The 55,965-nt window shown below is 67.1% G+C and carries 52 protein-coding genes and 2 pseudogenes (1 of these 54 cut by a window edge); 15 read left to right on the top strand and 39 right to left on the bottom strand.

Going from position 1 to position 55,965, the window contains the following annotated elements:
• On the top strand, positions 1-914 hold the 3' portion of the coding sequence (locus tag C563_RS0117030) for a quercetin 2,3-dioxygenase (protein ID WP_018763280.1). 157 nt of this gene lie to the left of the window's left edge; 914 of the gene's 1,071 nt are visible here — the last part of the coding sequence; its start codon lies beyond the left edge, outside the window; the stop codon is at positions 912-914.
• Positions 915-967: 53 nt separating this feature from the next.
• Here the strand turns inward: C563_RS0117030 and C563_RS0117025 are convergent, their stop codons facing one another.
• From C563_RS0117025 to C563_RS0116975, 11 genes are all read right to left on the bottom strand, one after another.
• Positions 968-2,203 (bottom strand): DUF3500 domain-containing protein, encoded by a 1,236-nt coding sequence (locus C563_RS0117025; protein WP_018763279.1) that lies wholly within the window; start codon positions 2,201-2,203, stop codon positions 968-970.
• Positions 2,181-3,911 (bottom strand): FAD-dependent monooxygenase, encoded by a 1,731-nt coding sequence (locus tag C563_RS0117020; RefSeq protein WP_018763278.1) that lies wholly within the window; start codon positions 3,909-3,911, stop codon positions 2,181-2,183. The genes C563_RS0117025 and C563_RS0117020 overlap by 23 nt, the downstream gene beginning before the upstream one ends.
• Positions 3,911-4,792 (bottom strand): fumarylacetoacetate hydrolase family protein, encoded by an 882-nt coding sequence (locus C563_RS0117015; protein WP_018763277.1) that lies wholly within the window; start codon positions 4,790-4,792, stop codon positions 3,911-3,913. The genes C563_RS0117020 and C563_RS0117015 overlap by 1 nt, the downstream gene beginning before the upstream one ends.
• A 59-nt stretch (positions 4,793-4,851) precedes the next feature.
• Positions 4,852-5,823 (bottom strand): alpha/beta hydrolase, encoded by a 972-nt coding sequence (locus C563_RS0117010; RefSeq protein WP_269208839.1) that lies wholly within the window; start codon positions 5,821-5,823, stop codon positions 4,852-4,854.
• Positions 5,824-5,963: 140 nt separating this feature from the next.
• Positions 5,964-6,977, bottom strand: a complete 1,014-nt coding sequence (locus C563_RS0117005) for a bile acid:sodium symporter family protein (RefSeq protein ID WP_018763275.1) — start codon at positions 6,975-6,977, stop codon at positions 5,964-5,966.
• Between the two features lie 94 nt (positions 6,978-7,071).
• Positions 7,072-8,634, bottom strand: a complete 1,563-nt coding sequence (locus C563_RS0117000; RefSeq protein WP_018763274.1) for an acyl-CoA synthetase — start codon at positions 8,632-8,634, stop codon at positions 7,072-7,074.
• Positions 8,635-8,641: 7 nt separating this feature from the next.
• Positions 8,642-9,970: an MFS transporter gene (locus C563_RS0116995; RefSeq protein WP_018763273.1), complete on the bottom strand. Its 1,329-nt coding sequence runs from the start codon at positions 9,968-9,970 to the stop codon at positions 8,642-8,644.
• 106 nt (positions 9,971-10,076) lie between these two features.
• Positions 10,077-10,532, bottom strand: coding sequence for a MaoC family dehydratase (locus C563_RS0116990; RefSeq protein ID WP_018763272.1), 456 nt, complete (start codon positions 10,530-10,532; stop codon positions 10,077-10,079).
• Positions 10,533-10,575: 43 nt separating this feature from the next.
• Positions 10,576-11,790 (bottom strand): acyl-CoA dehydrogenase family protein, encoded by a 1,215-nt coding sequence (locus tag C563_RS0116985; RefSeq protein ID WP_043424376.1) that lies wholly within the window; start codon positions 11,788-11,790, stop codon positions 10,576-10,578.
• A 1-nt stretch (position 11,791) separates the two neighbouring features.
• Complete coding sequence (locus C563_RS0116980; protein WP_018763270.1) at positions 11,792-12,682, bottom strand: 4-hydroxyphenyl-beta-ketoacyl-CoA hydrolase; 891 nt, start codon at positions 12,680-12,682, stop codon at positions 11,792-11,794.
• 2 nt (positions 12,683-12,684) lie between these two features.
• Positions 12,685-13,626 carry an SDR family NAD(P)-dependent oxidoreductase gene (locus tag C563_RS0116975; protein WP_018763269.1) on the bottom strand — a complete coding sequence of 314 codons (942 nt, stop codon included), beginning with the start codon at positions 13,624-13,626 and terminating at the stop codon, positions 12,685-12,687.
• 131 nt (positions 13,627-13,757) lie between these two features.
• On the opposite strand from C563_RS0116975, the gene C563_RS0116970 reads away from it, so the two are divergent.
• Positions 13,758-14,225, top strand: a complete 468-nt coding sequence (locus C563_RS0116970; RefSeq protein ID WP_018763268.1) for a MarR family winged helix-turn-helix transcriptional regulator — start codon at positions 13,758-13,760, stop codon at positions 14,223-14,225.
• A 214-nt stretch (positions 14,226-14,439) separates the two neighbouring features.
• On the opposite strand, the gene C563_RS22495 is transcribed toward C563_RS0116970, so the two are convergent.
• Positions 14,440-15,012, bottom strand: a complete 573-nt coding sequence (locus C563_RS22495) for a hypothetical protein (RefSeq protein ID WP_133247097.1) — start codon at positions 15,010-15,012, stop codon at positions 14,440-14,442.
• 985 nt (positions 15,013-15,997) lie between these two features.
• Here C563_RS22495 and C563_RS22490 point away from each other — a divergent pair.
• Entirely contained in the window at positions 15,998-16,372 is a 375-nt protein-coding gene (locus C563_RS22490) for a hypothetical protein (RefSeq protein ID WP_155845204.1), read from the top strand.
• Positions 16,373-16,408: 36 nt separating this feature from the next.
• Here the strand turns inward: C563_RS22490 and C563_RS0116960 are convergent, their stop codons facing one another.
• Positions 16,409-16,837, bottom strand: a complete 429-nt coding sequence (locus C563_RS0116960) for a hypothetical protein (RefSeq protein WP_018763266.1) — start codon at positions 16,835-16,837, stop codon at positions 16,409-16,411.
• A gap of 345 nt (positions 16,838-17,182) precedes the next feature.
• Between C563_RS0116960 and C563_RS0116955 the strand changes: the two genes are divergently transcribed.
• On the top strand, positions 17,183-17,755 hold the full coding sequence (locus C563_RS0116955; protein WP_018763265.1) for a suppressor of fused domain protein: 573 nt from the start codon (positions 17,183-17,185) through the stop codon (positions 17,753-17,755).
• A gap of 86 nt (positions 17,756-17,841) precedes the next feature.
• Here the strand turns inward: C563_RS0116955 and C563_RS0116950 are convergent, their stop codons facing one another.
• From C563_RS0116950 to C563_RS0116940, 3 genes are all read right to left on the bottom strand, one after another.
• A complete protein-coding gene (locus tag C563_RS0116950; protein ID WP_018763264.1) occupies positions 17,842-18,378 on the bottom strand; it encodes a DUF2975 domain-containing protein in 537 nt (178 codons plus the stop codon).
• A 225-nt stretch (positions 18,379-18,603) separates the two neighbouring features.
• On the bottom strand, positions 18,604-19,026 hold the full coding sequence (locus C563_RS0116945) for an ankyrin repeat domain-containing protein (protein ID WP_026265004.1): 423 nt from the start codon (positions 19,024-19,026) through the stop codon (positions 18,604-18,606).
• Positions 19,023-19,382, bottom strand: a complete 360-nt coding sequence (locus C563_RS0116940; protein WP_018763262.1) for a DUF2750 domain-containing protein — start codon at positions 19,380-19,382, stop codon at positions 19,023-19,025. Before C563_RS0116940 ends, C563_RS0116945 begins: the two co-directional genes overlap by 4 nt.
• A 166-nt stretch (positions 19,383-19,548) precedes the next feature.
• Here C563_RS0116940 and C563_RS0116935 point away from each other — a divergent pair, with 166 nt between their 5' ends.
• The 3 genes from C563_RS0116935 to C563_RS0116925 all read left to right on the top strand — a co-directional run bounded on the left by C563_RS0116935 (position 19,549) and on the right by C563_RS0116925 (position 21,338).
• Entirely contained in the window at positions 19,549-19,926 is a 378-nt protein-coding gene (locus C563_RS0116935; protein WP_331271256.1) for a DUF6572 domain-containing protein, read from the top strand.
• Between the two features lie 129 nt (positions 19,927-20,055).
• Positions 20,056-20,667: an RNA polymerase sigma factor gene (locus C563_RS21540; protein WP_018763260.1), complete on the top strand. Its 612-nt coding sequence runs from the start codon at positions 20,056-20,058 to the stop codon at positions 20,665-20,667.
• Positions 20,664-21,338, top strand: a complete 675-nt coding sequence (locus C563_RS0116925) for a hypothetical protein (protein WP_018763259.1) — start codon at positions 20,664-20,666, stop codon at positions 21,336-21,338. The genes C563_RS21540 and C563_RS0116925 overlap by 4 nt, the downstream gene beginning before the upstream one ends.
• Positions 21,339-21,434: 96 nt before the next feature.
• Here the strand turns inward: C563_RS0116925 and C563_RS0116920 are convergent, their stop codons facing one another.
• The gene (locus tag C563_RS0116920) at positions 21,435-22,340 is read right to left on the bottom strand and encodes a hypothetical protein (protein WP_018763258.1); all 906 of its coding nucleotides are present in this window, start codon (positions 22,338-22,340) and stop codon (positions 21,435-21,437) included.
• A gap of 357 nt (positions 22,341-22,697) precedes the next feature.
• Positions 22,698-23,621, bottom strand: a complete 924-nt coding sequence (locus tag C563_RS0116915; RefSeq protein WP_018763257.1) for a phosphotransferase family protein — start codon at positions 23,619-23,621, stop codon at positions 22,698-22,700.
• Positions 23,622-24,034: 413 nt separating this feature from the next.
• On the opposite strand from C563_RS0116915, the pseudogene C563_RS21535 reads away from it, so the two are divergent.
• A pseudogene (locus C563_RS21535) lies at positions 24,035-24,432 on the top strand (recombinase family protein); the annotation flags it as partial.
• Positions 24,433-24,742: 310 nt separating this feature from the next.
• Positions 24,743-25,039: a PaaX family transcriptional regulator C-terminal domain-containing protein gene (locus C563_RS23060; RefSeq protein WP_081624202.1), complete on the top strand. Its 297-nt coding sequence runs from the start codon at positions 24,743-24,745 to the stop codon at positions 25,037-25,039.
• On the opposite strand, the gene C563_RS0116905 is transcribed toward C563_RS23060, so the two are convergent.
• From C563_RS0116905 to C563_RS0116895, 3 genes are read right to left on the bottom strand one after another with little or no spacing between them, the layout of a single operon-like run.
• Complete coding sequence (locus C563_RS0116905) at positions 24,957-25,925, bottom strand: alpha/beta hydrolase (protein WP_018763256.1); 969 nt, start codon at positions 25,923-25,925, stop codon at positions 24,957-24,959. The two genes, C563_RS23060 and C563_RS0116905, sit on opposite strands and share 83 nt — an antisense overlap.
• Entirely contained in the window at positions 25,922-26,914 is a 993-nt protein-coding gene (locus C563_RS0116900; protein ID WP_018763255.1) for an alpha/beta hydrolase, read from the bottom strand. The genes C563_RS0116905 and C563_RS0116900 overlap by 4 nt, the downstream gene beginning before the upstream one ends.
• Positions 26,911-29,640 carry an alpha-L-rhamnosidase gene (locus C563_RS0116895; RefSeq protein ID WP_043424384.1) on the bottom strand — a complete coding sequence of 910 codons (2,730 nt, stop codon included), beginning with the start codon at positions 29,638-29,640 and terminating at the stop codon, positions 26,911-26,913. Before C563_RS0116895 ends, C563_RS0116900 begins: the two co-directional genes overlap by 4 nt.
• Before the next feature lie 151 nt (positions 29,641-29,791).
• Here C563_RS0116895 and C563_RS21530 point away from each other — a divergent pair, with 151 nt between their 5' ends.
• On the top strand, positions 29,792-30,622 hold the full coding sequence (locus C563_RS21530) for an IclR family transcriptional regulator (RefSeq protein ID WP_018763253.1): 831 nt from the start codon (positions 29,792-29,794) through the stop codon (positions 30,620-30,622).
• A 32-nt stretch (positions 30,623-30,654) separates the two neighbouring features.
• Here C563_RS21530 and C563_RS22945 read toward each other — a convergent pair whose 3' ends face one another.
• From C563_RS22945 to C563_RS0116845, 10 genes and pseudogenes are all read right to left on the bottom strand, one after another.
• Entirely contained in the window at positions 30,655-31,713 is a 1,059-nt protein-coding gene (locus C563_RS22945) for a family 43 glycosylhydrolase (protein ID WP_018763252.1), read from the bottom strand.
• Positions 31,640-32,155, bottom strand: coding sequence for a family 43 glycosylhydrolase (locus C563_RS22665; RefSeq protein ID WP_026265003.1), 516 nt, complete (start codon positions 32,153-32,155; stop codon positions 31,640-31,642). The genes C563_RS22945 and C563_RS22665 overlap by 74 nt, the downstream gene beginning before the upstream one ends.
• 85 nt (positions 32,156-32,240) lie before the next feature.
• Entirely contained in the window at positions 32,241-34,595 is a 2,355-nt protein-coding gene (locus tag C563_RS0116875; protein WP_018763251.1) for a glycoside hydrolase family 95 protein, read from the bottom strand.
• Positions 34,596-34,663: 68 nt separating this feature from the next.
• Positions 34,664-35,128 carry a hypothetical protein gene (locus tag C563_RS22850; protein ID WP_026265002.1) on the bottom strand — a complete coding sequence of 155 codons (465 nt, stop codon included), beginning with the start codon at positions 35,126-35,128 and terminating at the stop codon, positions 34,664-34,666.
• 168 nt (positions 35,129-35,296) lie between these two features.
• Positions 35,297-35,851: pseudogene (locus C563_RS22845) on the bottom strand (family 43 glycosylhydrolase); the annotation flags it as partial.
• Positions 35,852-35,901: 50 nt separating this feature from the next.
• Positions 35,902-38,193 (bottom strand): alpha-L-rhamnosidase, encoded by a 2,292-nt coding sequence (locus C563_RS0116865; RefSeq protein WP_018763249.1) that lies wholly within the window; start codon positions 38,191-38,193, stop codon positions 35,902-35,904.
• 37 nt (positions 38,194-38,230) lie between these two features.
• Entirely contained in the window at positions 38,231-39,238 is a 1,008-nt protein-coding gene (locus C563_RS0116860) for an oligopeptide/dipeptide ABC transporter ATP-binding protein (RefSeq protein WP_018763248.1), read from the bottom strand.
• A complete protein-coding gene (locus C563_RS0116855; protein ID WP_018763247.1) occupies positions 39,235-41,340 on the bottom strand; it encodes a dipeptide/oligopeptide/nickel ABC transporter permease/ATP-binding protein in 2,106 nt (701 codons plus the stop codon). The genes C563_RS0116860 and C563_RS0116855 overlap by 4 nt, the downstream gene beginning before the upstream one ends.
• Positions 41,337-42,290, bottom strand: a complete 954-nt coding sequence (locus C563_RS0116850) for an ABC transporter permease (protein WP_018763246.1) — start codon at positions 42,288-42,290, stop codon at positions 41,337-41,339. The genes C563_RS0116855 and C563_RS0116850 overlap by 4 nt, the downstream gene beginning before the upstream one ends.
• 65 nt (positions 42,291-42,355) lie before the next feature.
• Positions 42,356-43,912, bottom strand: coding sequence for an ABC transporter substrate-binding protein (locus C563_RS0116845; RefSeq protein ID WP_018763245.1), 1,557 nt, complete (start codon positions 43,910-43,912; stop codon positions 42,356-42,358).
• 218 nt (positions 43,913-44,130) lie between these two features.
• Between C563_RS0116845 and C563_RS0116840 the strand changes: the two genes are divergently transcribed.
• Positions 44,131-45,390 carry a glycoside hydrolase family 1 protein gene (locus C563_RS0116840; protein WP_018763244.1) on the top strand — a complete coding sequence of 420 codons (1,260 nt, stop codon included), beginning with the start codon at positions 44,131-44,133 and terminating at the stop codon, positions 45,388-45,390.
• A 128-nt stretch (positions 45,391-45,518) separates the two neighbouring features.
• Entirely contained in the window at positions 45,519-46,457 is a 939-nt protein-coding gene (locus tag C563_RS21525; RefSeq protein ID WP_043424375.1) for a methyltransferase family protein, read from the top strand.
• On the opposite strand, the gene C563_RS0116830 is transcribed toward C563_RS21525, so the two are convergent.
• The 3 genes from C563_RS0116830 to C563_RS21520 form a co-directional block, all read right to left on the bottom strand.
• The gene (locus C563_RS0116830; RefSeq protein ID WP_018763242.1) at positions 46,432-46,869 is read right to left on the bottom strand and encodes a universal stress protein; all 438 of its coding nucleotides are present in this window, start codon (positions 46,867-46,869) and stop codon (positions 46,432-46,434) included. The two genes, C563_RS21525 and C563_RS0116830, sit on opposite strands and share 26 nt — an antisense overlap.
• Positions 46,870-46,903: 34 nt before the next feature.
• The gene (locus C563_RS0116825) at positions 46,904-47,149 is read right to left on the bottom strand and encodes a hypothetical protein (RefSeq protein WP_231369914.1); all 246 of its coding nucleotides are present in this window, start codon (positions 47,147-47,149) and stop codon (positions 46,904-46,906) included.
• Between the two features lie 224 nt (positions 47,150-47,373).
• Positions 47,374-48,003 carry an AAA family ATPase gene (locus C563_RS21520; protein WP_018763240.1) on the bottom strand — a complete coding sequence of 210 codons (630 nt, stop codon included), beginning with the start codon at positions 48,001-48,003 and terminating at the stop codon, positions 47,374-47,376.
• Positions 48,004-48,107: 104 nt separating this feature from the next.
• Between C563_RS21520 and C563_RS0116815 the strand changes: the two genes are divergently transcribed.
• Entirely contained in the window at positions 48,108-48,404 is a 297-nt protein-coding gene (locus C563_RS0116815; RefSeq protein ID WP_018763239.1) for a hypothetical protein, read from the top strand.
• A gap of 51 nt (positions 48,405-48,455) precedes the next feature.
• Positions 48,456-50,003 (top strand): carboxylesterase/lipase family protein, encoded by a 1,548-nt coding sequence (locus tag C563_RS0116810; protein WP_018763238.1) that lies wholly within the window; start codon positions 48,456-48,458, stop codon positions 50,001-50,003.
• On the opposite strand, the gene C563_RS0116805 is transcribed toward C563_RS0116810, so the two are convergent.
• The 5 genes from C563_RS0116805 to C563_RS0116785 all read right to left on the bottom strand — a co-directional run bounded on the left by C563_RS0116805 (position 49,981) and on the right by C563_RS0116785 (position 54,420).
• Positions 49,981-50,421, bottom strand: a complete 441-nt coding sequence (locus C563_RS0116805; RefSeq protein ID WP_018763237.1) for an SRPBCC family protein — start codon at positions 50,419-50,421, stop codon at positions 49,981-49,983. The two genes, C563_RS0116810 and C563_RS0116805, sit on opposite strands and share 23 nt — an antisense overlap.
• Before the next feature lie 80 nt (positions 50,422-50,501).
• Complete coding sequence (locus tag C563_RS0116800) at positions 50,502-50,993, bottom strand: RpiB/LacA/LacB family sugar-phosphate isomerase (RefSeq protein ID WP_018763236.1); 492 nt, start codon at positions 50,991-50,993, stop codon at positions 50,502-50,504.
• Positions 50,990-52,759 (bottom strand): dihydroxyacetone kinase family protein, encoded by a 1,770-nt coding sequence (locus tag C563_RS0116795; protein WP_018763235.1) that lies wholly within the window; start codon positions 52,757-52,759, stop codon positions 50,990-50,992. The genes C563_RS0116800 and C563_RS0116795 overlap by 4 nt, the downstream gene beginning before the upstream one ends.
• A 35-nt stretch (positions 52,760-52,794) precedes the next feature.
• Entirely contained in the window at positions 52,795-53,568 is a 774-nt protein-coding gene (locus tag C563_RS0116790; RefSeq protein ID WP_018763234.1) for an SDR family NAD(P)-dependent oxidoreductase, read from the bottom strand.
• A gap of 27 nt (positions 53,569-53,595) precedes the next feature.
• Entirely contained in the window at positions 53,596-54,420 is an 825-nt protein-coding gene (locus C563_RS0116785; RefSeq protein WP_018763233.1) for a sugar phosphate isomerase/epimerase family protein, read from the bottom strand.
• Positions 54,421-54,607: 187 nt separating this feature from the next.
• Here C563_RS0116785 and C563_RS0116780 point away from each other — a divergent pair, with 187 nt between their 5' ends.
• Positions 54,608-55,945, top strand: a complete 1,338-nt coding sequence (locus C563_RS0116780) for an MFS transporter (RefSeq protein ID WP_018763232.1) — start codon at positions 54,608-54,610, stop codon at positions 55,943-55,945.
• Positions 55,946-55,965 lie beyond the last annotated feature (20 nt).

Raw genomic sequence — 55,965 nt, 5'->3', positions numbered from 1 at the left:
GGATCTTCAGCGCAGCCTACGTTTCCGGCGGCATGGGAGCCGAATCCCCCTTTGTCAGCCACAGCATCGAGCACAAGACGCTCTATGTGTTCGATGGAATCCTGCACGTCTGGCTGCCTGGCGAGAGCCGGATCCTCACGCCGGGCGACTCGGTGGTCATCCCCCCGAACACCCCGCACGCCTACCGGATGGCGAGCCACTACACCCGGTTCCTGAACTGGATGACTCCCGGCGGCGGCGAAAAGTACTACGAGCGGGTGGGAACGCCCATCGATTCGCACGTCCCGCCGGCCAGGCCCGGGCACAAGGCCAGCCTGCAGGAGCAGGCCGAGGTGGGCGCCGAGTTCGGCATCACGTTCCCCGACGTTGAGCGCGTGGCGCCGTCGTTCAAGCACGACGCCGGCCTGCCGCCCACGCAGAGCCCCTACTTCCTTAGCGCCGGCGAGGGTGAGCGGCTGGCCAGCTACCAGACGATGTTCACCTACCTGTCCCGGCCCGCCAACACCGGCTCGAACTACTTCGCCGTGCACACCAAGGGCGCCAAATCCCCCTACATTCCGCTGCACTTCCACTCACAGCACACGGAGAACTTCCTCTGCACCGAAGGCCGGATGTGGCTCTACGCCAACGGCCGCGAGATGCTGCTGACCAAGGGTGACTTTGTGCACGCCCCCGCGGGCACCGTCCACTCGTTCGCCCTCGACGCCCACAACACCCAGATGGTGGGCTTCCTGACGCCATCGGTCTTCAACGGGTTCTTCGAGTACTTCAACCAGCCCACCGAGGACTACATGTACACCGAGGGCGGCGAACCCTACATGGACATGGAGGGTTTCGGCCGCGCCCAAGCCGAAATGGACCTGACGGTGGTGGGGCCGCCGCCCCAGCGCCGCGCAGCCCTGGACATCCCCTAAGCCGCACCACAGAAGGCCCGGACTTCCGAGAGGAAATCCGGGCCTTCCCTGTGTTACCGGGTGGTTTGCCTGACGAGTTCCCGGCCGTAGTCGTTGCCGTTGGGCGTGCGGACCACGGTGTGCATGTGGAACGGGGCAGGTTCGTCGTTGCTGAGGAACACGCCGGTGTGGTGGTCCAGTTCCAGCACCACCACAGGGCTTTGCAGGCGGAAGTAGAAGGCCTCCCCGCCTTCCCAGCCGCCGATCCAGCTGAAGTACGTTTCGCCGTAGTGCTCGCGGATTTCGCGGCGACGGGCTGCGCGCGGGCCTTCCGGGAGGTACGCGATGAAATCATCCACCACCGCGTCCAGCAAAGCGCGCGCCCCGGAGGGCATATCAGCAGCCCGGATGCCCTCGTACGGGATCACCCGGTTGTCCTGGAAACAGCCGCCCAGGTGCCGTTCGTCCCCGGGGTGGAGGCGGCCTTCCGGCATGGCAGGGTCCACCATTGCCCCGTAGACAACGGCGCGGGAGCGCAGCTCGGCTGGCAGGGCGCCCATCAGTTCCCGGGCCAGGGCGATGCGGTCCTTGAATACTTTGACGCCCCGGTGCGGGCCGGCGTCGATCATGTCCGGCTCGGCGCCCATGAACACCGGCGAGATGACCAGCTGGGTCCCCGCGACCAGGCAGTTCAGCGCCGCGTGGTGGCCAAAGAGCTGCCACCCCCACGGTACGGTTTCTGACGGCCCGCCGTAGAGGGCGAAGTTGTAGCTGAACTCGTTCATTAGCAGCGGCAGTTCCACCAGGTCACCCAGGAAGCCGTTGATGCGCATCAGGTTCCGCACCAGTTCAAATCCTTCGGCGCTCAGGCTGGCCTCCACCACCCCAAGCACGGCGTCGCGCACCGCGGGTTCCAGTTCATCGAGCCGGAGGCCGGTGTCGTGCTGCATGAACTCCGGGTTGGCCCAGCTCTGCCATTCGGGGGCGTCCACCGCATAGCTGAGCTTCCGGGCCAGGTCAGTGTCCAGGGTGCCCAGGAGTTTGCGGGCTGCCGCCACCATCTGCGCGGTGGGCGCTTCTTCGCCGGGCCGTGCCGGTGCGAGCGGGTACAGGCCTTCCCGGCGAATGCCGTCGCTGGTGATCCCGGTGAAGGGCTGCGGGTAGAGCTGCTGCCACCCTTCGATCATGGGCCCGGCGAACGAATCGGTCTTGGCGGCTTCCGCGTACTCGCGGGCGTCCAGTCCGCGGATCCCAGCGACGCGCGGGTGGTCCGGGGAGAACAGGTAGTCACGGAAGGACGGCGTCTGCACGGATGCTCCTGAGGGTCTCGAGGGAAGTGGGCGACCATCCGGCCGCCACGGACAAGGCGGCGCCTGCGGCAGCGGCGGAATTGCCCCGCCACGCCACGTGCTGGTCCGGGCGGACCAGCAGGGTGCCGGCGCCCCATACCTGCGAAAGGTGCGTGCCGTCGTCGGAAGGTCCGACGACTGCGACGGTCACCGGAACGCCCGTCCGGGCGGCGGCCGCCAGCACCGGCTGGGCGACTTCAGCCGCGGTCGCGCCTGCCGCACCGGCGTCCACCAGCAAGGTGAATCCGGTGCCCAGATGGCTGTACAGGGAGGTGCCGTCCGCCAGCCATGCGTGCGGCAGCAGGGCGCCCGGGCTGGCGGAAGGTACGTAGCGGATGGGGTCTTCGGCCGGGACTGGCAGGCCGTCGGGAACCACGAGGGCCGACTCCGCGTACGAGTAGCCCAGGACCAGGCCCAGGGAGTCGAACTCGCTCTGCTTCACGGCCAGTGCCGCGTTGGCGGCCCGCCGCGCCGCGTCGCCCCGTGCTCCTGGGGCCGCGAGGTGGGTGTCCGCGAAGTGGTACGCCAGGGCCTTGCCGTTTTCGGCGGCGTCCCGGATGGTGCGGGCGGCCACCGGGCGGCGTTCCTCCCCATAGCTGGGCAGGAGTCCGGGGCCGGCCCAGCCGTTGATGGCGGCGGCGAGCTTCCAGGCCAGGTTGGCGGCGTCGCCGATGCAGGTGTTGAAGCCGTGGCCGCCCCACGGCGGGTTCAGGTGTGCGGCGTCGCCCACCAGGAAGATGCTGCCGTGGCTGTACTCCGGGGCCAGCAGCATCCGGGCGGTCCACGGGTCGGTGGCCACCACGTCAATGTCCACCTCCGCGCCCACGAGGGAGCGGACCATCGCGGCGGCATCTTCCGTGGTGACGTTGACGGCGGGATCCACGCCCTGGACGATCGCCCACCAGGTGCCTTCCAGGTCCATGGGCCCCACCATGCCGGAGGTTTCGGACCCCACCACCCAGTACTGGACGGCCGGGTCCAGTGCGATGGCGGATGCCAGGGACTGCGAGCGGAACAGGATGCTGACGTTGGACAAGGCCGCGGAGCCGCCTTCCAGCCGCAGCCCCAGGCTGCGGCGGACGGTGGAGGACCCGCCGTCGGCTCCGATCAGGTACCGGGCGCAGATGGTGCGGCAGTCACCGGAGGAATCAGTGACGACGACGGCGTGCGGCCCGGTGGCATCGCCGCCGGCGGGGCCGGCATCGGTGACAGACCACCCGGTGACGAAGGTGACCAGGGGGTTGTCCGTTGCGGCGTTGCGGAGGACTTCCTCAAGGACCGGCTGCGGCACCTGCTGGCCGCACTCGGGTTGCGGCCCGTACCGGCCGGGGACCAGTTGGAAGGCGTTGCGGAACCGGCGCAGTTCGTGGGCGTCGGAGCCGGTGAGCCCGGTGCAGAAGATCACGTCCTGCCCGTAGTCCACCGGCAGCGGCGCCGCGCCCCGAAGCAGGTCCGCGAGCCCAAGCCGACGCAGGTGGGTCATGGTGCGGGCGTTGGTGGTCTTGGCCCGCGGCCGGGTGTGGTCCACGGCGGTGCGGGGTTCGATGACGGTGCTGGCAATGCCGCGGGAGGCGAGGTCCAATGCCAGGAAGAGCCCGCTGGGGCCGCCGCCGGCGATGAGGACCTGCGCCTCCGCCGGAAGGTCTACAGCGTGATGGGATGCGGTCATCAGGCACGGCTCCGCAGGGAAAGGTCCCCCACCGGCGTGGTCAGCGTGCCGAGCTTCTCGATCTCCACTTCCACGGTGTCGCCGGGCTGGAGGAGCCACTGCGGGGTGCGGGCATAGCCAACGCCGTCGGGGGTGCCGGTGGCGATGACGTCGCCGGGGTGCAGCGTGAACGTCTGGCTGATGAGGGCGATGATGGCGGGGACGGAGAAGATCATGTCCCGGGTGTTGCCGTTCTGGGCCTCGATACCGTTGACGCGGGTGCGGACCTGCAGGCCGTCGCGGAGGTCCCCCACCTCGTCACGGCTGACCAGGGGACCCAGCGGCCCGCTGAAATCGCCGTTCTTGCCCAAGGTCCACTGCGAGGTGAGCTTCTGGGCCCTGCGGGAGGTGATGTCGTTGAACGTGGAGTAGCCAAAGACGGCGTCGCCGGCGGCGGATTCGTCCACTGACTCGACCCGGCGGCCAATGTAGGCGGCCACTTCGCCTTCCCAGTCCAGCCCGTCTTCACCGGCGGGGACGGGGACCGGGACGTTGCCCACCGACAGGGACGCCGTCCAGCGGGCGAACAGGGTGGGGTACGGGGGCAGTTCCTGGTCCTTGAAGCTGCCCTCGGCAACGTGTGCCTTGTAGTTCAGCCCGACGCAGATGACCCGGGCCGAGGCCGGGACCAGCGGCACCTCGGTGACGCTGCGGCGCTCAAGCCAGGCGCCGGCGTCGGACGCTTCACTGCCCGCCGCGCCGGCAACCAGGCCCGCGGCCTTGTCCTGCCAGCCCTCGGCGTCGGCCCAGAATCCGGGGACGGGTACGAGCGGGAGGACGCGAGAACCGGCGAGGGCGGCTGCCCAGGGTTCGCCGTGGTGGGTGATGCCGATGAACTGCATGGGGGCCTTTCAGGTCCGGTTCCCGGAGTGCGCGTACACACCGGGCAAGGGTTGGGAAATCAGTGCAGGTCCGCCTGGCGGCGGAAGAACTCGATGGTGGCGGTGGTTGCCTGTTCCGCGGCCGTGGTGCTGCGGTCCGGGAGCTGCCACATGTGGTCCGCGTCCTCCAGCAGGAGGAGGTCGACGACGTTTCCGGCGGCTTCCAGCGCGGCGGCGAAGGTGGTGGACTGTTCCACGGGGACGAAGCGGTCGTCCGTGCCATGGATCAGCAGGAACGGCGGCGCGGCCGGGTGTACGTAGGTGGCCGGACTGGCGGCGCGTGCTGTGGCGGGGGCATCCGCCGGCTGGGCACCGATCAGGAGGGATTCACGGGAGCCGGGGTCGTCGGCGCTTGCAACGGCGTCAGGCCGCGCCTGGGACCCCATGGCCACTAGGTCCGTGGGCGGGTACCAGGCCACGACGCCGGCCACGCGGCTGTCCCCGTCAGCGTCGGGGCTATGGGCAGGGTCCACAAAATCCGCGCCTTCTGCCGTCAGGCCGAGGAGACTGGCCAGGTGGCCGCCGGCGGAGTCACCCCAGGCGTAGATCCGGTCCGGGTCCACCCCGTACCCGGCAGCGTGGGCCCGGAGCCAGCGGACGGCTGCTTTGGCGTCCAGCAGTTGCGCCGGGAAGGTGGCGGTGTCCGTCAGGCGGTAGTCGGCCGAAGCCACCACGAAGCCGGCGGCCGCGAGCTGCTCGATAGGGCTGAGCCCGAACCCGTCCACGCCAGGTCCCAGGGAGGACCGCTCCCCCGTCCGCCAGCCGCCGCCGTGGAAATGGACGACGGCGGGCAGGCCGGCCTGGCGGCTGCCCCTGCCTCCCGCAGGCGCTGCCGCCGGAACGTAAAGGTCCAGCAGCAGCGGGTCCGCGTTCTGTGGCCGGCCGAACTCGATCCCCCGGAGGATCCGCAGTGCCGTCATCGTTGACTCCATGTGTGCCGCGCCGTTTCTGTCCTGTTGCCTCTGTCCCGGCGTTGCCGGGCGCCGGACCAAGGTGTGGTCCGCGTTTATGGACTCAACTGTGGGGCATGGGCGGGTCCGGATGCGCGGGTGGTTTCACTGAATGAAACTGGTTCGCTGAGGACCGAACGGTGACTGGCAGGAGCCCGGGGTTGACCCCGACGACGATTCGGTCAGCGTGTTTCCTGCGCCTGTGCCTGGTCCTTCAACGGACGCCTGGCCAGCCACGCCGCAACGATGGCGCCGGAGATGTTGTGCCACAGGGAGAAAACGGCGGACGGGAGTGCCGCGAGCGGGGTGAAGTGGGCGATGGCCAGCGTCGATGCAAGGCCGGAGTTCTGCATCCCCACTTCGAACGCCAGGGCACGGCGGGCCTTGTCGTCCAGGCGGCCCAGCTTGCCGGCCAGGTAGCCCAGGCCCAGGCCGAAACCGTTGTGGAGCACCACGGCAAGGAACACGATGGCACCGGCGTCGAGGATCTTGTTGGCGCTGCCGGCCATCACGATGGCCACGATCAGGGAGATCACGACGGCGGAGGCCCAGGGCAGCGCGGGCAGCACCTTCGCGACGAGCTTCTTGAGGAACAGCCGGGCCAGCAGTCCGGCGACCACGGGCAGGAGCACCGTCTTGACGATGTCCAGAACCATGCCGGCGGCGTCGATCTGCAGGTACGAGCCGGCCAGGAACAGGACCAGCAGCGGCGTGACGATCGGGGCGATCAGGGTTGAAACGGAGGCGACGGCGACCGAGAGGGCAACGTCGCCCTTGGCGAGGAACGCCATCACGTTGGAAGCGGTTCCGGAGGGTGCGCAGCCCACCAGGATGACACCGACGGCGAGTTCGGGGTTGAGGTTGAGGGCTCCGGCGATGAGCCAGCCGGCACCGGGCATGATGACGTAGTGCGCCACGATTCCGAGGGCCACCGCCCACGGCCGCTTGGCCACCGCCGCGAAATCCGGCGGGGTCAGGGTCAGGCCCATGCAGAACATGATGATGCCCAGCAGGTAGGGCACGCCCTGTCCCATGGGCTTGAAGACTCCGGGGAGCAGGAAGCCGGCGATGCCTGCGGCCACCACCAGGAGCGGGAACACCGTCACCGCGATGCGGGCGATCCGGCTTTCCGCTTCCAGCGCAGGGTTGGCGGGTGCCCCGTCCGGGGAATTCTGGGGTTTAGTTGCCTCAAGCATCCAATCATGGTGACACCGGCCGGCCGGGCTCCGCCAATTGATGACCGGGAAGGGTAACAACGGCGGAGCCCTGCCGCGCCAGGACGTTCACCCGTCAGAGCTGTTTGCGGAGCTCCATCTTGCGGATCTTCCCGCTGGCTGTGCGGGGCATCTCTGCCACCACCACCAGGGACTTGGGGATCTTGTACCGGGCCAGCCGGCCGTCGAGGAAGCTCCGCAGCTCGTCCGCCGTCAGGGATTCGCCCTCGCGCAGGGTCACGATCGCCTGCGGCACCTCGCCCCATTTGTCATCCGGAACGCCGATAACGGCCACGCTCCCCACGGCGCTGTGCTCGGCGATGACAGCCTCCACCTCGGCCGGGTAGATGTTCTCCCCGCCGGAGATGATCATGTCTTTGAGCCGGTCGGAGACAAACAGGAAGCCTTCCCCGTCCCGGTAGCCCATGTCGCCGGAACGGAACCAGACCGAATCGGCGTAGCTTCCGGCCGTCGCCTCAGGCCGGTTCCAGTACTCCTTGATCACGTTGGGCCCGGAGATCTGGATCTCCCCCACCTCCCCGGGAGCCACGGCGCCGCCCATGGGATCGGCGATCCGGACGTCCGTGAAGAAGTGCGGCTGGCCCGCCGAACCGGCCTTCTCCCGTGACCGCGCCACGGGAAGCATGGTGGCGCCCGGCGCTGTTTCGGTCATGCCGTAGCAGCTGGTGAACCCGATGCCGCGGTCCTCGTACGCATCCAGGACCCGGCGGGGAATGGCGGAGCCGCCGCACGTGAGCTTGTCCAGGGAGCTGAGGTCCGCCCCTTCCCAGCCCGGGTGCTCGCAGAGCAGCTGGAACGTGGTGGGCACCCCGTTGAGGGTGGTCACCTTGTGCTGCTCGACCAGTTCCAGGACCCTGGCGGGATCGAACTTCGCCTCCAGCACCACGGTGGCACCCTTCAGGAGCATCGGCAGCAGGCCCATGTCCAGCGATGCCACATGGAACAGTGGTGAGATCATCAGTGCCACATCGTTGCGGTTCAGGTCCATGTCCACGATGGTGTTGATGCAGTTCCACGTGATGTTCCCGTGGGTCAGGAGCGCACCCTTGGGTTTCCCGGTGGTCCCCGAGGTGTAGAGGATCATTGCCCCGTCATCGTGCCCCACCGGCACGTCGGGGTGGTCCGGCGCCGCCGCCTGCAGCGCCTCTTCGTAGCGTTCCACCGTGACGGAGTGCTCGACGCCGGCCGGTGGCTGGGCGTCGGAAGGTTCCGTCCCGCCGTCGGCCGCTACAACCAGGCGATGGGTGACCCCTGTCCCCTCCACCGCGGCGGAAGCGGACGGTTCCAGGGCGGCCGCGTTGACCAGGAGCCGGGCCCCGGAATCCTGCAGCTGGAACTGAAGTTCAGGCGGAGCCAGCCGGGTGTTGAGCGGGACGAAGATGGCGCCCAGCAGGCCGCAGGCGAAGAAGGTCTCCACGAAGGACGGGTGGTTCTCGCCCAGGTAGGCCACCCGGTCGCCCTTTGCCACTCCCCTGTCCCGGAGTGCGTTGGCCAGGCGGTCGGCCCGCTCGGCCAGTTCCTCGTAGCCAAGGGTGCTGGTTCCGGAAATGAGGGCTGCCTTGGAACCTGATTTGTGCCGGCGGCGCTGCAGCCAGGATCCAACTCCGTTGTTGTCCATGGTTCTCCTAACGGACCGTGGTGAGGTCGTTGTTCTTAGATTCCCGCGTCAGGGCGATGAAGACAATCGACACGAGGGCCATGACGGACAGGAACACCACCACCGGAACGATGCTCTGGCCGGAATCCTTATAGAGGCCGGCGATGATGCCCGGGGTGAACCCTGCGCCGATGAGGGTAGCCAGCTGGTACCCCACCGCGGCACCGGTGTAGCGGGACGTGGTGCCGAACTGTTCGGAGACGAATGCTGCCAGCGGCCCGTACAGGGATGAGTGCAGGACCAGCGCCACGGTAAATGCCACGAAGACCAAGCCCACGTTGCCGGAGCCCAGCATGCCGAACATCGGGAACAGGTAGGCGATGAACAGGGCCAGGCCGGCGATCATCACGGGCCGGCGGCCGAACCGGTCTGACAGGCGGCCGCCCAGGAGGACGAAGACGATGGAGATGGCCGAGGCCCCGGCGAACGCGTACAGCACACCTTGCTGGGGTGCGCCCTTGGCGACGGCATAGGTGACCGAGAAGGTGGGCAGCACCACCTGCAGGCCGAACCCGGCGGCGCCGGCGAACATGATCATGATCAGCGCTTTGGGCCGGCGCAGCACCTCGAGGAGCGGGATCTTGCGCTTGGCGCCGGCCTGGGCCTCCTCCTTGGCCACCGCTTCGGCGAAAATGGGGCTTTCCGAGACCCGGAGGCGGACGAACATGCCCACGATCAGGAGCACGAAGGACAGCAGGAACGGCACCCGCCAGCCCCAGGCAAGGAAGGCGTCCTGCGGAAGGGCCGAGAAGGCACCCATCACCAGGGTGCCCAGCACGGCGCCGGTGGGTGCGCCGGCGTTGACGAAGGACGCTGCGAAGCCGCGCCGCCTGGGATCGGCGTGTTCCAGCGCCATGAGGGCGGCGCCGCCCCATTCACCGCCGACGGCGATGCCCTGGCAGACCCGCAGCAGCACCAGGATCACGGCGCCCCACGGCCCGATGACGCCGGCGCCGGGAATCAGGCCGATGAGGGTGGAGGCGATGCCCATCATGGCCATCGAGATGATCAGCATCCCCTTGCGGCCCACCTTGTCACCGAAGTGGCCGAAGATGATGCCGCCCAGCGGCCTGGCCACGTATCCGGCGGCGAAGGTGGCGTAGGCCGCCACCACGCCCACCCATTCGTCCGTGCCGGCGAAGAAGACCTTGGGGAAGGCCACGGCTGCGGCCGTGGCGTACAGCAGGAAGTCGTAGAACTCGATGGTGCTGCCCAAATAGCTGGACAGGATGACCGTGCGCGCTTCCTTGCGCTTGGCGGCCGTGCCCGCGGGTGCGAGCGTGGTGTGTCCGGACATGGCTGTTCCTAAATACGGAGGAATGTGGGGTTTTTGGGGTTGCCTGAGGCGGCGGCGCCGGAGGGCGCAGCCTGGGTTTGGATCGGCTGTTACTGGTTGAAGCGGCTTACTTGTAGAAGCGGGCCAGGAATTCGGCGACGACGGCGGGCCGTTCCTGGCCTTCGATCTCGATGGTGGCGTTGACCTTGATCTGGGCGCCGCCCTTGACCTCGGTGACGTCGGCGATGGTGGCCTGCATGCGGACCTTGGAGCCGACCTTCACCGGGGAGGTGAAGCGGACCTTGTCCAGGCCGTAGTTGACCTTGGTGGTGACGCCGTCGACGTCGAACAGCTCTCCCCAGAACGGGATGATCAGCGACAGGGTGAGGAAGCCGTGCGCGATGGGGGCGCCGAACGGGCCGTCTTTGGCGCGTTCGGGGTCGGTGTGGATCCACTGCTGGTCGTCGGTGGCGTCCGCGAACTGGTTGATCTGGTCCTGGGTGATCTGGCGGTAGTCGGTGGTGCCGAGGTCCTTGCCGGACAGGGTGAGCAGGGTGTCGAAATCGACGACGAGATTGGGCATCGTTGCCTCCTGGGAGTTGTTGGTTGGGTGGGGAAGTAGTGGTTCAGCGGGTGAAGGCGCTTTGGCCCGTGAGGGCGCGGCCGATGATGAGGGCGTTGATCTCGTGGGTGCCTTCGTAGGAGTAGACGGCCTCGGCGTCGGCGTGGAAACGCGCGACGTCGGCGGCGAGGGTGATGCCGTTTCCGCCCACCACTTCCCGGGCCAGCGCTACGGTGTCGCGCATGAACAGGGAGGTCTGCATCTTGGCCAGGGCCGAGTCCTGGTCGCGGTAGATGCCTTTGGCCTGCTGCTCGGTGAGCCTGACCACCAGGGACAGGCCGGCCGTGACGTTCCCCAGCATGCGGGCCAGTTTCTCCTGGACCAGCTGGAAGGAACCCAGGGTGCGTCCGAACTGACGGCGTTCGTTGACGTAGGCGAGGGCTGCCTCGAAGGCACCTGCGGCTATTCCGGTGGCGATCCAGGCGACGTCCGAGCGCATGGCCCGGAGCATCGCCGCGACGTCCCTGAACGAGTCCACGTTGTGCAGCCGCATGGACTCGTGAACACGGACGCCTTCCAACGTGATGTGGGCGTTCTGCATCATCCGCAGGGCCGTCTTCCCGTGGATCTTCTCCAGCGTGACCCCGTCGGCCTCCCGGTCCACGAGGAAGGCCTTGACCTGTCCGTCGGCTGCATCCCTGGCGAAGACGGCCAGGACGTCCGCGGTGGCGGCGCCGCCGATCCAGCGCTTGGCGCCGTCAAGGATCCAGCCGTCCCCTTCACGGCGTGCGGTGGTGGAGAGGCCGCCGGCGATGTCCGATCCATGCTCGGGCTCGGTCAGGGAGAAGACGCCCTTGAGCGAGAAGTCGATGACCCGGGGCATCCACTCGCGCTGCTGCTCCGCCGAGGCGCCCACCCGGATGGCGGTGCGGAACAGGCCGGCCTGGGCGGTGTACCAGGTGGCCAGCGAGGCATCGGTGCGGGCAAGTTCGAAGATGCGGAAGCCCTGGTAGATTCCGCGCGCGGGCCCATCTTTGGTGAGCTCCGCAGGTTCCATCAGGTCCAGGTCGATCAGGGGGCGGGCGAGCTGCTCCGGGAATTCGCCGCGTTCCCAGTACTCAGCCAGCAGGGGTTCTGCTTCCCGGTCCAGGAAGTCCCGCAGCCGGGCCAGGACCCGGCGCTCGTCCTGTGTGAGCAGGGACTCGGCGTCGTACCAGTCCGCTGCCTCGTAGAGCCGGGCACCCACGCCCGCAGCCGTCGTCGTGCTGCTGGTGCCCATCTCAGCCACCCAGCCCGAGGAGGCGCACCGCGTTGTCCTTGAGGATCTTGGGCCGGACCTCGTCCTTCAGGGGCAGGTCCGCGAAGGCACCGAGCCAGTTCTGCGGGGTGATCAGCGGGAAGTCGGTGCCGAACAGCACCTTGTCCTGCAGGTAGGAATTGGAAGCCTTCACCAGGGACTCCGGAAAGTACTTGGGCGACCAGCCGGAGAGGTCGATGAACACGTTGGCCTTGTGCGTGGCGATTGAGTTTGCCTCGTCCTGCCACGGCACCGAGGGGTGGGCCATGATGATCTGCAGGCCCGGGAAGTCCGCGGCCACGGCGTCCAGCAGCAACGGGTTGGAGTAGGCGAGCTTGATGCCGTACCCGCCGGGCAGGCCCGCTCCCATGCCGTTTTGGCCGGTGTGGAAGATGGCCGGCAGGCCCAGTTCCTGGAGGGTCTCCCACAGCGGGTAGAAGCGTTCGCTGGACGGGTCGAAACCCTGCAGGGACGGGTGGAACTTGAAGCCGCGGGCGCCGAGTTCAACGGCCTGGTGCTTTGCTCCGGCGATGGCGTCTTCGCCGGTGCGTGGATCGACGCTGCCGAACGGGATCAGGACGTCGTTGTTCCGGGCGGCGCCGGCGATGAGCTCCGGGATGCTGTTGGGTTCGTGCTTGAGCTGGGTGCGGGCGTCCACGGTGAAGACGACGGCGGCCATGTTCAGTTCGCGGTACACCTCGGCGATGCGGTCCAGGGACGGGGTGCGGTCCTCGGCCTTAAAGTACTTGGCGGAGGCTTCGGTCAGTTCCTCGGGCAGGGAGCCGTGGCCGCAGCTGTCCACCTCGAGGTGGACGTGCATGTCGATGGCGTCGAGCTTCGCCGGGTCGATGGCCACTTCGTAGCGATCGGCCATGGTCAGCGGGCCTCGGCGGGCTGGGCGGGCTTCAGGTCCTCCGGGAGCGGGAGGAATTCCTCGCCGTAGCTCTGCAGCGTTTCCGGGGTGAACAGCTGGCCGGCGTTTTCCTGCAGCGCCTCATAGCTCCAGCCGCCCTCGTGGTACTCGGTGGTGGCTGCCTCCGGGTGGGTCCAGACCTGCAGCCGGTCACCGCCGGCTCCGATGGCCTGGCCGGTGATGGTGGCTGCCTCGTCGGAGGCGAGGAAGGCAACCAGCCCGGCGACGTCGTCGGCCGTTCCAAAGCCCAGGTCATGGCGGAAGAAGGACGGCATGGCCTCGCCGCGCTCGTCCGCCTCCACCGCCTTCTGGAAGTAGGGCACGGTCTTGGTCATGGCTGTGGCTGCCACGGGAATGACGCTGTTGACCGTGACGCCTGCCTTCTTCATTTCCAGCGCCCAGGTGCGGACCATGCCCACGATGCCGGCCTTGGCGGCGGCGTAGTTGGTCTGGCCGAAGTTGCCGCGCTGCCCGGTGGGCGACCCGATGGTGATGATGCGGCCCTGCACGGTGTTTTCCTTGAAGTACGCGAAGGCCTCCCGGACGCAGGTGAAGGTGCCCTTGAGGTGGACGTTGATGACCAGGTCGAAGTCCTCGTCCGTCATCTTCAGCAGGGACTTGTCCCGCAGGATTCCGGCGTTGGTGACCAGGATGTCCAGCCGGCCGAACGTGTCGACGGCTCCGGCCACCAGCGCCTTGGCGGCGTCGGTCGCCCCTACCGGAACCACCACCGCGGCGGCCCGGCCGCCGTCGGCCTCGATCTGCGCCACAGCCTGGGCGGCAGTCTCGGCGTTCACGTCGTTGATGACGACGGCGGCGCCCTGGCGGGCCAGTTCCCGTGCGTAGGCAAGGCCAAGGCCCTGCCCGCTGCCGGTGACGATTGCAACCTTGCCGTTCAAGCTCATTGGCCTGCTCCTTCGCATGCGCCGGCCGAAGCCGTTGGGGTGGTCCCACTGCGGTGTGAGATCCTTGTTGGGATCAATGAAATTACGGATCATTGAAAAAGTCAACGATTGTTTTTTACACCGGAGTTGTGATGGCCACCTTGGGCACCGAAGTTCAGACCCCCCGCCTTGCGGCAGCGAGGATCGGCAGTGATGTGGGCCTGCTGCTGGCCAAACTGCACGCCGCCGGCTCGGTGCTGAACAACAAGGCCCTGGCTGACTTTGGCCTGCGGGAGCGCTCCTTCTCGGTCCTGACGCTGGCGTGCAGCGGGCTGGAGCCCACGCAGCGGGAACTGGCGGACTTCCTCAGCCTGGACCCGAGCCAGGTGGTCACACTGGTGGACGACTTGGAGCGCCGCGGGCTGGTGGAAAGGGCGCAGGGGAAGCAGGACCGTCGGGCCAAGATCATCGTCTCCACGGCCGAGGGCCGCAGGATGCATACCAAGGCCCGGGCAGCCCTGGACGCCGCGGAACTTCACCAGCTGGCCGGACTGACCGACGGTGAGTCCCAGGAACTGAAGCGGCTTTTGCGCAAGGCCCTGTGGGGCACGGCGGAGTAGGCGTCCGGCTGGATTTCTGTAATTCTCATCGTCCCGCTGTGGCTACCACGACCCCGACGTTTCTTCGACGAGGTTTCGGACGACCCAGAATCCCCTGACGCCTCCCGTCAAACGCCGGGTCCCCACGGCAGAGCCGCCTAGACACGGCCTATGCCGTACACGTCATCCGAGCGCCCGCTGAAGGATCCTTTACCGGGCACCCTGGGGGGATTACCTATCGGGGAAGGTCAATAGGCCCTGGTTCTGTTCGCGACGTCGCGGTTTCGGATGTCTGCCACGACCTGATGAACTCCGGAATGCTTTTGCCATGTTCTGACCGGGACGAAATAGTAATTGGCGGGGATGCTGATTCTTTCCAGACCTGGACCAGGTGCTGCTCGGTCGGGGCGTCCACAACGAGGTCAAAAGCTGCATCGCGGCCGGTACTGTGGACCCTTGCACGGTAGCTGCCCTTTTCGTCACCGGTTACGTTGCCAATGTCCTTCATTTCCCAATCCGTGGGGGTATTGAAGTAGGCCCGCCCTTCCGGCAGTGTTAGGGACACTTCGTGGACGTCTTCCCACACAGGAGCCGCGGCTTCCGGACGTTCTTGCAAAACCTCGATCGCCAATTCGACTGGTCCCGAATGCACTCCGGTGAACACCAGAGGCACTCGAAGGGCTTCCGGTTCTTGGCCCCGTCTGGCAGCTTGCAGCGCCGCTATAGGGTCTAAAGGAGGGAACGGATCGACAACCAAATCCACGGCGTGGCCAACGGCGCGTATGACAAAGGCGGCTGACTCGATCACAACCTCAGCCTAGCGTCGGCTGCTTGTGCCGTAAGTGGATCCTTCAGCGGGCGCCGCCGACCCTGAGGTAGTTGTCCTCCGCCGAAAGTGAGTTTTGGTTTTTCAGCCAAGGCACCCAGCTAGATCGCGGTATAGAGCTGGTCAAGGGTAAGTGCTCCAATAACGAGGCTAGCCATGCCGACCATGCCCGATCCGATGGTGCAAAACTTTTTTGCACGGGTCCCAGGACGTAAGAAACTGGCGGCGGACAGACCTAGAGCTAGGACTCCGGCACCCCCAATGCATAGAACTGCAGAAAAAGGGTGGATGGGCAGTCCGTCAGCCAGGAACAAAGTGAGCGGAAACGCCAGAAGGACTAACGCCGCACCTACCACTGCTGTCAAGACCAGGGCGACCCGGCTCCATCGAAAAGCGCTTATCACCTTGCCCCCTAATTGGATTGGACTACCTCTATCTTCATCTCGCCGGTCGCCGCTGGCCACCCTCGACAAACTCTGTCCGCTGGGGGATCCCCACCGGACGCCGCTGCGGAGGATGAAAGAAAGGTCCGCCGACCGGGTAACGGTGCCTGATGTTGTCGGGCTGCCATTTCATGTCGGTCGCGATGTGGCATGGGAAGCTGGCGTGAGCCTGGCGAACCCGGATCCCGATGGACCGCCAATCGGCGCCCTAGCTTGGCCCGGACTTTTCTACAACACATCGCAGCGTCCCGCCGCCGGCACCATCGTCTATCGCTGGGATTCTGTGGCAGTCGAGGTTGTCGCGCACGGAAATGCGGAGTCCAACGCATGGCTGAAGCACCCTGATGCCCCGCCCGCGGGCTCTTCCCACGCCACGACTCCGCAGCCTGAGCAACGCGTCGATCTCACGGAGACGGAGCCTCCATTGGAGTGACCTGCAAGGCACTGAGCAGCGGATATGAATACCGGCAAGGTCGAGCAACGTCTTCAGTTCGGTTTCCCATGCGCCCTGTAAAGGATGGTGCATGGGCCACCTGCTCCCGACTTCGCGGCGTAGGCTCGGGCCTATGCGGATTGTGCGAGCTGCTCCAGATGACTCCGTCGGAGGTGGCGATCTACCGCCGAGCTACAGAGTGCGTTTTTGGTTTCCACCGCCGGCCATGAATTTCGCCTGGCTCGTTGATGAATGGGATATCACCGATGCCAGAGAAGTCACTGACGTTATAGCCTGGGCAAGAAGCAAAGCAGGAGGAAATCCCTTCGAGATTTTCCTCCGCTGGGAGGATCACCATACCTCCAAAAACGATCAGCCAGAGCCGTACTCCCGGTATGCACTGATCTACGGGAAGCCTGCCGTCGAAGACGCGACCACAGAGACCATCTCCTTGAAATCGAAGTAAACCGAGCGACGCTGGGGCGCCCACTTGGGGATCGGCTTACGGGCGCGTGACCGTACCCACAAGGACGTTACTGTGAATTTTGCGCCAGCCGTCTGATTCAAGAGAACGGGTATCGAAGCCGGTTGTCACCAGCTTTACAGTGGGCTGGCCGATGTGGCTAACGGTGACGATTTCACGGTCACCAGTAATCCCATCGCTACAGCCTGTGAACCACTGGTCGGGCTCGTCGACTGGGTAGACGGCAATGCACGCAGTGGCGTGGTCAGAGCTTTCGGCTGCGTAGTACTTCACGCCAGCGTCCTCGGTGAGAAACCGGAAGCCGGACGGCAGGTTGGGGTTTACACTGCCGATTTCGGCGGGAATATCGTCTTTGGCTTCTGCGGTCCTTTGGACGGCGGCGATTCCTGAGTAGCCGGAGCACCCGGTCAGAGAAAGCAGGGCAGAAACGGCGGAAACAGTCGTCACTGTGCGGTATTTCAATGTTCCCCCAAACAGTTTGAAAACCCTACCCTACCCAAGACAGAAGCGGGACTGGTTCCCTGGTGGGCATAGTCCTCGATAAAGGCACCCACTAACCTGAGCTCCTGAATCAGCGCGGTGTCCGGTGAGGGATCCCTTACCGAACGCTCTGCAACTCGCGTCTTGGTGTAACGCTAGGAACGCTCAGTGACAAGGTGCTCCTTCCGGGCGAACAGCTTCCTTCTCAGTGGGGGGAGCTGGCGCGGATGCCCCACTGGATTTCCCGCTCGCGGCGCTCAAGTCCATGGACCGCAAAGCCATCGAACACTAAACCGTCGGTAGGGTTGGCCCATGGCACACCTTGTCGAGCACCTTGAACAGTATCTGGGGACCATTGCCGTGGGGTGGTCCAAGGATGCAGACGGCCACCCGCAGCATGCGCAGGTCATCAGGCTCGTTGACGGGCCGATAGAGGGTGTGACCTCGTATTCGACTCTGGGTCTCAGCCGGTACCCGCTGGCCGTGCCGGGTAAGGCGTCCGTCCGGATGGAGCTCCTGATAATGGTCCGAAGCGGCCACTTTGAGCGCTTCGTCCCGTCGATCTTGCAGCAGCTCGTGGATGGTGTGATCCACCAGGGGCGGGCGCCTCTGCGGGGTGAGGTCATCGGCCCGTGGGGGCCGCTGGATCCAGACACCGGCCTTGAAGCCTTCTACTTCGGTATCCCCGTCTACCAGCCGAAAGCGTTCGCGACATGTGAGGACCCCGAGGGGCCGATCGTCATCTCTTGGCTCATGCCGCTCTACCCTGCCGAACCTGGCTTTGTTTCGACGCATGGCTGGCCGGCCTTGGAAGACCTCTTGGCCGAACACGACCCGGACCTGACGGACTGGCGCCGACCTTCGCTGCCAGTCCACACCATATAGATGGTCGCCGCGGCCGGTACAGAATCCTTCTACGGGCGCTCCGATTACTGCCCCGGCGTCCTCCGTCTAACTCTGCGAGTACATGCTCAATGGGGGGGGTTGCTACCAAGAAAGACGGCTAGCGCTCCCGCTGAGATCAGCGCGATGAGCCCTGCCGTGACAAGCCCGAGCATCACCCCTGGCGGCGTGTAGCCTCTTTCGTTCAGCGCGATGAAAGCGACCGTTACGAGCGCGGCGAATACGAGCAGGCAGCCGATCACCGCGCCAATCCACCTTCGAATTGATGAGTCCGCTCTATTTCCGAGGGCGCGGCGGACCAGTTCCAGCCCAATCACGGCAATGACTTGCCAACACAGGACCGCGCAGACACCCCAGAGGATTGCCTGGCGAGCGAGAGAACCCACTTCAGGGAAAAGGGAGACCGTCCGCTCCACCGCCGCCGGCCAAACCCACACCTGCACCACGACGGACAAGAGAAGTAAGGCCACCAGTGCGAATAAGATTCCCCGGCTAAAAAACAGGCTCGGCTGAACGGTGCGTTCTTTAACGTTACCCATGGCCGAAGCGTAACCCTCCGCTTTGAGATGGCGCAGCCACTCGGAAATGGAATCAAATGATGCCACGCCGCCTTCCTCAACCGTCCCATAAGACGATCCCTTACCGGACATTTGCCGTCGGCGTAATTGAGGTGTGCTGCCGGCAGTCGTCGCCTTCCGGCAGCGGAATGGATAGGTCCGCTGGGGGATCATCATCTGACCGTCTTAGTGGACCCCCGACCACTTAGAGGCATGTCATCCCTATCGCGTGGAAGGCTTTGGCATGTACTTCGGCCCCCACTATTTCGCCTGTCAGTGGGCTATGTCTTGGAAGTATTGGGCGATGTCACAGTTTCCGATCATCCTTGCCAGGTTGACTGGTGTCTGCCCGGTCGCATTGGCGTGCAGGGGGTCCGCGCCGTGGGAGCGGAGGAGATGGATGAGTGCGCCTCGGCCCTTGGAATTGAACACGGCGACCCAGAGGGGTGTGTTGCCGAAGACGTTTGCCGCATCGACGGTTGCTCCTGCAGCGATCAAGGCTAGGGCCGCGGCCTGGGCGAACTCCTGCGCTGCGAGATGAAGCGGTGTAAAGCCTTGGCCGTCGGCGACGTCGGGCGATGCTCCTGTGCCCAGCAACCGTACTATCGCCTCTGCATCGTCTTCCAGGGCTGCGTAGTGGAGCGGGGATCGGTCACCGGGATCCCTCGGCCGCCTGGGCTCTTCGCGCCTGCTCATTCAGCGCTACCGACGGCGGCAAGGCGCTCACGCACTTCGGCCGGCCGGAAATCGTAGCCAGTGGCGCGAGCGGCAGTCCAATTGAGGCCGATCAGAATTCCGTCGCGTTCGAGGCCGTCGACCCAGCGCGTGCGCCAGATGTCCAAAGGGATTGCTGCGGGCTCGAAGTCCGCGTAGGCGGGAACGTTCGCGATAACCTTTTCGGCTCTGCTGCGAAGAGACCAGAACGGCATGTTGCGATCACCGTCTCCGTTAATCGGGGCCGGGATGCCACCTGTGTCACGGATCGTCCACACCTGACTGTTCTTGAGGATTTCTTTGTAGAAGGCGGCTGCCTGCGCTGCGCTGACGCTCATGTCGAAAAGCCTATGGCCTGCCTGCGGCTGCTTCGAATTCTGCCTTTTCCAGGGTCTATTACTCGGCCCAGAACCGACGGCGGTCATCATGGGCGCCAATGGCGACCGGGGGAACATGTCGGTCCCCGGGTAGGCTGGCGTTGCGGTCGAGTCTCCTGCGTCCAGGATCAAACTGTGTCGACACGTATGCCCTGCCTTCACTCAAGAGGAGACTGCCCTGTCCGGAATCCACGAACCCAACGTGATCGATCTCGTGACGCACGATCCGGTGCGCGACGAATACAAGCTGATCATGGTCGAAGACCGTCCATGGGCGGGCGCTCCCGGGCAGCTTGAGCAGCTGAGGGAGAAGATCAACAATTACGCCATGTTCGTCCTCGATGAAGGTCTCCTGCGCTCATACCCAGAGGCGGCCGGACATCCTGTATGCATCCAACTGGACTGCGTGAGTACGCCCATTGCAGAGATTCAGGAACTCATTGACCTGGCATCGGAAAGACTCCGTGATTACGGCATCCGGTTCGCCGTAAACCACCTTGGCTGAACACCGCTTCATGGATCGCCTCTCTCTGGCACAGAAACACCGGCCACGCCCCGAGCATCTCCGCTGCGAAAACAGTCCCAGGACCGGGAACCTTTTCCAGACCTGCGGACACTACAAGGTATGAGGCATATGGGGGAATCCGATGAGAACCTGTGGAGTGCGTGCGTCGGCGGCGACGCTGACGCTTTCGGTGCCCTGTTCAACAGGCACGCCGACGCGGTCTTCCGCTACTGCCTCTCCCGCTGCGGGTCCTGGCACGACGCCGAGGAACTCGTCTCGATCACTTTCCTGGAGGCCTGGCGGCAGCGGAACAAGCTCAAACCGCAAAAGGACAGTCTTCTCCCGTGGCTCCTCGGGGTCGCCACGAACGCAAACCTCAACCGAGCCAGGGCATCACGCCGGTACGCCGACTTCCTGACCAGGCTGCCGCATTCCGATCCCAGGCACGACGAACACGAGGCAGACCATGCCGAATCCGTCACCTCCCGGGTCGACGCCGAACGTGAAGTCCATGCACTGCTCGATACAACTGCGGGGCTGCACGAGGGGGAACGAGACGTCGTGATCCTGTGCCTGATGAACGGAATCAGCCAGGAAGACGCAGCCAGAACCCTCGGCATCCGCGTTGGGACCGTGAAATCAAGGCTGCACCGGGCAAAGGCCAAGCTCACCCAGATAAACCAAACCCCAGCGCCCGTCGACCAAATAGACACCACGATGATTGAAGCGAGGCTGTCATGAACCTGCCCGAGATCAAGTACCCGAAAGACACCAAAGACCGCGTCCGGAACCTGCTCGTCCAGGAAGCACGCCGCACACCGAAGCGGTCACGCAAATGGCTTGCCCTCCCCGTCGTGATCGCCGTTGCCGGCACCGCCCTGGCCGGGACCACCGCCGCCGGGGTCTACACAGCTATTGCCCCGGTCAACGACAAACGCGACATCCGCTGCTACTACCGAGCCGACCTCACCACCACATACCCCGTCAAAGCAGACCCTAAAGTAATCATGCCGCCCTACCTCAGCACGGGGATGATGATGGCAGGATTCGACGCGAAGAATAACCCAAACCCAGGTGACCCGAACGCAGGAATGCAACAGATCACCGACCCGATCAACCAGTGTGGCCGCCTCTGGGACATGGGATCGATGAACCCCCAGGGGATCACCGACGACCTCATCCCGCACGATTTCGTCAAAACCAAGCCCACGGCCGACCCCGGCAAGTCCAACGCCAACGGGATGCCAAGCGATAAGTACGGCAATCCAATCGGCGGCCCTGCCGGGCCGAACAAACTCATCGGCCACTACGTCCCGCAGCTGACCGCGTGCGTCGTCGACAACAGCGTCGCCGTCATCCCCGGAGGACCAGAAATCTGCGCCCACCTCGGAATCCCCTCCCTAGAGAAATAGCAGAGGTGTCGTCCGGGAAGGGATCGTTTAAGCGGGCGCTTTTGGATGCGGGACTGTGGGTCAATCTCGTTGCGGAAGGCCGCACGGTCTCGCTGGTTATGAGGGACCACCATTTTTGAAGAGATCCGTCCACCTCTTCCGCCGCGGACGAGTGTGGGCACGCGTCAGCTCACGCATCGCCTCGTAACGGGGTTGGTCCATGAACACGCCGAACCAATTCCACTGAACCCCGGAAAGGATGGCGTCGCCACTCATCACGGACCCGTCCCGGTAATCGGCCGCGGGAGGCCGGGGAATGCCCATGGCGATCACCTCACCGATGTCCGCGTTGAACGCGGAGGCTCTCTGCGCTGTGCTGACACTAAACAAGTTCGGCCGTATTCTAGTCGTCCCCTGCCTGAGGGGATTGGGAACTTCACTGTCGGTATACAGGGGAGGCGCGGTGGCCATGAACTCTTGAGTCGGCAGCTCCCCAGTGTCCTCCCATAGCAGCAGTTCCACCACCGGGTTTTCAGTGCCTTTTGGCCAGCCGGGGCTGTGCCCTACCACCACCACGATCGCCCGCTTACCGCCCGGAGACCGCAGCAACACAGCATCACCGACGTCAAACGCCACACCGTGCGGCACCGGACGCTTCAAACGCTTCGGTGCCGGCTGCGGTCCGGCCAGCTTTATCCGAAGCCTCTCCAACACTTGCTGCCGCTGTTTCGCGAGGTCAGGGTCCTCCTCTTCCCAGCGGGCAACGTCGCCCCCACGGTTGAGGATGTCCAGTGCAGTGTCGCGCACGTCGGGACGGAGCCGGCCCGTCTCGTACTGGGCCGCGGCCAACGCAAGCCAAAACACCAAACCTTCATCCGGGTCGTCGGCCTGCGCCGCATGAGAACTGACGAGCTTTGCCGTCAGTTCCTCGGCCGGAATTCTGTCGAGAATCCCTTCTCGCCAGTCCGCACGCACATCAGCGGCCATGTCATCGGAAAAAATCGCAGTGCCCCAGCTACCCATAAAGACAGCATAAACACGACCCCGCACTCCAAGCGGAGACCGTCAGCCCCAGCGCTCAGAGTCCGACGACTTCTACAGATCCCCCCTCCAACGGAGAGCACCGGCCAGTCTCAGTTGAGGATCCCTCACCGGGACATTCCAGCAGAGCCATGCGTCGTCAGTCGTCTGGCGGTTGCGTATTGGGGGGCTGGGGTTTCGTAGGGCGTGTGCTGCGCTTGTTCGAGGTGGCCCGGGGCGGCGCGGAGGCTGTCAGCGAGGTCGAATAGGACTCTGATGCCGGCCTAAAGGGCGCTCCTGCTCCTGTGGGGCGGTGCTTGGTCCGCGGTGTAAGCTGCGCTCCCGATTCCCGCGTCACTGTCACACGAGCAGCGCCTCGAGCTCCGGAAGTCGGCGGAACAGCTCGGGGAGGCCGCGCACCCCGTTGCGCACGGAATCGTGCGACAGCGCGAGGTCAGGGCCGGTGCTCGCCTCGACGCCGGCGAGGCACCGGAGGATGTTCCACCTCGTGTGCCCCAGCCAGCCGCCAATCATGAAAACAAACCAGCTTGGACCTGGCGGCGGCAGCGCCCCGCCCCCCGCGACATAGCCGTCGAGAACCGAGCGGAAAATGGCGGGCTTGATGTCGTTGAAGCCAGGTCCCTTCGCGAGGCTCAGCGCGGTCGAGCCGAGCTCACCGGACAGGTCGAGCATCCCCGAGAGCTCCCAGTCGAGCACCACCGGCCGTCCCTCTCGAGCGAGCAGGTTCCATGGTTGGATGTCCCCGTGGGTCAGCACGACGGGGCCGGGCCGTTCGCAGGTCTCGACGAAGTGGGCAATCGCGAGGAACGTCTCGACATGGGAGGCGAGCTCGTCGGCCCACGGTTGCCGGGTGGCCACCGCCCGCGCGGCGAGCTCGGCCCAGTCCCTTGACTTCGGGTCCTCGACCGACACACCGGTCCACGCGACGTCGAGCGCGTGGATGCGCGCGAGGATCTCACCGATCTCAAACGCGTACGCCGCCGACACCGGCGCTTCGGGCACCTTCTCGCCTTCGACCCACCGGTGAACAAGCGTGTAGTGGCTGGCCGAGAGCGGCTCCGGCATCGGAATGCCGGCAGCGAAGGCCGCCCGTTCAAAACTGAACACGTCCTCGACGCGATAGGTCCGGCGGCGGTCGACGAGGTTCAACTCTTTCACCGCGAACGACCCCTGATCGGTGTCGAGTCGGTACATCCGGTTGGCGAACCCGCCGTGGACGCGGATCATCGGCCCGGTCGGCGTACCGAGATCCGAAAGGTCCATCGAGTCATTCTAGGAGCCGGCACTTCATTGATGCACCGAACTTTCCCGTACATCGCTCACCGCGCGCTTGAAATTCCGGTAGATCGCTTCCCCGGCGCCTCCAGGAGCGGACCCAACCCGACTAGAACATGACGAGTGCACCTCCTGATTCGGAGACACAGTGTGCCTCCATACCTGGCTCTGTTCCTCAATTCCCAATTGTCGACCCGCCGGCCTCCCGGTACTAGAGGCCTCACCGCCTGACCGTGGACGAGGGTTCGACCAATGCGCCCGCAAGCCGGTCGTCCACCGGACGTGCCGGCGCTGCCCATCGACTCTTTCCAAATCCGTGTGCATCCGCCAAGTCCGGATTCCCGTATACCCCGCCCGAATTAATGCCCGGTGAAGGGGCCTTATACGCTACAGCCCGAAGCATGCTCATCGGTAATGCCCGCTACTCGACCAGCAACCAGGACCTCACCGCCCAGCGTCATGCCCTCCACGGCCTGGGAGTCAACGACGACATGGTCCACGTCGACCACGGAATTACCGGCACTAAACGAGACCGGCCCGGCCTGAAAAAGGACCCGGCGGCGTGCCGCAACGGCGACACCTTCGTTGTCACCAAACTTGACCGGTTGGCAAGGTCCCTGCCGGACGCAAGGGATATTGCCGAAGAACTCACACGCAAGGGCGTAATCCTCAACATCGGAGGCAGCATCTACGATCCCCATGACCCGGTTGGAAAGCTGCTGTTCAACGGCCCGGGCATGGTCGCGGAATTTGAGTTCGACCTTATCGCGCCCGGACCCGTGAAGGCATGGCGGTGGCGAACGTGATCGCTCCCCGGCAGTGAGGGCACGGCCTTGGAGCTTCCGTGGAGAAGACTCTCGACCAAAATGACGCCTCCTGCAGTGGACTTTGAACACTCCGATTTCCATACCCGTCTGCACGCGTCCCGTACTTTCGGGGCAGCGTGTGCAGACGACTTCGGAAAATGAAAGCCACTTTGATTGCCAGTCATCGAGAGGGATCGTGACCTTTTCGAAGCCGGCATAGTTGGCGTCGCCCTACGCTCTGGCGTCGCCACCCATCTTTAGATCTGGGTCCGCCGCTCTGCGCGGCCGGCCGCTGCTTGAGGCGTGGGATCCTGGCGACGTCCGCCGGCAGTACACGCAATACGTCGATACCTACGGCCCGGTCCCCTGGACCCGCACCAGCTCAGCGGCGAAGAGGCCTTCTGGCTGCGGACCGGGGTCATTGACGCGTGGCGGGCGTTCCCCTGGGAGGACCCCGGCCTGCCGCCGGAACTCCTCACCCGCGAATTTTCCGGGTCAGGGCGTAGGACCCCACCGCCTATGCCGCCCGAACCGCCGCCAGTTCCGCCGCCAGGAAGTCCAGGGCGGGCTGCCCCTCGGGAAGCCCTGCCGTGTGGTTGAGGTGGCCGTGGACGGCACCCCGGGCCAGGAAGGAGGACACCGGAACCCCGGCCCGCTCCAACGAGGAAGCAAAAAGCTCGGTCGAGCCGCGGGCGTCGTCGTATTCGCAGGCCAGGAGCGCTGTGGGCGGAAGGCCGGCGGGATCGGCATACCCGGGCATCGCATAGGACGGCGCCATGCTGACAGGTCCGCCCACGTAGTTCTCCGCCGTGCGGATGCAGTCCTCCAGGGTGAACCGTAAATGCCGGGGCAGGCCGGCCATGACCGCCTCGTCGAGGCCGCCGGCCGGCGGCGGGAGTTCGGCATGAAGGAAGGGGTAGGCCAGCAGGAGCTTGGCCGGCAGCGGCTTGCCCGCGTCAACCAGGTAGAGCGCGGCGCCCACGGCAAGGTTGCCGCCGGCACCGGCACCGCCCAAACAGAGCAGGTCCGGATCCAGCCCCAGGGATGCGGCGTTCTTCCGCGCCCAGAACCATCCCGTCAGGGCATCGTCATGCGGAATGGGGTAGGAGACCCCGTCCCGTGCCAGCCGGTAGTCAACGGACAGCACCGGCGTCCCCCGGTCCGCAAGCACCCGGGCCAGGTAATCAGATTCGGGAATGTCCACGCTGCCGCTGACGAAGCCGCCGCCGTGCAGCCACACCAGGGCCGGGCTGCCGGTTCCGGATGCTTCGCCGTAGATCCGGAGCGACACCGGCCCGTGCCGCCCGTCCGCAGTGACCGTGTGGATGGGGACGTCGGGGCCAGGCGTCCGGACGGCGTCGGGATTCAGGAACCGCGGGCCTTCAGGGCTGGCAAGGTATTCGGCGAAACCGTCGGCGGTTCCCCCCGGGCCGCCGGCCGTGGGAGCCTCCGCGGCAACCGCCGTCGGCTCTGTCCGTGGTGTCATGGCGTGCCCAGCTTCCTGGAGAAGTAGCGGACGGCAGAGTCGAGGATGTCCGCCATCCTGTCCTCCGCGCCGAAGAAGCAGTGGTCGGCGCCCTCGATGGTCACCACCTCATGCTCCACCCCCGCCTCGGCGAGCGCAGCGGCCAGCAGGTCGGTCTGCGAATGCGGTACCAGCCCGTCGGAGTCACCGTGCACCAGGAGGAACGGGGCGGCGCCGGCGTCCACGTAGCTGACCGGGCTGGCCGCAGCCAGCAGCTCCGGATCATCCGAGCCGCCCACCAGCATGTACTCAGGCTGCAGGGACATGCCCGGCGGCACCGCCGCGGTCAGGGCAGCGGGAAAGAGGCCCTCAGGCATGGACATGGGAGGGATGTCCACCAGCGAGGAAACACCGTAAAAGTCGACGACGGCGCTGACGCCACTGGAGTGCCCTTGCGCACCAAGTCCGCCTTCAAGGCCGCCGTGGTTGCCGGTCAGTCCAAGGAGGGCCACCAGGTGGCCGCCGGCAGATTCACCCCAGGCGCCGAACCGGTCCGGGTCGACGTTCAGCTCTGCGGCAAATTCGCGCAGGTACCGGACGGCGGCTTTGAGGTCGTGGAGCTGGGCGGGGAAGGGTGCCTCAAGGGAGTGCCGGTAGTCAGCCGTGGCACAGGCAATGCCGGCCTCGTTGAGCAGCCGGAACACCGAGTTGGGTGCGAACGTGGGCGGCAGTTCCCGGCGGTCGCCCAGCTGGAACGCGCCACCGTGCACCCAGAGCACCAGCGGTGTGGGGCCGGACGCCTGGCGCGGCAGCCAGATGTCCAGCTTCAGCGGCCGGAACCCGATGGCCCGGGCATACGTGATTTCCCGGTGCACTGCGGACACGTCGGAGACCTGCTCCGGTGTTCCGGGCGCGTCAAAGACGGGGAACGCCGGAACGTCCCTGCCGCCCGGCCGGGAAACGTCAGGACGGGCGGGGTCGAGTATGCCGGTAGCGTCTTCCACTGTCATAGTGTGCTCCTCATCAGTTCGGGTTTGGCAGCGTCCCCACCGGTGGCGGCAACGAAAGTATGGATTCCCGGCCCGACGACGACGGCCGGTTCGCCGGGCAGCAGCACCTCCGCGGTGGTGCCGGCGGGGATCGTGGCAGTGAGCGTCAGCCCGGCGTCGTGCTGTTTCCCCGGTGACGCTGCCCCCTCCGCCACGGCCCACTCCACCTGGATCAGGCCGCGCGGCCCCAGGTGGGAGGTGGAGGCGGAGGCCAGCCCGGCGCCGGGGCGTGGCTCGATGATGATCCGTTCCCAGCCGGCGCTTCCCGGTGCCTGGCGCAGCCCGGCCGTATACCGGTGCAGGAAGGTCACCACGGCCCCCTTGCTGTAGTGGTTGAGGGATTGGTGTGCGGTGCCCGCGGCGTCGATGCCGTTCCACAGCTCCCACACGGTGGTGGCGCCGCGGTCCACCATGGCCAGCCAGGACGGTTCCGTGTCCTGCATAAGCAGCTGGTAGGCCAGGTCCAGTTCACCGTTGTCGGCCAGGACGGGGAGCAGGTATGGCGTGGCCAGGAAGCCCGTGCCCAGGTGCGTGCCGGCGTCCCGGATCAGCTCCGCCAGCTGCGCGGTGACCCCGGCGCGGCGGTCGGGGCCGACCAGGCCGAAGGCCAGGGCACGGACGCAGTTGGCCTGGCTCGGTTGGGTGACGCGGCCGTCCGGGCCGAGGTATTCCGTTTCCCAGGCGTCCCGGATCCGGCCCGAGAGTTCTGCCAGCTCGGCAGCCTCGTCGTGGCGGCCCAAAACACTCACGATGCGTGCCATCAGGTCCGTGGTGTGGCGGTAGTAGGCGGTGGCCACGATGCCGTTGTCGGCGCTGCGGGCGGCGAAGAGGTCCGGCTCGGGACCGTCCGGCTCCATCCATTCGCCGAAATGGAAGCCCGTGTCCCACAGGCATTGTTCGTGCGGTGCCGGGGTGGGGTGCGCGGCGGCCCTGGCGGGGTGCCGCCGGGTTTCGGCGGAGGTCCGGACGAAGCCGAGCCAGCGCTTCATCGCGTCAAAGTTTTCGGCCAGGATCGAGGCGTCACCGGTGGCCAGGTAGAGCTCCCACGGCACCATGACGATCGCGTCGCCCCAGCCGGCGGAGCCGTTGGTGAAGCCCATGAAGTCGGCCGAGGTGACGGCGGGGCCGGCCGACGGTGAAATGTTGGCGATGACGCCGTTCTGCCATTGGTCCGCGCGGACGTCCCGCAGCCACTTGCGGGAGAACCCGGTGACGTCGTACAGGTAGGCGGCGGCGGGGACGAACAGCTGCCAGTCTCCGGTCCAGCCGGCTTTCTCGCGCTGGGGACAATCGGTAGGGACTTCGCAGGAGTTCCCCAGGAAGCTCCATTCCGCGATGTCGTGGAGCGTGTTCAGCCGCTCGTCGCTGCACCGGAAGGTGCCGATGCGTTCCAGGTCCGTCCGGACCAGGCAGCCGGTGACGTCCTCGGGATGCAGGTCCCGGCGAAGGCCCTGCACGGACACGTACTGGAAGCCATGGGTGGTGTGGCGGGGTTCGAAGACCTCGCCGGGCGCGCCGGAGGAGATGACCGTGTCCACCTGGCCGGCGTCGAGGTACGCCCCAGGTGAGCGGAAATTGTGCGGGCGCAGGTGGTCCCTGGTGGCGTCACTGTCCGCGCCGAGCGCCTCGGCGTATTCCAGCGTGACGATGTCGCCCGGCGCCCCCAGCTGGGTGAGGCGGATCCAGCCGTGGATGTTCTGGCCGAAGTCCACCACCTGGTTGCCGTTTGGAAGGCGGGTGATGGAAACGGGGGTGAGTTCCCGGGTGACCCGGGTGGGCGGGGCGAGGGGTCCGGCCAGGGCGTCCACTCTGCCGGGACGGACGACGGCGGGACGGGGCCCTGGTGCCGTGCCTCCGGCAGGTGCGCGGCCGGCGTCGTCCGATCGAAAATCGACGCGCTGGCCTGCCATGAGGTCCGCGCTGGTGATCTCCGTAGCGGTCACCTGCCACGTCGCGTCCGTGCCGATGACCTGACTGCCCGCCCCGGACTCCAGCTCGAGCTGCGCCAGGAGGGCCGTGTGCGTGCCGTACGTGTCGGCGTCGCGCGTGTAGCCGAAGCTGCCGCGGTACCAGCCGTCGGTGAGGACGGCGCGGATGGTGTTGACGCCTTCGCGGAGCAGGCCGGTGACGTCGTGGGCCTGGACCTGGAGGGTGGTGTTGTAGCTGGTGGAGCCGGGGGTGAGCTGCTGGTCTCCGACTCGGCGGCCGTTGATGAAGAGCTCGTAGATGCCGTGGGCAGTGGCGTAGGCGCGGGCCTGCTCTGGGGCGGTCTGCAGGGTGAAGGTTTTTGTGAGGGCCCAGCCGGGCCGCTCCCCGGGGGCGGGGACGTCCTCATCGCCGGGCCCGATCCACTGCGCCGTCCAGTCGGAGGCGTGCAGGAGGCCGAGCTCTACGGACATCGGTTCGGACCAGCCGCTGGCCGTTTCGGTGCCGGCGGGGTCGATGTTCCAGGTGCGGACCCGCCACTCGAACCGGCTGCGGGAGTCCAGCGCGGGGCCGCTGTAGGGGATGCCGCCGCTTTCAGCCGACTCCACCCTGCCGGTATCCCAGCCGTTGCCGGCTGTGATCCGGTAGGCGGCCTGGCGGACGGTTCCGGCGGGCGGTGTCCAGCTGAGCCGGGGTTCGCGGATGGTCAGGCCCATCGCCTCGGACAGGTGTTCGGCCCGAAGCCGGGTGGGGGCGGTCATGCGGCGGGACTCCTGGAGTGCGGTTGCTGGGAGTTCCAGCATCGCGTGCCGCCACCGGTCCCCCACAGGGTGCTTTCAATGGTTGGAATAGTATTGTGGTTCAGCTCACTGCGGGCCACCGCAACGATCCACGGCGCGAGGAACCACTGCCATGACTGCCACCCCGGAAACGGATACCCCGCCGGCCCGCGGCAAGCGGCCGAAACAGGGCGAACCGGTCATTGACCGGGCGCTGAGCCTGCTCGCCGTCTTCTCGGACCGGCGCCGGGCACTGACCCTGTCCGAGTTGGCCCGGTACGCGGAGATGCCGGCGCCCACGGCGCTGCGGCTGATCGCCCGGCTGGTGGCGTGGGGTGCATTGGAACGGCTGGACGACGGCCGCTATGTGGTGGGGGTCCGGCTGTGGGAGGTGGCGTCGCTGTCGCCGCGCGGGCACGGGGTGCGGGAGATCGCGCTCCCCTACCTGGAGGACCTCTTCGAGGTCACCCGGCACCACGTCCTGCTGGCGGTGCGGGACAACGAGCAGGCGGTGCTGATCGAGCGGCTGTCCGCGAAGGACGCCACCGAGGTGGCGTACCGGGTGGGCGGCCGGGCACCGCTCCGGTCCACGGCCATCGGCCTGGTGCTCCTGGCCGGAGCGGACCAGCAGTTCCAGGAAACCATCCTGAAGCGGCCGCCGGAGATCGAACCCGGCGTATCCGAGATGCCCGAGGGCCAGCTGCGCCGGACCTTGTCCGATGTGCGGCGGACCGGCATCGCCATGATCCGCCGCAGCCTGCCCTCCCGGACCGTGTCCGTGGCATCGCCCATCTTCGACGCCCAGGGTGCCGTGGTGGCGTCCCTGTCCATCGTGGTTCCGGACGGCTCCACGCCGCCGAACGTCCTGGCCCCGGCGGTCCGCGCCGCCGCCAGGGCGGTGTCCCGCAACCTCGGCTTCCAAGCACAGGCAAGCGCGGACGTCAGGACGCACTCCCAGGGGTAACGGCGGCACCGGCCGCGTCAGTCCTTGCCGCCTCAGTCCTTGCCGCAATAGTCCAGGCGGCGAACCACGACGTCTCCTTCCACGGCGTAGGCGCCGAAGGCCCGCCCGGTAAACGCCTTGGCGGTTTCAAACGCCCAGTGCCTGCCGTCCAGTTCGGTGAGCAGCACCTCGCCGGCACGGCCATCCGGGGCAGCATCAGGTGCCGCATGCCGGGCGAGGAGGCGGATCCTGTCGCCGCCCACGGCACCGGCCGTGAAATCGCGCGACGGCGGCTCGGCCAGGATCGCCAGTTCAACGTCACCGTGCGGGAGCGTTGCGTCCCAGGTGCGGTCAAAGCCTGCGACCACGGCCCGCGCGGTGACCGTCACACCTGCGCTGCTGCTGCCGGCTTCAACGCCGAACCAGTTGTCCTCCGCGTTGCGCACGGCGATGCCGCCGCTCCCGGCAGTGACGTCCAGGACGGCCCGCACTTCGATGCTCTGATGGCGCTGCCGCTGGGCGACGAAGGCGGGCCGGGCCGCGCCGAGGGTGTTTCCGTCTCCACTGATGACCAGCCCGCGGTCCGTTGGCGTGGTGAAGTCCGCAGGTGTCCGCCGGACTCCAATCCAGTGCAGGTGGTCCAGGCCGGCACCCCCGGTGAAGTCATATTCGGTCCGTTCCGGCAGGACGGCGGACGGCACCGGCAGGCTCGCGTACGGCCAGTCGTCATCCCAGTCCACCGTGGTCAGGAAGGTTTCGCGGCCCAGCGGGGAAAACGCCTGGGTGAGGCCCACCGGACGGACGCCCAGCAGCACCATGGCGGTGCCGCCGTCGGGAAGCTCCACCAAGTCTGCGTGCCCGGTGTTCTGGATGGGCCAGCCCGTGCCGGCCGCGGTGAGGATGGGGTTGTGCGGCGCCGCCTCGAAGGGTCCGTCCGGCTGGCGCGAACGGGCCACGGTGACGGCATGGCCCCTGTCCGTCCCGCCCTCGGCCGCCAGCAGGTACCACCAGTTGCCGCGCCGGTAGAGGTGCGGACCCTCAGGCGAGTAGAGTCCGCTGCCCTGCCAGAGCGGCCTGGGCTCCTCCAGGGCCGTCCCGGTCTCCAGGTCCACGCGGAACCTGCTGGATCGCGTCCGGGTGCCGGGCGAAGGTCACGTACGCGGTTCCGTCCTCATCCCAGGCCAGGTCCGGGTCGATGCCGTCCACCGCGTCGATGACAATCCCGTCGCTCCAGGGGCCGGCGGGGTCTGTGGCAGTGAACAGCACGCAGCCGCGGCCCCCGAGGAAGACCGAAACAATCAGGTGGAACACGCCGTCCCGGTACCGGAGCGTCGGCGCCCAGACCCCTCCGGGCGTCGGGACGTTGGCAACGTGGACCTGCTCCTCACGCGTGGCCACATGCCCGATCAGCTCCCAGCTTTGCAGGTCCTGGCTGTGATAAACCGGCAGTCCGGGAAGGTATTCGAACGATGACGTCACCACGTAGTAACCGTCCGGGGTACTGACAATGGTCGGGTCCGGGTTGAAGCCGGGAAGGATGGGGTTGGAGTGCATCCAGCCATCCTTTCGCCTGGCCCGGTCCACCGTGTGGCCTTATTTCATTCGTTGAAACGCGTTCCGGGGCCGGCGGGGCGGGCCGCTACGCGAAGTTGCCGCGGCGGAGCTCAACATCCTGGATGCCGGACAGGCGCACGGTGGTCCGGTGGCCGTTCCAGATGACCTCCCGGTGGACGGGCGCGGCAGACCGCAGCACGGCGCTGTCCAGGACGCCCCCGGACCAGCGGATGTCCACCTCGATTCCACCCACCGCCCGCAGGCCGGTCACCGATCCCTCGCGCCATGATTCCGGCAGGGCAGGCAGCAGCCGGATGGCGGCCGGGTCCGACTGGAACAGCATCTCGGCGATGCCGGCGGTGGCACCGAAGTTCGCATCGATCTGGAAGGGCGGGTGGGCGGTGAAGAGGTTGGGATAGACCCCGCCGCGCCCGTCGAAGCCCTCCCCCGCCACCCGGAGTGCCAGGTTCAGGCTCTCCTCAGCTTTTGCCGCGTTGCCAAGCCGCGCCCAAAGGGCGATGCGCCAGGCCATGGCCCAGCCGGTGGACTCGGGGCCGCGGAGTTCCAGGGTCCTGGCAGCGGCGGCGGCGAGCGCCGGCGTGGCCTCCGGGTTCCACTGCAGCAGGGGATAGACGGCCGCCAGGTGGGAGGTGTGCCGGTGGTCCGGTGCATGCTCAGTGGCCGGAAACGACCATTCCCGGATTTCTCCCCGGTCACCGGTGGCCGGCCCGGGAAGGGCGTGCACCTTGTCCGCAAGGTCCGCCAGCCAGGGTGGGTCCTCCGCCAAGGCTGCGGCGGCGTGCCGTGCCGCATCGAGGAGCCCGCGGAGGAGGGAAACATCCATGGTGGAGGACCGGCTCACCGACGCCGGCGCGCCGTCCGGGGCGACGTACTGGTTCTCGGGAGAGGTGGACGGTGACGTGTGCGTTCCGGTCTCCGTATCCCCAATGATCCAGTCCAGTGCGAAGAGGCATGCCCCTTCGATGGCCGGCCAGGAAGCCCGCAACCGGCCGGCATCCCCGGTGTAGGCGTAGTGCTGCCAGGCTGACTGGACCAGCCAGGTGCCTCCCATGGCCCAGCTGGCCCACATGGAGTCGCCTTCGCCGGCGCCGGCGGCAAACGGGTAGCCCCAGGGATCCGTGTTGTGGTGGACCGCCCATCCCCGCGCACTGTACAGGGCGGCAGCGGCCGGGCCGGTGCGGGCAAGCGTGTCCACCAGCTGCAGCAGTGGTTCGTGGCATTCGGCGAGGTTGGCGGGCAGTGCCGGCCAATAGTCCATTTCCGTGTTGATGTTCACGGTGTAGTTGCTGCTCCACGGTGGCGGCAGTTCCTCGTTCCAGATGCCTTGGAGGTTGGCCGGGAACCCACCGGCGCGGGAGGAGGCAATCAACAGGTACCGGCCGTAGTGGAACAGGAGGGAGATCAGTGCGGTATCGGTCTTGTCCACTTCGAAGTCGCGGATGCGCTGGTCCGTTGGCTTCCCCGGACCGGAGCCTGCGCCGGCGTCCGGGCCGAGACCCAGGCGGACCCTGCCGTAAAGCCCGGCGTGGTCGGCCAGGTGGCGTTCCAGCACGGCCTCCGCGGAGTCCTGGAGGGCCCGCGCCACCCGGCCGGTGAGGAGCACGGCAAGGTCGCCAGGGGAACCGGCGGTGTTCGCGTGCCGGCCGGCGTGCGGACGGGCCAGCACCGTTCCTGTGGCAATGGCCAGCCGCACGGAACGTGCGCCCGTGACCGCGAGGACCCCCGCGGTGACGTCCGCAGCCCCGTCCGTGGCGATGCCGGCATGGACTGCTCCGGCGCGGGAGTCGCCGTCGTAATGGATATGCTCGGCAGTCCGCTCAAAGGCGGGCGCCACGTCGCTGGGCAGCAGCACCCGCAGGCGGAGCTCGTTCCCCCACTCATGCTCTGCGGCGTCCTGTCCAAGGGGCCGGATGCCGTCGGGGTGCAACCCGATCCGGACGGTGATGGGAGCGTCGGCGGTGATCTCGTGGATGATGACGGCGTCCGGGTGGGAGGCGAAGGTCCGGTGCCGGACCTCGGCGCCGTCAACCACGTATCGGTGCCCCGCGGTACCGGTCCTGAGGTCGAGCCACCGGGCGGGCCCACCGTCAACAGCTGCGGCGGACCCGGCAACGTCCACTGCCAGGACAGCGAACGGCAGGTATGCCTGCGAATGAGTGCCCTGGAATGCCAGCAGCAGCTCTTCCGCCCGCCGCACATCCCCGGCATCCACCGCCGAACGGACAGCGTGGAGCGTGGCCGGTCCGGCGGATGGGTCCAGTGCCGGTGCGGACCGGCTGGTTGGCCCGGACCACGCCGAACCTTCATTGAGTTGGAGGCGCTCGCCACCCACCAGGCCGCGAACCGTGGCCCCTGCGAGTCCGTTGCCTACCGGCAGGGACTCGACGAACCGTTCCGCCGGGCCCCGGTACCAGAGCACGTGGGCGGGATCGGTGCCCGGCGCTTCAACCGGCCCCGCGGATCCAGGCGATGCCCCCGCTTCAGCGCTCAGTACTCGCCCTTGATGACGAAGTAGGAGCCGCGGATGGTGCCCGCAAGCTTGGACTTCTGGCGGGCGAACTTGAAGCTGGACGCCAGTTCCTCCGGAACGTCCATGCCGTCCGAGAGTTTGAACCCGACCGCCCGCTTGCCGCCTTCCGCAATGCCGTACATGACGTTGATGGACAGCCCGGACTCATAGAACACGTACGTCATCCGCAGCCCGTCCACTTCGAAGGAGGACACCTCGAGCGGTTTGGACGAGATCACCAGGTTCCGCTCGGTGGAGAGGATGTTGTGGACATAATCAACCGTTTCCGGCGCCTCGTCCGCGGGGACCACGGTGAAGTCGTGGTCGTATTTGTTCTTGTAGTAACGTGCCTCGTTGGCCCGCAGCCCGGCCAGCGCGTCGGCAACGGGCGACGATTCCAAACCAACGGTGGACACGTTCTTGAAATCCACGGTGTACGGCATGAGTCCTCCTGGGAATGGTCCTGTGCCACATCGTTGCAGATCAGCGCCTCCACTGCACCTCACTGATGCAGGCGGAGGCTGTTCCCGTCGATTCTTGCAGCTGTGAGCCGGACCCGTTCGTTCGGTGTGTCGTTCGGCCCCCGGCGGAGGTTCTGCGCCGTCCGGGAGACGCAGCGGCCTGGCCCAGGGGGCCGAGGAGGCCGTGAACAGCAGGACCGGCTCACCAACGGCGGCGCGAAGATCATGGGCCAAGCGGACCGCGCACATGTGGCCGTCGGCGGTCCCCGGTTCCTCCTGCGTCCCTTCCGTCCCGCGGCTGTAGACCAGCCACCGGGCGCCGGCGTCGTCAACGTAGAGTGTTCCATCCAGGCAGGGCTGCGCGGCCGGGGTGACCGGTCCGTCGCTCCACGGCCGGTAAGGGCCGATCGCCGCATCGGCAACGAGCACCACAACGCCCCGAGGGCGGGCCCGGGACGATGTTGCGAGCGTGGCAAACATGAAGAACCGCCCGTCCAGCGAATACACCTCCGGAGCCCAGAACTGGGTGTCCGCCCAGAAATCCGCCGGCGGCCGGAAGGCGGCAAAAGGGCCATCCCAATGTTCCAGGTCCTCGCTGGTGTAGCAGTCAAAGCCGGTGGCCGGTCCGCCCCACACATTTTCATCGCTGGTCCCGAACAGGACGAACCCGCCGGGAGCGGACTCCAGGATGAACGGGTCCCGCATCCTGATGGCGTCGAGGCGCAGGGCAGGTTCCGCCCGGGCAGCGGCCCCCATCAGCGGGCCACCGACGGTTCCCGCACCGCAACAGGGCAGTCAAAGTGACGCGTCCCGCCCTCCGTGGCGTGCCGGGAACCGTCCGGAAGCACGACGTCGGCCGCCACCCCGGCAGGGACGGCCGCCTCCAGGCGGAACGCACCGCCGTCGAGCGTCCATTCCACCCGGACCTCGCCGTGCGGGGTTTTCAGGGCGGTTTTGGCCCAGCTGATCCCTTCCCCCGGCTGCGGGGCGATGAGCACCCGGGCGTAACCGGGTTCCAGCGGCCGGATGCCGCCGATGGCTTTGTGCATCCAGTCGGCCACCGCGCCCAGGGCGTAGTGGTTGAAGCTGGTCATTTCACCGGGGTTGATGGTGCCGTCCGGGAGCATGGAATCCCAGCGTTCCCAGACCGTGGTGGCGCCCATGGTCACCGGGTACAGCCAGGACGGGCAGCCCTCCTCCAGCAGCAGCCGGTAGGCCTCGTCCACGTGGCCGGTGTCCGTCAGCGCGTGGGTGATGAACGGGGTGCCGGCGAACCCGGTGGACACGCGGTAGTCGTTGGCCCTGACGAGTTCGGCCAGGCGGTTCCCGGCGAATTCCCGCAGCTCCGGGGTGGCCAGGACATCGAAGGCGATGGCCAGCGCGTAGACCGTGGTGCAGTCGCTGCGGATGGTGCCGCCGGCTGCCACGTAGTGTTCGGCGAAGGCGATCCGCACCCGGGCGGCGAGCGTCTCGAAGTACGCTTCGTCGTCGTGCTTTCCCAGCAGCCCGGCAGCCTGCGCTGTGAGGCGCGCGGTGCGGTACATGCAGGCGGTGGCCACCACGCCGGTGTCCGCCTTGGCCGCCCATGGCTGGTCCGGCGCGGCGTCCGGGTCCAGCCAGTCGCCGAACTGGAAGCCGGAGTCCCACAGGCCGGTGGGCGAGAGCAGCCCCTCCACGCGGCGGGTGTGCGAGGCCATTGACTCATACTGGTTCCGCAGCACGCTGATGTCCCCGTAGGCCTCCCAGAGTGCCCACGGCACCCACACGGAGGCTTCGCTCCAGAGCGCCGAGGATTCCGGGGCCGGGAATTCGGGCGGCTGCGGGCAGTACTTCAGGGCATCGGGCACTGTGATGGGTACCAGGCCGTTTGCCGCTTTTTGCTCGGCGGAGAGGTCCAGCAGCCAGTCCTGCAGGAAGCCCTTGACGTCGTACAGGTAGGCGGCGGTGGGGGCGAAGACCGCGATGTCGCCGGTCCAGCCCAGGCGCTCATCGCGCTGCGGGCAGTCGGTGGGCAGGTCCAGGAAGTTCCCGCGGAGGCCCCAGACGATGTTGCGGTGCAGCTGGTTGACGAGCTCGTTGGAGCATTCGAAGGTGCCGGTGCGCTCAAGGTCGGAGTGGACCACCACGGCCTCGACGTCATCCGCGGTCAGCGTTCCCGGCCAGCCGGCGATTTCGGCGTAGCGGAAGCCGTGGAAGGTCTTGGTGGGTTCAAAGACGTCTTCCCCGCCGGAGAGGATGAACGTGTCCGTGGCCTTCGCGGACCGCAGGGGCCGGACACCGAGTTCGCCGTTTTCCAGCACCTCGGCATGTCGGACGGTGATGGCCTGCCCGGCCTCGCCCCGAACGGTGAACCGGAGCCAGCCCACCAGGTTCTGGCCGAAGTCCACCAGTGTCCGGCCGCCGGGTGAGGTGAGGATTTCCACGGGACGGACGACGCCGGAGCGCACCACCGGCGGGCCGACCGGCTCACCGAGCCGGCCGCCGTCGAACGTCAGTTCACGCACGCCCGTCCAGTCAGCGCCGGGCACATAGCCGGGCTCCGCCCAGCCCTTCTGATAAAGGCGGGCGTCGATGGTCTGCCCGTCGTAGAGGTCGTTGAAGGTGGTGGTGGAGGGGCCTGCCTGCCAGGTGGTGTCCGACGCGATCGATTGGACGTGGCCGTCCTCGAACTCGATGTCCAGCTGCCCGAAGAACCCCAGTTCACTGCCGTAGAGGTTGGACATGCCGTGCCAGGCCAGCCGGCCGCGGTACCAGCCGTTGCCCAGCTCCACGCCCAGCACGCTGGTGGGGGCCACCAAGGACGTGACGTCATAGCTGCGGTAGCGGAGCCGCCACTCGTAGGAGCTCCAGCCCGGGCTCAGGACGTCGTCCGCCACCGGTGAGCCGTTGATGAACGCCTCATAGACGCCGAAGGCGGTGGCCCGCAGCGTCGCCCTCACCACGCCGCCGTGGCCCTCCTCGAGCGCAAATTCCTTGCGGAGCCGAGGTGCGCCGTCGAAGTCCTGCTCGGGCGAAATCATGGCGGCGAGCCAGGGAGTGGAAGTCATGGAAGAAGGGGTCCGTTCTGAAGTTGAGGCAAGGGGTTCAGGCGTAGTGGCAGGCGACGTCGGCCGTCCCCACCCGGCGCAGCGCCGGCCGCTCGGTGGCGCACAGGTCGGTGGCCAGGGGGCAGCGGAGCCGGAAGGGGCAGCCGCCGGGTGCGGGGACCGCAGCCGCCCCGGTGCGGACGCCCAGTGATTCGCGGGCTTCGCGGCGCGCCGCCTGCTCCGCCGGACGCGGCACCGGGGAGGCGGCCACGAGCGCCTGGGTGAAGGGGTGCCTCGGGTTTTCGGTGACGGCCGCGGCAGGTCCGCTTTCCATCACCTGCCCGCGGTACAGCACCACCACGCGCTGGGCCAGGAACTGGACCACGGCGATGTCGTGGGCGATGAACAGGTAGCTCAGGCCCCGCTCGTCGCGGAGGTCGGCCAGCAGGTTGAGCACCTGCGCCTGGGTGGAAAGGTCCAGGGCGCTGACGGCTTCGTCGCAGACCACCAGCTGGGGATCGCAGATGAGGGCACGTGCCACGGAAATGCGCTGGCGCTGGCCGCCGGAGAACTGGCTGGGGTACCGGTCCACGGCGTCCCGCGGCAGGCCCACGCGTTCCAGCATGTCCTCCGCCTTGGCCCGTGCCTCTGCCGCGGACAGGCCGCGGAGGCGCAGCGGTTCGGCCAGGGACGTGCCGATGGTGTTCCGCGGGTTCAGCGATGAGTTGGGGTCCTGGAAGACGGCACGCAGTTCCCCGCCCAGGGCCCGGCGCTCCGCGGCGCCGGCGGAGGTGATGTCCTTGCCCTGATAGGTGATGGTGCCGCCGGACACCTTTTGCAGGCCCAGGATTGCCTTGCCGATGGTGGACTTTCCGGATCCGGACTCCCCCACCAGTCCCACAGTCTCCCCGGGTGCGATGCTGAAGCTGACATGGTCGACGGCGGCAGGGGCCGCGGCTGCCTTCCGGCCCCGGCCGTAGCGGACCACCAGGTCCTTGACCTCCAGCATGGGGGTGGCGTCGGAAGGCGGCGTGGAATCGCGGCGTTCGGTGACTGCGGTGCTCATGCCAGGTCCTTTTCGACGATGGTCTGCAAACTGCGCGGGTTCTGTGTGGGGGTGATCTCCAGGGCGCGGGCTGCGGGTACGTCCGTGGCCAGCCAGTCCATGCCTTCGACGGCGAGCTGGTCCGCTTTGACGCACCGCACCAGCCCTTCGCCGGCCCCGGAGGGCAGCAGCGGCACGGGTTCCAGGCAGGCGGACCCGGCGAACTGGCAGCGGGCGGCGAACCGGCACCCGGTGGGCCAGTCCTTGGGCTGGGGGACCTGACCTTGAATCGTGGCGAGGCGTTCCGGCATGTCGTTTGCATGGTTGGCGTGCGGGTCTGCGGCAAGCAAAGCCAGGGTGTAGGGGTGCCGGGGATTGTCCAGGATGCTGTCCGTCCTGCCGTTCTCCACCACCTGGCCGGCGTACATGACGGCAACCTGGTCACAGATGTCCGCCACCACGCCGAGGTCGTGCGTCACCATCACCACGGACATGCCGGTGTCCGTCACCAGGGAGCGCAGCAGGGACAGGATTTCGGCCTGCACCGTGACGTCCAGGGCGGTGGTCGGTTCGTCAGCCACCAGCAGTTTCGGCTGCCCGGCGAGCGCCAGGGCGATGGCCACGCGCTGGGCCATGCCGCCGCTGATCTGGTGCGGATAGGTCTTCAGGATGCGTGCAGCGTCCACGATCCCCACCTTCTCCAGAAGGTTCCGGGCTTCCTCCCGGGCCTCCGCCTTGCCCATGCCGCGGAGCCGCCGGATGGTGGCGGTGAGCTGGTAGCCCACCGTGAACATGGGATCCAGGGCGCGCATGGGTTCCTGGCTGATCAGGGCGATGTCCCGGCCGCGGACGGTTTCCATGGCTTTGTCGGTGGTGGCGGCAAGGTTCCTGCCGTTCCAGAGGATCTGGCCGCCCGTGACGGAGACCCCGGACGGCAGCAGACCGAGAAGGGACAGCGCGGTCATCGTCTTGCCGCAGCCGGATTCCCCCACCAGCCCCAGGACCGTGCCTTGTTCGACGTCGAAGGAGACATCGGTGACCAGGCGGACGCCGCTGCCCGCACCGGTACTGTCGACGCCGACGGAGAGGTTGCGGACGCTGAGCGTCCCCTTCGCCACGCCATCCTGCGTGACGGGAGCGGGGGCTGCTGAAGCGATGGTGGCGACTGCCTTGGCGCGCTGGCGCCGGGCGGCGGCGGAAGGCAGATGTGAAGCGGTGGCGTTGGGCGCCTTGCCGAGGGCGTTGCCGATGGCGTTGGCCGACAGGACGGTCAGGGCAAGGCCGGCGCCGGTGGGCACCATCATCCAGGGTGCGTCATAGACGTGCTGGGAGGCGCCTTGAATCATTCCGCCCCAGCTGGGCTGCGGGATGGGCGGCCCGAATCCGATGAACGCCAGGCCTGCCTGGATCAGCATGCCGACGGCGAAGATCAGCGCGGCCTGGACGACGATGGTGTTGGTCAGGCCGGGCAGCACATGGCGCAGGCTGATACCGGCGGTGCTGACACCGTCCACTTTGGCGGCGTCCACGTACAGCTGCGACTGAAGGGATTTGGCCTGCCCGAGCATCACCCGGTAGATGCCGGCCGAGATCAGGACGCCCAGGATTCCCATGATCATCGGAATATTGGTTCCCACGGCACCGATCACGGCCAGGATGATCACGGTGCCGGGCAGCGACATCATGATCTCGGTGACGCGGCTGACCGCGTTCTCCACGCGCTCGCCGGCGGCTGCGGCCAGCATCGCAAGAAGCGTTCCGAGTCCGACGGCGACTATCACCGTGATTATTGACGTCCCGAGGGTGCCGGCGGCGGAGGCGAAGATCCGGCTCAGGAGGTCACGGCCCAGTTCATCCGTGCCAAGCCAGTGCGCGGCGGTTGGGCCGGAGAGCACGGCGGTGAAGTCCTGGTCCTCGGTCTTGAACGGCAGCCAGAGCGGGGCGGTCAGGGAGGCGGCCACGAGGACGGCCAGCCAGGCCACCCCTGCGATGCTCCCGAACGAGCCAAACAGCTTGCTGCCAGTGAACTTCTTCGGCGCGCCCTGGCGACGTGTCTTGCGAAGGTCCGCGGCCGTCGTCGGCTGTGCTTGGTCTGCGGGCGCGGGGGCAACGTTGGGAATCATGAGGCACGCAACTTCGGGTCGAGGAACTTGGTGGCGAGTTCCAGCACCAGGTTCACGGCGACCACCACCACGGTGGCGATCACCACCACGCCCTGCACGGACGGGGCGTCATGGGTGCTGACGGAGTTCTGGACGGCCTGGCCCAGGCCGGGCATGGCGAACAGTTGCTCCGCGATGACCGACCCGCCGAACAGCTGGATGAACTGCAGGGCGATGCCAGCCACAATCGGGAGGCTGGCATAGCGCAGGGCATGGACGTAGAGGATTTTCCAGGTGGGTGTGGCCGTGGCACGCAGCGTGCGGATGTGTTCCTGCTGCAGGGCTTCGAGCATGGAGGCACGGGTCTGCCGGGCGATGAATGCCCCTCCGCCCACCGCCAGGGTGATCACGGGCAACGCCAGGGACAGGGCCCAGTCCTGTGGGGAGGATTCGAAGGGGACATAACCGGTTGCCGGGAAGACGGAGGACTGGACTGCCAGCAGGTAGACGAAGATGATGCCGATCCAGAAGGCGGGCAGGGCAACGGCCATGCCTGCCACTCCACCGATGATCCGGTCCACGACGCCGCCGCGGACGGCTGCGGTGACGCCCAGGCCGATGCCAAGGACCGCGCTGAGGACGGTGGCGCCGGCAGCCAGCGACGCGGTGACGGGCAGCCGGCTGGCGAGGTCGGCGCTGACCGAGCGGCCGTCGATGAGCGAGACGCCCAGGTCGCCCTGGACGGCGGAACCGAGCCAGGTGAAGAACTGCGCCGGCAGCGGATCGTTCCAGCCCATCCGCTGGTTGACCTCGTCGATCGCCTGCTGGGAGGCGCCTGCGCCGAGGGACACGGCCCCAGGGCTGCCCGGCATTGCGTGCACCAGCAGGAATGCCAGTACCGCAACCACCAGCACGGTGGCAAGCGCCATCAGCAGGCGCTTGGTAATGAATAGTGCCATGGTGACCTCCATCGGTCAGGCCCTCCCCGGGCGGCCCTGGCCTTGGTGGACAAGGGCCGCCCGGGACGGTGCGGGTATCAGCTGGCCGGCGTGTAGGACGAGAGGAGCGGGTAGGCGTTGGTGCCGGCGAACTTCACCTGCGCCACCTTCTTGGTGTTGTAGCCCTGGTTGGTCAGGGCCTCGTACAGCGGGATCATCCAACCGGATTCCACCAACCGGGTGTTCAGCTTCGTGGCGGCGGTCTTTACGGCGGCGTCGTCCTTCGCTGCGGCCAGCTCGCCGGTGGCGGCGCTGAGCTGGTCATCGGTGGCCTTTTGGACGTTGGTGAATCCGTTGAGGATGGCGCCGTACATCACGCCGACGGGGTTGTCCCAGTTCAGCGGCGCGTAGCCCAGGGGCGTGGTGGCGACGGCGGCGAAAGCTTCGTCGGTGGAGGCGGCCATCTTTACGTTCATGGTGATGCCGACGGCGGCGAGGTCCTTCTGGACTGCCTGCAGGTCCGTCTGGGTCTGCGCGCCGGCGATGATGGTGAACTCGAACCCGTTGGGGTAGCCTGCCTCGGCCAGCAGGCTCTTGGCCTTGTCCGGGTTGTACGCGAACTTGGTTTCGAGGTCCTTGGTGAAGCCGGCCGAATCCTTGGGGAGGGCATTCCAGGCGGGGATGTCACCCTTGTGCAGTGCGTCCACCAGGGCCTGGCGGTTGATGGCGTACTGGATGGCCTGACGGACCTTCTCCTGGGCGAACGCCGGGGCGGTCTTGCCGATCTTATCGAAGGAGATCATGGTGTTGACCGTGCCGCCGATCTGGGAAACGCCGACGCCCTTGGACTTCGCGAAGTCAACGGTGTTCGAGGTCAGCATGGCCACGTCGGCCTGGCCGGAGACCAGGGCGTTGGCGCGGGCCTGCGGGTCCTGGACAACACTGAAGACCACCTTCTTGTAGGCGTACTTGGAAGCGTCAGCGCTTTTGTCGTTCTTCACCAGGACGTACTTGTTGCCCTTCACGGTGGAGGGGTCAAGGGTGTACGGGCCTGAACCGTCAGGGGTCGCCGCGAGGCTGGAGGTGTCGGCGACACCGTTCTTGCCCACGATCATGCCGGTGGTGGAGGCCAGGTTCTTCTCGAATCCGGGCTGCGGCTTGGCGAAGGTCAGGGCCACCTGGGTGGGGCTGACCACGTCCACGGAGGTGATTTCCTGGGCGCCGCCCTTGGCGACGGCGGAGTAGGCGCTCAGTGCGGGATCGGACCGGCGGTCCAGGTTGGCCTTGACCAGGGCGGCATCCAGTTTGGAGCCGTCGGTGAACGTGACGTCATCCTTGAGGTTCAGCGTCAGGACGGTGTTGTCCGCGTTGTAGCTGAAGTCCTTGGCCAGGCCCGGACCTGCGGAACCGTCCGGCTGAAGGGTCATCAGGCTGTCGTAGAGGCCTTCGAAGAACTGGCGCTGGGCCGCGGAGACGCGCAGCGGGTCGAAACCGAAGGAGGCTGAGTCGCTGTCGATGGCCAGGGTGAGGCTGCTGGTATCAGCCTTTGCGGCGGCCTGGCTGGACCCGCCGCCGCAGGCGGCCAAGGAACCCATCAGCAGGGCACCGGCCAGAACGGCGGAGCTCGCACGGGCGGTGGAGTTCGGAAGTTTCATGTAGTGCGCCTTTGCATTCTGATGTGATGACGGAGGAACGGATGTGGGGGCTGGCTGCTCGCCGGCTCCCTTCAAGAATCAGCCGGGGCCGCAGGCGCCAAACATGACAATGTCATTGATTGAAAAAGTATTGTGGCGGCGGTCACGCCGGGCGGAAGGATGGATGGAAGGCAGCGAAGCCTCGGACGCCCGCACGCGTCCATCACGAAAGGAACCCCATGACCAACCCGTTCCCCCGCGACTTCCTTTGGGGCGTGGCCACCGCCGGCCACCAGGTGGAAGGCAACAACGTCAACAGCGATACCTGGTTCCTGGAGCACCTTCCCGGAACCATTTTCGCTGAGCCGTCCGGGGATGCCGTGGACCATTACCACCGTTACCGCGAGGACATCGCACTGATCGCCGGCCTCGGTTTTACCAGCTACCGTTTCTCCGTGGAATGGGCCCGGATCGAACCGGAGGAAGGCCAGTTTTCGGTGGCTGCACTGGACCACTACAAGCGGGTGCTGGAAGCCTGCCATGACCATGGACTCACCCCCGTGGTCACGTTCCACCACTTCACGTCACCGCTGTGGCTCCTTCGGATCGGCGGTTGGGAGGGCAGCCGGACGCCCGAACTCTTTGCCCGCTATTGCGACCGGGTCATGGCCCACCTGGGTGACCTGATCGGCGTCGCCTGCACCCTGAACGAGCCCAACCTCCCTTGGCTGCTGGAGTCATTCGGCATCGGCGGGGAAGCCCCGGAGCACCGCGGCATGGTGCCCATCTGGGCCGCCGCCGCCGAGCGCCTGGGCGTGGAGGCCGCCACCCTCGCGCCGTTCCAGTTCTGCTCCACGGAGGCGGGGTTCCAGGTCAAGGTGGCGGCGCACCGGGCCGCCACCAAGGCCATCAAAGCCCATCGCCCGGACCTCCAGGTGGGGTGGACCCTCGCAAACTCCGATATCCAGGCGCTGCCCGGTGGCGAAGGGATTGCAGACCAGGTGCGCCGCGACGTCAACGAACGCTTCCTCGAAGCCTCCCGCGGCGACGACTTCGTGGGCATCCAAACCTACGGCCGCACCGTGTACGGCCCGGACGGCCATGCCCCGGCGCCGGAGGGTGTGCCCACCAACCAGATGGGCGAGGAAATCTATCCCCAGGCGCTGGAGGCCACCATCCGCGAGGCCAACAGGATCGCCGGCATCCCGGTGATTGTCACCGAGAACGGCCTGGCCACCGAGGATGACACGCAGCGGGTAGCGTACCTGCGGACGGCCGTCGACGGCGTAGCTTCCTGCCTCGCGGACGGCATCGATGTCCGCGGGTACATCGCCTGGACCGCGTTCGACAACTTCGAATGGATCTTCGGCTACGGGCCCAAGTTCGGCCTGATCGCCGTCGACCGCTCCACCCAGGAACGGACCCCCAAGGAGAGCGCACGCTGGTTGGGGAACCTGGCCAGGGAGCACGCCCGGGCCGGGGCACCGCAGCCCGCCTAGCACCAAGGGCAATGGTCCGGGTTTCCACGGGAAGCCCGGACCATTTCTGTTCCGCCGGAACCGGCGGCGCATTCGCTAGGCTGGGACATGCCGCAGACTGTCGCGGCGAGAATGGATTCGGGGGATCTGTGCCGCGGTCAGGCCAGTGGGGCAGGGCGTACTTTGCCGTTCAAGCTGTCGCCGGGTGTTTGTGGTGGATTGCGGTATTCCTGGACCCGGCGGTGCGCCGGGCAACGCTGGGAGGCCTGGACCCGGTCCTTGTTGCCGTATTCGACGTTCCGCTGTTTGTCCTTGCCTCTGCGGCCGCAGCCTGCGGAGTGCGGTCAGCAGCGGTTGCCAGCACCGTGTGGACCACCGTTGTTGCCGTCGCCCTGGCCGTCTATGCCACGGTGAGCACCCAGGCGGGCCTCGGTGTGCTGGCCATGGGCGCCGCCACTGCGGGGTCGGTTGCCGGACTGTGCCTGGTGCTGTTAGGCCGCATCCCCACGGCGTGGATTGTCCGGGGCCCGTTTGCGTTCCGTCCGGCCCCGAAACGCACCAAGGCAAGAGTCCATGTTGCCGCCACGTTCGGACAGATTGTCGTGTTCTGGGGTTTCTTCCTCGGGCTGGTACCGGCCTGCCTGGCCTTTCTCGAGCAGCGCTGGGGGTTGGGCCTGGACATCCCTGCCGTTGCCGTCCCGGCCGGCGTCGCCATCCTCATCCTTGCGAGCGCTTTGGGGATCTGGTCTGCCGCCGTGATGTCCACCCTCGGGGACGGGACACCGTTGCCGTCCGTGATGGCAAACCGCCTGGTGGTTGCCGGGCCGTACCGCTGGATCCGCAATCCGATGGCGGCGGCGGGCATTGTGCAGGGGGCCGCCGTCGGGCTCATCCTGCAGTCGTGGCTGGTGGTTGGCTATGCGGTGCTGGGCTCACTGGTGTGGAACTATGCCGTCAGGCCACTGGAAGAAGCAGACCTCTCGAAGCGTTTTGGCCAGGAATTCCAGCGCTACCGCGAAACCGTCCGGTGCTGGATCCCGACTTTTCCAGGCAGCCGCACCGCTAATCAACGGCCGGTTCGCGGATAACCAGCACCGGGCAGTGTGCGTGGTGGATGGTCTGGTGCGAAACGGAGCCAAGCATCATGCCGGTGAATCCGCCGTGGCCGCGGGAGCCCACCACTATAAGGTTGGCATCTTTGGACGCCTCGATGAGCGCCGAAGCCGGGTTCCCCTCCACGACGCGGCCGGTGATGGCAACGTCCTGGTCCTTGACGCGTTCCAGCTCCGCCTCCAGGATCGCCTGCGCGTCCTTCTCGAAGATTTCATAGTCCCAGGCGGTGCCCAGTGCGTCACTGACGTAGGGGAAGTTCCAGGCGGTTACGGCCTGCACCTCACCGTGCCGCAGCCTGGCTTCCTGCACGGCCCAGTCCATGGCGGCCCGTGACTGGTCCGATCCGTCCGTTCCCACCACGATCTTGTACTTTCCGTTACCGGCCATGGCTCCCCTTTTCCGTTCCAGGCTTCCAGCCGGGTCAGCCCTGGCCGGCGGCGGCGCCCTGGGCCGGAACGGCCACGGTGGAGTGCTCGGCTTTGGGGGCCTGGTGCGGATTTCCCGCTTCCTTGGCACAGTGGAGGCAGCAGTAGATGCCTGCTTCGCTTTCCACCGGATGGCCCAGGATCCGGCAGCCGCAGTGCTCACAGGCGGGAGCCATCATGTGGATTGCACACTCAAAGCTGTCGAACGTGCCGGTCTGGTTTCCCATACTGACGGTAAACATGCGGCCCTTGCTGCTGCCGCAGACATCGCACGCGCCCATTGTCCCTGCCTCCTGATATTGCTGCCTGTTCCGGACAATCAAGTTGACCGCTTGGAGCCTTCTCCTGCCTAGGGGCGAAGGTCCTCCGGCAGCTAGAGGTGGCGGAGGTAGCGTTCGGGCGAGTCCATGAACCGTTGCCAGCTCGCCACGAGCTCCAGCTCCGCCCAGGACCGGGACCGCAAACCCTAAGGCCCCGCTTCCAGGATGGTCGCGCCGGGCAAGGCGGCCAGCAGCGGCGAATGGGTGGACATGATCACCTGGGACTGGCCGCCGGCCAACAGTTCCTTCAGGACGGACAGGAGGCTCAGGCAGCCCGAAAAGGACAGTGCGGATTCCGGTTCGTCAAGGACCCAGAGTCCGGCTCCGCGGAACCGGTCGGCTGCCAACTGCAGGAAGGACTCGCCATGGGACATGTCATGGAACGGGATGTCCGGCGTGAACGTGCTGGGATTCTTTTCCAGGTAGGTGTACAGCCCGTGCATTGTCTCGGCCCGGAGAAAGTAGCCCCGCCGGGTGGCGCCCGGGTTCCGGACCAGCTGCAAATGGTCGCTGAGGACGGACTCAGTAGGCCGGGTGGTGTGCCTGGCGCCCGTGGAACCGCCCTCCGGGGACAGCCCGTAGGCGAGCGCGATGCCTTCCACCAGCGTGGATTTACCCGAGCCGTTCTCACCCACCAGGATGGTGGCCGGGCCCAAGTCGAGCCCCTGGTCGAGGACTTGGGCCACCGGCGGCAGGACGGCCGGCCAGCGTACGCGGTCAAGGACGTTCGAGGGGTCCTCTGCCAGCCGCCGGATCGGGTAGGAGCGCAGGGGCATGGGCCCATTCTTACAGGAAAAGATTCTTCTCCACTTCACCCATCCATCCCGGGTCCCGCTCCGAAGTGGAGTGGAACAGGTGTACCAAAGGCTAGGACGGGACAATGGATGCCGTGGACCAGCAAGCCCTGACGGGGGCCGTCATCAAGGAGCACCGGCTGGATATCTGGCAGCTGTGGATTGAGTTCGTGGGGCTGGGCGGCGACGCCTCGGAACAGCTCATCCGTGCGTACTGCGCCGGCGAAGCCACCCTGTCGGCGAAGGAACGGGACGCCCTGTCGTTGGCCGTCAATGAGCACTGCACTGCCAGGGGGCTGCCGCTCCGGGCACCACTGAGCAGTTCCGCCCTGCTCCTCGTGCACACCGGAAAGGACTCCCCGTCGGGAGGCCTGCAAAGCTAGGCAGGCCCCCGGGGAAGCCGTGGGCCTCCCCGGCGACGTAACCTGTCAACCATGACCCTCCTCTCCACCCCCGGCGGTTCCCTTCGCGGCACCTCCCTCGGAACTGACGGGACCACCGTCCACCGCTTCCTTGGCATCCCGTACGCCGGGCCGCCGTCGGGCGTGAACCGCTTCCGCCCGCCCGTGCCGCTGGAGTCGTGGGACGGGGTGCTGGACTGCACCGCCGCCGGGCCTGCGGCACCGCAAAACCCCGAATCCCCGGCACATCCAGGTGCCGTGCCGCGGAGGTGGAGCGAAGACGGCTGCCTGAACCTGAACGTCTGGGTGCCGGAAACCGGCGGCCAGGCGCGGCCGGTGATGGTTTGGATCCACGGCGGTGCGTACCTGCTGGGCGCCAACAGCGATGCCATGTACGACGGCGCCAGGCTCGCCGCCGCGGCGGGCGCGGTGGTGGTGTCCATCAATTACAGGCTCGGCGCGCTGGGCTTCCTGCACCTGGCGGACCTGCTGGGGGACGGGTACGTCGACTCGTCCAACGTTGCATTGCTGGACCAGCTGGAGGCCCTTCGCTGGGTCCGCCGCAACATTGGCGCCTTCGGCGGCGACCCGGGGAACGTGACCATTTTTGGCGAGTCGGCAGGAGCCGCGGCGATTGGCACCCTGCTGGGGATGCCGGCATCGGAAGGGCTGTTCCGCCGGGCCATCATGCAAAGCGGAACGGCCGAGCGCTTCCGCCAACCGGAGGAGTCCGCGCGGATCAGCGCGGCATTCCTTGACCTGTGCGGCCTGGCCCCCTCGTCTGCAGCGGAACTCCTCACCCTCCCGGCGGAGCAGCTGCTGGCAGCGCAAAAAGGCCTTGAGAAGCGTTTCGCCGCGCAGTCCTACGCAGTCCCGCTCCCCTTCCAGCCGACAGTGGGGACGCCGTCATTGCCGGCGCCGCCGCTCGACGCGGTCCGGAACGGGGTGAACAGCGGCGTCGACCTGCTGATCGGAACCAACCTCAACGAGGGATCGTTTGCGGTGGAGATGCGCCCGCCTTCGCCGGCCGACCCCGGATACCCGGAGCGTGCCGCCGCCGTCCTTGCCGCGGCCGGGATTCCTGCCGCCCATGCCGCCGGATACGCGGACGCGCTGGAGGAGGTGCTGCAGCGTGGACCGGCAGGCAAGGAGCTCCTGGAATCCGCCATTGCCGATTCCCTGTACCGGCAGCCCAGCAACCGGCTCCTGGCGGCACGGCGCGCGGCGGGCGCCGCCGGGAAGAGCTTCGCCTACCTGTTCACGTGGCGCAGCCCGGCCATGGGCGGCAAGCTCGGGGCCTGCCATGCCCTGGAAATCCCGTTCGTCTTCCGGCACCTGGACGCACCGGCGGCGGCTTTCCTCACCCGCGGCAGCGCACCACGCCGGCTCAGCGGCGCCATGAGCGGGGCCTGGGCAGCTTTTGCGCGGACGGGGTCACCGGACACGGCCCAGCTGGCATGGCCCGAGTACGGGCACGGACGCAGCACCATGGTGTTCGACGACGAGACGCGCCTCGAGGCCGACCCGCGCGGTGCGCTCCGGGCGTTTTTTGAGGCTGTCAGCCCGCTGCCAGCGAGTTAAGCGTGTCCCGGATGCCGTTCAAGGCGGGGTCCCGCAGGGAGTTGAAGGCCGGTTTCAGCAGCGGCTGGATGATCTTGGCCGGCCCGTTGATGCTGAACTCGGCCGTGTACGTGACCACAGAACCTGTGCCGCTGGCCCGGACGTCGATGGAGTCGTACGAGGTGACGGTCTTGTTCTCGCCCCGGAGCTTGATGTGGTTTTCCGAGAGCTCGATGACCTCGTAGGTCAGGGCCTGGCGTTTGCCGCGAAACTCGGATTCGGCGTGGTACTTGTGCCCCACGGCCACCGGTCCCGGCGTGATCTTGTCCATGACAGAGGTGTTGGGGTCCCATTTGCTGGTGTTCTCGAACTCGCTCAGGAAAGCAAAGGCCTTCTCCGCGGACAGGTTGGTTTCCACACTTCCGGTGACTGTGATCATCACCCCAGTGTAGGAGGACCAGGGCGGGGAGCGGCGGCCATTCTGCGCCGTGGCCCCGCCCAGCTCCGGGGCAGGGCCTGTCAGCAGGACTCGAAGTCGGTGAGCACCTTCACTTTGCCAGCCGAGGCCGACGCCGGGTCGAACGTGTAGCCGATCCATTCCCTGGCGAGGCGGCGGGCGAGTTCGATGCCCACCACCCGCTGGCCCATGGTGAGGACCTGGCAGTCGTTGGACAGGATGGAGCGTTCCACGGAGAAGGAGTCGTGGGCGGCGGTGGCGCGGATGCCTTCGACTTTGTTGGCGGCGATGGCGACGCCGATTCCGGTACCGCAGAACAGGATGGCCCGGTCAGCGGCGCCGTCCCGGATCATCTCGCCGGCGGCAATGCCCACGTACGGGTAGGGCTTGGCGAAGTCATCCGGCGCGTCGCTCCGGTTGACGCCGATGTCGATGACCTCGCTGACGCGCGGATCGTTCCGCAGGTCCGCGAGGACCATGTCCTTGTAGTCCACGCCCGCTTCATCCGCGCCGACAATGAGCCGCAGCCCCATGGTGTTCCCTTCCGTTGTCATGACTCAGCGGCCGCCGCCGCAACGGTGGCGGTGCTGCCTTCGGACCCGGCGGCGCCGGTGAAGTGCGGCCCCATGACGGCGAAGACCATGGCCAGCGATGTGGCGCCGGGATCCGCCGTGCCCAGGCTCTTTTCCGCAAGGGGCCGGGCCCGGCCCTTAAGGGGAAGGAGGTCCGCGGTGCCTTCCGCCGCAGCAGCGGATTCCTGCGCGGCTTCCTGCCATGCACGGCCCGTTTCCACGCCCTCGGCCACTGCGCGGCTAAAGGCGGAGGCGAAGGGCAGCAGGGCATCTACCATGGTCTTGTCGCCTGTTTCGGCCTTGCCCAACTGGATGATCCGGTCAGCGAATGCGGTCACGGCTGCTGCCAGCGCGCGCGGTTCAGGGGCCGAGGAGTTGCCCAGCGTCTCGCCAAAGGCACGCAGCGCCGCTCCCCACAGGACGCCGGAGGTGCCCCCTGCCTTGTCCGCCCAGGCGTCCCCGGCGGCAGCCAGCACATCACCGGCACCGGCGCCGTGGCCCAGGGCGGCGGAGGCGGCTGCGGCGGCCGCGTCGACGCCGCGGACCATGCCCCGGCCGTGGTCGCCGTCGCCGGCAATCGCATCCATGCGGCCCAGCCGCTCTTCGGCGTCGTGCAGGGACGAACGGGCGGCATCAATGGCCGCTACGCAGGCGGCGGCGTACTCGCGGGAGGCGTCCGTGGCGACGAACGCCGCAGCGGCCGCGCCGCCGTCGGCCGTTTCCTCGACGCCCCGGGCCCCGGCCTCCAGGGCAGCGTTGCCGCGGCGGTAGGCAGGCGTCTCCGCAGGGGCAACCCACAGCGGCTCAACTTCTTCATCAAGCCAGGTGACGGTCAGCGAGACGCCGGCCATGTCCAGGCTGGTCACCAACTCGCCCACCTCGGGCATCACCAGCGTGTAGCCGGCGGCACGCAGCAGTGGCGCCACGGTCCCCCAGAGGACGAAGAGCTCCTCATGCTTGGTGGAGCCGAGCCCGTTGAGGATGACGGCGATGCGCTTGCCGGCGTGCGGTGGCGTTTCAGCGAGCACCCGGGCCACCAGTTCGTGGCCAAGGTCCTTGGCCGAAGGCAGGTCGGTGTCGTGCAGGCCGGGTTCGCCGTGGATGCCCAGGCCCAGGCCCATCTGCCCTTCGGGCAGGGTGAACAGGGGCGATTCGGCGCCCGGGAAGGTGCAGCCGGCAAACGCGCTGCCGATGGTCCGCGTCAGGTCGTTGGCCTTGCGGCCCAGGCGGACCACCTCGGCCAGGTCCTCGCCGTTCTCGGCGGCGGCGCCCATGACCTTGAACACCGTGAAGTCACCGGCGATGCCGCGGCGTTTCGCTGATTCCGACGGCGGGGCGCTGGCGATGTCGTCAGTGACCAGGACGTTCTCCACCTCGATGCCCTCGGCGGCCAGGCGCTCGCTGGCCATGCCGAAGTTCATCACGTCGCCGGCGTAGTTGCCGTAGGTGAAGACGACGCCGGCACCGGACTCGGCGGCCTTGGCCACCGCGTAGGCCTGCTGCGCCGACGGCGAGGTGAAGATGTTGCCCACCACCGCGCCATCGGCGAAGCCGGCACCGACCAGCCCGGCGAAGGCCGGGTAGTGGCCCGAGCCGCCGCCGGCCAGGACTGCCACCTTGGGCTGTGCCGGCCGGAAGCGGCGGACGGCACCGCCGGGAACCTGCCGGACCAGGTCCGAGTGGACGTCGCAGAACCCGGCGAGGGCTTCTTCGGCGAAGTCGGAAGGGTCGTTGAAGATCTTTGTCATGGAGGGAGCTTTCTGGCTGGCGCCGGGGCCGGCTGTTAGTGGATGTGGCTGCCGCCGTTGATGTCAATGGTGGTGCCGGTGAGGTAGGCGGAGTCCTCGGAGGACAGGAAGGTGATCACGGAGGCCACTTCCTCGGTGGTGGCGTTCCGGCCCAGCGGGATGCCGGCGTTGATGGCTGCTTCCTGCTCCTCGGTGCTGCCCACGCGGATGTTGGTGTCCACCGCACCCGGGGTGATGGCGTTGACGGTGACGCCGGTGCTACCGAGCTCACGCGCGAGGGCCTTGGTGAAGCCCAGGATGGCCGCCTTGGCAGCGGAGTAGGGAACCTTGCCGAAGACGCCGCCGCCGCGCTGGGCGGAGACGGAGGACATGTTCACGATCCGGCCCCAGCCGTTGTCGATCATGGCGGGCAGGAAGGCCTTGGTCACCAGGTAGGTGCCGGTGGCGTTGACGTCCATGACCTTGTGCCACAGTTCCAGGGTGGTCTCCAGGAATGGCACCGGGGAGGTGATGCCGGCGATGTTGGCCAGGGCGCCGACGGGCGGGAGGTTGCCGGCTGCCACTTCGGCGGCGACGGCGGCCTGGGCGGCGGTGACGGAGGCTTCGTTGGCGACGTCGATCTCGTGGCCGAACGCGGGGACATTGAATTCGTTGCCGATTTCGGCTGCGACCTTGGCGGACTTCTCGCCGTCCAGGTCCAGGATGGCGATGCCCCAGCCCTCACGAGCGTAACGGCGGGCGCTGGTGATGCCGATGCCCCGGTCCGAAGTTGCTCCGGTGAGGACGGCGGTGCGCTGGATGGCGGTCATGGTGGTGCTCCTTGGGGTGTGTGCAGGTCAGATGAGGTCGGTGATGAAGCTTGCAGCCTTGGCGGCGGCGGCCGGGCGTTCGTCATGGGTGACGTCCCGGGTTTCCAGTTCGAGCGAGAAGTGGCCGGCGTAGCCGTCGGCCGCGAGACGCTTCAGGCCCCCGGCGAAGTCGGCGTTACCGTTGCCGATGCTGAGGTTGATGTTCCCGGGCACGGCGTCGCGCAGGTGGACGTGGCTGATGCGTCCCGCATGAACGTCCAGATAGTCCTGGATGTCCTCGCCGGCGGCGGTGATGTGGCTGAAGTCCATGACGATTCCGACGCCGGATCCGGCCAGCCGTTCGGCCAGCAGTCCCGCACGTTCCAGGTTCCAGCAGAACCGCAGGAAGTGCAGGGACTCGGTCCAGAGTTCGACGCCGAACCCTGCAGCGCGCCGGGCCGCAGCCGCGAGCTGCCCGGCAATGAGGTCCAGGTCTTCCTCGACGCTCCGGACCGGGTTGTGATCGAGGGCGCCGCAGGGCAGCACCAGGGCGTTGGCCCCGATGTTGGCAGTGAGGGTGAGCAGGGCGTCCAGGTGGCGCCGCCTGGCGTCCTGTCCATTGGAGTCGAGGACTGCGTTCAAGTCCCCTATGTCGCCGTTCACTGAGCGGACCCGCAGACCGGAAGCGATGACTTCCTGCGACACCGCCGCCACGGCGGCCTCGTCAAGTTCGTAGGGGACGTGGTCGCAGACCCCGGGCAGGGCGCCCAGATCGATCTCTTCGAATCCCAGACCCTTCATGGTGCCCAGGGCAGTGCCCAGGTCCTGGTGCCGGAAGCTGATGGATGAGCACCCAAGTCTGGAATGGAACATCATTGATCCTTTGAATCGTGCCGAGCGGTAGTGATGGGCACCACAGTACTGGCGTTAACTGTCAACAGTCAACTCTGAAAGTCGACTGTTGACAGTGAAGATGAGGTGCGTCACACTGGGTCGTACCAATTTGTTAACAGTCGACAGCGGCGGACCTTCCACAGCCGCTTTTCGAAAGGGAACCACCATGAGCAAAGATGCTCTGACCATGCGCGGCCCGGTCCACGGCACCAAGGACGCCCGCCGAGTTGCCATCGGATCCGGCGTGGGGGCCGTCATCGAGACGTATGACTTCATCGGCTTCGGCACCGCTGCCGCACTGTATTTCGGCACCGCCTTCTTCCCCGGCAGCGATCCCGTCACGGGGACCCTCGCCTCCTTCGCCACCTTGGGCGTCGGCTTTGCGGCCCGTCCGCTGGGCGGCATCATCGGTGGGCACCTGGGCGACAAGGTGGGCCGCAAGCCCGTCCTGGTCTCCTCGCTGATCCTGATGGGCCTGGCCACCTTCGCCATCGGCCTGCTCCCCACCTACGCCGCCGTCGGCCTGTTGGCTCCGGCACTGCTGGTCTTCGTCCGCATCGTCCAGGGCCTGGCCTTCGGCGCGGAGTGGGGCGGCGCCATCCTGATGAGCTACGAGCATGCGCCGTGGAAGACCAAGGGCAAGTACACCGGCATTGTCCAGGCCGGCTTCCCGGTGGGCCTGCTGCTGGCCAACCTGACGTTCCTCGCAAGCGCCGGCCTCGGCGGTGAACTTGCCTGGCGCATCCCGTTCCTGGCCAGCATCGTGCTGGTCGCCGTCGGCCTGGTCATCCGGTCCAAGGTTCCCGAGTCCCCCGTTTTCGACGAGGTCAAGGACAGCGGCACCATCGTCAAGGCACCCATCGTCGAGGTCCTCAAGACGGACTGGCGCAACATCGTCAAGGGCATCGGCCTGCGCATCGCCGAGACCGCCGGTTACGCCGTATCCATCACCTACATGATTTCCTACCTCAACAGCCAGCACTTGGCGGACAAGACCCAAACCCTCGTCGCCCTCTGCATCGCCTCCGCCATCGGCATCTTCGCCACCCAGGCCTGGGCGGCACTGACGGACCGCATCGGCCGCCGTCCCCTCTATGTCTGGTCCACGGCCTTCGCCGCACTGTTCGCGATCCCCATGTTCCTGCTGGTCAACACCGGCCTGTTCATCGCCATCATCCTCACCATCGTGATCTCCTACGCGGTCTGCCAGAACTCTCTGGCCGGTGCCCAGGGCGCCTGGTTCCCCGAGCTCTTCCAGGCCAAGACCCGCGCCTCCGGCGCCAGCCTGGCCTACCAGATCTCCGCCATGGTGTCCGGCTTTACGCCGTTCATCACCACCTTGCTGTTCGTCAGCTTCGGCTGGATGGGCCCGGCGCTGCTCTTCGGCGCCTACGCCCTGATCGGCCTATGGGCCGCGATCGCCACCCGGGAAACCTGGGGCAAGCGGGAACGGCAGCTCGCAGACGAAGCCACCAAAAGCACCCCCAACACGGTCAACGCCTGAATGACCACCACGCACCAGAG

Source organism: Arthrobacter sp. 135MFCol5.1 (genome assembly GCF_000374865.1).
Taxonomy (GTDB): Bacteria; Actinomycetota; Actinomycetes; order Actinomycetales; family Micrococcaceae; genus Arthrobacter.
The sequence above is the reverse complement of the archived record's forward strand: the minus strand, read 5'-3'. Positions and strand labels throughout refer to the sequence as shown.

Bases quoted from the DNA above. Each gene is read 5' to 3' on its own strand.
- C563_RS0117020 (WP_018763278.1), bottom strand. From the start codon at position 3,911: ATGACCGCATCCCATCACGCTGTAGACCTTCCGGCGGAGGCGCAGGTC.
- C563_RS0117015 (WP_018763277.1), bottom strand. From the start codon at position 4,792: ATGCAGTTCATCGGCATCACCCACCACGGCGAACCCTGGGCAGCCGCC.
- C563_RS0117005 (WP_018763275.1), bottom strand. From the start codon at position 6,977: ATGCTTGAGGCAACTAAACCCCAGAATTCCCCGGACGGGGCACCCGCC.
- C563_RS0117000 (WP_018763274.1), bottom strand. From the start codon at position 8,634: ATGGACAACAACGGAGTTGGATCCTGGCTGCAGCGCCGCCGGCACAAA.
- C563_RS0116995 (WP_018763273.1), bottom strand. From the start codon at position 9,970: ATGTCCGGACACACCACGCTCGCACCCGCGGGCACGGCCGCCAAGCGC.
- C563_RS0116990 (WP_018763272.1), bottom strand. From the start codon at position 10,532: ATGCCCAATCTCGTCGTCGATTTCGACACCCTGCTCACCCTGTCCGGC.
- C563_RS0116985 (WP_043424376.1), bottom strand. From the start codon at position 11,790: ATGGGCACCAGCAGCACGACGACGGCTGCGGGCGTGGGTGCCCGGCTC.
- C563_RS0116980 (WP_018763270.1), bottom strand. From the start codon at position 12,682: ATGGCCGATCGCTACGAAGTGGCCATCGACCCGGCGAAGCTCGACGCC.
- C563_RS0116975 (WP_018763269.1), bottom strand. From the start codon at position 13,626: ATGAGCTTGAACGGCAAGGTTGCAATCGTCACCGGCAGCGGGCAGGGC.
- C563_RS0116970 (WP_018763268.1), top strand. From the start codon at position 13,758: ATGGCCACCTTGGGCACCGAAGTTCAGACCCCCCGCCTTGCGGCAGCG.
- C563_RS22490 (WP_155845204.1), top strand. From the start codon at position 15,998: ATGGGCCACCTGCTCCCGACTTCGCGGCGTAGGCTCGGGCCTATGCGG.
- C563_RS0116955 (WP_018763265.1), top strand. From the start codon at position 17,183: ATGGCACACCTTGTCGAGCACCTTGAACAGTATCTGGGGACCATTGCC.
- C563_RS0116945 (WP_026265004.1), bottom strand. From the start codon at position 19,026: ATGAGCAGGCGCGAAGAGCCCAGGCGGCCGAGGGATCCCGGTGACCGA.
- C563_RS0116940 (WP_018763262.1), bottom strand. From the start codon at position 19,382: ATGAGCGTCAGCGCAGCGCAGGCAGCCGCCTTCTACAAAGAAATCCTC.
- C563_RS21540 (WP_018763260.1), top strand. From the start codon at position 20,056: ATGGGGGAATCCGATGAGAACCTGTGGAGTGCGTGCGTCGGCGGCGAC.
- C563_RS0116925 (WP_018763259.1), top strand. From the start codon at position 20,664: ATGAACCTGCCCGAGATCAAGTACCCGAAAGACACCAAAGACCGCGTC.
- C563_RS0116920 (WP_018763258.1), bottom strand. From the start codon at position 22,340: ATGGGTAGCTGGGGCACTGCGATTTTTTCCGATGACATGGCCGCTGAT.
- C563_RS0116915 (WP_018763257.1), bottom strand. From the start codon at position 23,621: ATGGACCTTTCGGATCTCGGTACGCCGACCGGGCCGATGATCCGCGTC.
- C563_RS0116905 (WP_018763256.1), bottom strand. From the start codon at position 25,925: ATGACACCACGGACAGAGCCGACGGCGGTTGCCGCGGAGGCTCCCACG.
- C563_RS0116900 (WP_018763255.1), bottom strand. From the start codon at position 26,914: ATGACAGTGGAAGACGCTACCGGCATACTCGACCCCGCCCGTCCTGAC.
- C563_RS0116895 (WP_043424384.1), bottom strand. From the start codon at position 29,640: ATGACCGCCCCCACCCGGCTTCGGGCCGAACACCTGTCCGAGGCGATG.
- C563_RS21530 (WP_018763253.1), top strand. From the start codon at position 29,792: ATGACTGCCACCCCGGAAACGGATACCCCGCCGGCCCGCGGCAAGCGG.
- C563_RS22665 (WP_026265003.1), bottom strand. From the start codon at position 32,155: ATGCACTCCAACCCCATCCTTCCCGGCTTCAACCCGGACCCGACCATT.
- C563_RS22850 (WP_026265002.1), bottom strand. From the start codon at position 35,128: ATGCCGTACACCGTGGATTTCAAGAACGTGTCCACCGTTGGTTTGGAA.
- C563_RS0116865 (WP_018763249.1), bottom strand. From the start codon at position 38,193: ATGACTTCCACTCCCTGGCTCGCCGCCATGATTTCGCCCGAGCAGGAC.
- C563_RS0116860 (WP_018763248.1), bottom strand. From the start codon at position 39,238: ATGAGCACCGCAGTCACCGAACGCCGCGATTCCACGCCGCCTTCCGAC.
- C563_RS0116855 (WP_018763247.1), bottom strand. From the start codon at position 41,340: ATGATTCCCAACGTTGCCCCCGCGCCCGCAGACCAAGCACAGCCGACG.
- C563_RS0116850 (WP_018763246.1), bottom strand. From the start codon at position 42,290: ATGGAGGTCACCATGGCACTATTCATTACCAAGCGCCTGCTGATGGCG.
- C563_RS0116845 (WP_018763245.1), bottom strand. From the start codon at position 43,912: ATGAAACTTCCGAACTCCACCGCCCGTGCGAGCTCCGCCGTTCTGGCC.
- C563_RS0116840 (WP_018763244.1), top strand. From the start codon at position 44,131: ATGACCAACCCGTTCCCCCGCGACTTCCTTTGGGGCGTGGCCACCGCC.
- C563_RS0116830 (WP_018763242.1), bottom strand. From the start codon at position 46,869: ATGGCCGGTAACGGAAAGTACAAGATCGTGGTGGGAACGGACGGATCG.
- C563_RS0116825 (WP_231369914.1), bottom strand. From the start codon at position 47,149: ATGTTTACCGTCAGTATGGGAAACCAGACCGGCACGTTCGACAGCTTT.
- C563_RS21520 (WP_018763240.1), bottom strand. From the start codon at position 48,003: ATGCCCCTGCGCTCCTACCCGATCCGGCGGCTGGCAGAGGACCCCTCG.
- C563_RS0116815 (WP_018763239.1), top strand. From the start codon at position 48,108: ATGGATGCCGTGGACCAGCAAGCCCTGACGGGGGCCGTCATCAAGGAG.
- C563_RS0116810 (WP_018763238.1), top strand. From the start codon at position 48,456: ATGACCCTCCTCTCCACCCCCGGCGGTTCCCTTCGCGGCACCTCCCTC.
- C563_RS0116805 (WP_018763237.1), bottom strand. From the start codon at position 50,421: ATGATCACAGTCACCGGAAGTGTGGAAACCAACCTGTCCGCGGAGAAG.
- C563_RS0116800 (WP_018763236.1), bottom strand. From the start codon at position 50,993: ATGACAACGGAAGGGAACACCATGGGGCTGCGGCTCATTGTCGGCGCG.
- C563_RS0116795 (WP_018763235.1), bottom strand. From the start codon at position 52,759: ATGACAAAGATCTTCAACGACCCTTCCGACTTCGCCGAAGAAGCCCTC.
- C563_RS0116790 (WP_018763234.1), bottom strand. From the start codon at position 53,568: ATGACCGCCATCCAGCGCACCGCCGTCCTCACCGGAGCAACTTCGGAC.
- C563_RS0116785 (WP_018763233.1), bottom strand. From the start codon at position 54,420: ATGTTCCATTCCAGACTTGGGTGCTCATCCATCAGCTTCCGGCACCAG.
- C563_RS0116780 (WP_018763232.1), top strand. From the start codon at position 54,608: ATGAGCAAAGATGCTCTGACCATGCGCGGCCCGGTCCACGGCACCAAG.